At 72.1% G+C, this 51514-nt stretch carries 48 protein-coding genes; 22 read left to right on the top strand and 26 right to left on the bottom strand.

Annotation, left to right across the window (positions count from 1 at the left end):
• Positions 1–1307: sensor histidine kinase (locus tag ACWDX9_RS20720; RefSeq protein ID WP_449956226.1), on the bottom strand; the 1307-nt coding region annotated here is incomplete at its 3' end.
• Positions 1304–1987, bottom strand: a complete 684-nt coding sequence (locus ACWDX9_RS20715; RefSeq protein WP_313044633.1) for a response regulator transcription factor — start codon at positions 1985–1987, stop codon at positions 1304–1306. The genes ACWDX9_RS20715 and ACWDX9_RS20720, both read right to left, overlap by 4 nt.
• A 72-nt stretch (positions 1988–2059) precedes the next feature.
• Here ACWDX9_RS20715 and ACWDX9_RS20710 point away from each other — a divergent pair, with 72 nt between their 5' ends.
• The 3 genes from ACWDX9_RS20710 (at position 2060) to ACWDX9_RS20700 (ending at position 4315) form a co-directional block, all read left to right on the top strand.
• On the top strand, positions 2060–2914 hold the full coding sequence (locus ACWDX9_RS20710) for an arylamine N-acetyltransferase family protein (RefSeq protein WP_449956223.1): 855 nt from the start codon (positions 2060–2062) through the stop codon (positions 2912–2914).
• 27 nt (positions 2915–2941) lie between these two features.
• Positions 2942–4006 carry a protein kinase domain-containing protein gene (locus tag ACWDX9_RS20705; protein WP_449956220.1) on the top strand — a complete coding sequence of 355 codons (1065 nt, stop codon included), beginning with the start codon at positions 2942–2944 and terminating at the stop codon, positions 4004–4006.
• A gap of 114 nt (positions 4007–4120) precedes the next feature.
• The gene (locus tag ACWDX9_RS20700; RefSeq protein ID WP_449956217.1) at positions 4121–4315 is read left to right on the top strand and encodes a hypothetical protein; all 195 of its coding nucleotides are present in this window, start codon (positions 4121–4123) and stop codon (positions 4313–4315) included.
• A gap of 81 nt (positions 4316–4396) precedes the next feature.
• Here the strand turns inward: ACWDX9_RS20700 and ACWDX9_RS20695 are convergent, their stop codons facing one another.
• Both ACWDX9_RS20695 and ACWDX9_RS20690 read right to left on the bottom strand, forming a co-directional pair.
• The gene (locus ACWDX9_RS20695) at positions 4397–4714 is read right to left on the bottom strand and encodes a DUF3817 domain-containing protein (RefSeq protein ID WP_350728517.1); all 318 of its coding nucleotides are present in this window, start codon (positions 4712–4714) and stop codon (positions 4397–4399) included.
• Between the two features lie 2 nt (positions 4715–4716).
• Entirely contained in the window at positions 4717–5499 is a 783-nt protein-coding gene (locus ACWDX9_RS20690) for an SURF1 family protein (protein ID WP_449956215.1), read from the bottom strand.
• A gap of 105 nt (positions 5500–5604) precedes the next feature.
• Between ACWDX9_RS20690 and ACWDX9_RS20685 the strand changes: the two genes are divergently transcribed.
• Positions 5605–5778 carry a hypothetical protein gene (locus tag ACWDX9_RS20685; protein ID WP_449956212.1) on the top strand — a complete coding sequence of 58 codons (174 nt, stop codon included), beginning with the start codon at positions 5605–5607 and terminating at the stop codon, positions 5776–5778.
• A gap of 636 nt (positions 5779–6414) precedes the next feature.
• Complete coding sequence (locus ACWDX9_RS20680; RefSeq protein WP_449956210.1) at positions 6415–7863, top strand: flavin-containing monooxygenase; 1449 nt, start codon at positions 6415–6417, stop codon at positions 7861–7863.
• On the opposite strand, the gene ACWDX9_RS20675 is transcribed toward ACWDX9_RS20680, so the two are convergent.
• From ACWDX9_RS20675 to ACWDX9_RS20660, 4 genes are read right to left on the bottom strand one after another with little or no spacing between them, the layout of a single operon-like run.
• Positions 7857–8234 carry a VOC family protein gene (locus tag ACWDX9_RS20675; protein ID WP_449956207.1) on the bottom strand — a complete coding sequence of 126 codons (378 nt, stop codon included), beginning with the start codon at positions 8232–8234 and terminating at the stop codon, positions 7857–7859. The genes ACWDX9_RS20680 and ACWDX9_RS20675 overlap by 7 nt on opposite strands.
• The gene (locus ACWDX9_RS20670; RefSeq protein ID WP_449956205.1) at positions 8218–8982 is read right to left on the bottom strand and encodes a class I SAM-dependent methyltransferase; all 765 of its coding nucleotides are present in this window, start codon (positions 8980–8982) and stop codon (positions 8218–8220) included. Before ACWDX9_RS20670 ends, ACWDX9_RS20675 begins: the two co-directional genes overlap by 17 nt.
• A gap of 60 nt (positions 8983–9042) precedes the next feature.
• Complete coding sequence (locus tag ACWDX9_RS20665) at positions 9043–9501, bottom strand: Clp protease N-terminal domain-containing protein (RefSeq protein ID WP_449956202.1); 459 nt, start codon at positions 9499–9501, stop codon at positions 9043–9045.
• Positions 9502–9511: 10 nt separating this feature from the next.
• Positions 9512–9715: a helix-turn-helix domain-containing protein gene (locus ACWDX9_RS20660; protein ID WP_185071099.1), complete on the bottom strand. Its 204-nt coding sequence runs from the start codon at positions 9713–9715 to the stop codon at positions 9512–9514.
• 50 nt (positions 9716–9765) lie between these two features.
• Here ACWDX9_RS20660 and ACWDX9_RS20655 point away from each other — a divergent pair, with 50 nt between their 5' ends.
• Positions 9766–11202: an FAD-dependent oxidoreductase gene (locus ACWDX9_RS20655; RefSeq protein ID WP_449956199.1), complete on the top strand. Its 1437-nt coding sequence runs from the start codon at positions 9766–9768 to the stop codon at positions 11200–11202.
• Here ACWDX9_RS20655 and ACWDX9_RS20650 read toward each other — a convergent pair.
• Positions 11183–11830 (bottom strand): response regulator transcription factor, encoded by a 648-nt coding sequence (locus ACWDX9_RS20650; protein ID WP_364244097.1) that lies wholly within the window; start codon positions 11828–11830, stop codon positions 11183–11185. The genes ACWDX9_RS20655 and ACWDX9_RS20650 overlap by 20 nt on opposite strands.
• Positions 11827–12933, bottom strand: coding sequence for a sensor histidine kinase (locus ACWDX9_RS20645; protein WP_449956196.1), 1107 nt, complete (start codon positions 12931–12933; stop codon positions 11827–11829). The genes ACWDX9_RS20650 and ACWDX9_RS20645 overlap by 4 nt, the downstream gene beginning before the upstream one ends.
• A 95-nt stretch (positions 12934–13028) precedes the next feature.
• Here ACWDX9_RS20645 and ggt point away from each other — a divergent pair, with 95 nt between their 5' ends.
• Positions 13029–14750: a gamma-glutamyltransferase gene (gene ggt / locus ACWDX9_RS20640; protein ID WP_449956193.1), complete on the top strand. Its 1722-nt coding sequence runs from the start codon at positions 13029–13031 to the stop codon at positions 14748–14750.
• On the opposite strand, the gene ACWDX9_RS20635 is transcribed toward ggt, so the two are convergent.
• On the bottom strand, positions 14747–15577 hold the full coding sequence (locus tag ACWDX9_RS20635) for an NAD(P)H-binding protein (protein WP_449956190.1): 831 nt from the start codon (positions 15575–15577) through the stop codon (positions 14747–14749). The two genes, ggt and ACWDX9_RS20635, sit on opposite strands and share 4 nt — an antisense overlap.
• 86 nt (positions 15578–15663) lie before the next feature.
• Between ACWDX9_RS20635 and ACWDX9_RS20630 the strand changes: the two genes are divergently transcribed.
• The 5 genes from ACWDX9_RS20630 to ACWDX9_RS20610 all read left to right on the top strand — a co-directional run bounded on the left by ACWDX9_RS20630 (position 15664) and on the right by ACWDX9_RS20610 (position 19600).
• A complete protein-coding gene (locus ACWDX9_RS20630; RefSeq protein ID WP_449956187.1) occupies positions 15664–16632 on the top strand; it encodes an Lrp/AsnC family transcriptional regulator in 969 nt (322 codons plus the stop codon).
• Positions 16633–16727: 95 nt separating this feature from the next.
• Entirely contained in the window at positions 16728–16967 is a 240-nt protein-coding gene (locus ACWDX9_RS20625; protein ID WP_449956184.1) for an SHOCT domain-containing protein, read from the top strand.
• A gap of 91 nt (positions 16968–17058) precedes the next feature.
• Complete coding sequence (locus tag ACWDX9_RS20620; RefSeq protein ID WP_449893847.1) at positions 17059–17259, top strand: hypothetical protein; 201 nt, start codon at positions 17059–17061, stop codon at positions 17257–17259.
• Between the two features lie 41 nt (positions 17260–17300).
• Positions 17301–18158: an urease accessory protein UreH domain-containing protein gene (locus ACWDX9_RS20615; RefSeq protein WP_449956181.1), complete on the top strand. Its 858-nt coding sequence runs from the start codon at positions 17301–17303 to the stop codon at positions 18156–18158.
• Between the two features lie 56 nt (positions 18159–18214).
• A complete protein-coding gene (locus ACWDX9_RS20610) occupies positions 18215–19600 on the top strand; it encodes a tetratricopeptide repeat protein (RefSeq protein WP_449956178.1) in 1386 nt (461 codons plus the stop codon).
• Between the two features lie 25 nt (positions 19601–19625).
• On the opposite strand, the gene ald is transcribed toward ACWDX9_RS20610, so the two are convergent.
• The gene (gene ald / locus ACWDX9_RS20605) at positions 19626–20735 is read right to left on the bottom strand and encodes an alanine dehydrogenase (RefSeq protein ID WP_449956175.1); all 1110 of its coding nucleotides are present in this window, start codon (positions 20733–20735) and stop codon (positions 19626–19628) included.
• 64 nt (positions 20736–20799) lie between these two features.
• Positions 20800–22182, bottom strand: a complete 1383-nt coding sequence (locus ACWDX9_RS20600) for an aspartate aminotransferase family protein (protein ID WP_449956172.1) — start codon at positions 22180–22182, stop codon at positions 20800–20802.
• A 263-nt stretch (positions 22183–22445) separates the two neighbouring features.
• Here ACWDX9_RS20600 and ACWDX9_RS20595 point away from each other — a divergent pair, with 263 nt between their 5' ends.
• Positions 22446–23801 (top strand): M20/M25/M40 family metallo-hydrolase, encoded by a 1356-nt coding sequence (locus ACWDX9_RS20595; RefSeq protein WP_449956169.1) that lies wholly within the window; start codon positions 22446–22448, stop codon positions 23799–23801.
• Positions 23802–23861: 60 nt separating this feature from the next.
• Positions 23862–24518 carry a hypothetical protein gene (locus tag ACWDX9_RS20590; RefSeq protein ID WP_449956166.1) on the top strand — a complete coding sequence of 219 codons (657 nt, stop codon included), beginning with the start codon at positions 23862–23864 and terminating at the stop codon, positions 24516–24518.
• 60 nt (positions 24519–24578) lie between these two features.
• Here the strand turns inward: ACWDX9_RS20590 and ACWDX9_RS20585 are convergent, their stop codons facing one another.
• A complete protein-coding gene (locus ACWDX9_RS20585) occupies positions 24579–25118 on the bottom strand; it encodes a TetR/AcrR family transcriptional regulator (RefSeq protein WP_449956163.1) in 540 nt (179 codons plus the stop codon).
• Positions 25119–25205: 87 nt separating this feature from the next.
• Here ACWDX9_RS20585 and ACWDX9_RS20580 point away from each other — a divergent pair, with 87 nt between their 5' ends.
• Entirely contained in the window at positions 25206–25604 is a 399-nt protein-coding gene (locus ACWDX9_RS20580; protein WP_449956161.1) for an ester cyclase, read from the top strand.
• Here the strand turns inward: ACWDX9_RS20580 and ACWDX9_RS20575 are convergent.
• Both ACWDX9_RS20575 and ACWDX9_RS20570 read right to left on the bottom strand, forming a co-directional pair.
• The gene (locus ACWDX9_RS20575; RefSeq protein ID WP_449956158.1) at positions 25598–25840 is read right to left on the bottom strand and encodes a hypothetical protein; all 243 of its coding nucleotides are present in this window, start codon (positions 25838–25840) and stop codon (positions 25598–25600) included. The two genes, ACWDX9_RS20580 and ACWDX9_RS20575, sit on opposite strands and share 7 nt — an antisense overlap.
• Before the next feature lie 46 nt (positions 25841–25886).
• Positions 25887–26471 carry an ArsR/SmtB family transcription factor gene (locus ACWDX9_RS20570; RefSeq protein ID WP_449956155.1) on the bottom strand — a complete coding sequence of 195 codons (585 nt, stop codon included), beginning with the start codon at positions 26469–26471 and terminating at the stop codon, positions 25887–25889.
• Positions 26472–26540: 69 nt separating this feature from the next.
• Here ACWDX9_RS20570 and ACWDX9_RS20565 point away from each other — a divergent pair, with 69 nt between their 5' ends.
• On the top strand, positions 26541–27191 hold the full coding sequence (locus ACWDX9_RS20565) for an alpha/beta fold hydrolase (RefSeq protein ID WP_449956152.1): 651 nt from the start codon (positions 26541–26543) through the stop codon (positions 27189–27191).
• Here the strand turns inward: ACWDX9_RS20565 and ACWDX9_RS20560 are convergent.
• Positions 27170–27700, bottom strand: a complete 531-nt coding sequence (locus ACWDX9_RS20560) for a cysteine dioxygenase family protein (RefSeq protein WP_363962558.1) — start codon at positions 27698–27700, stop codon at positions 27170–27172. The two genes, ACWDX9_RS20565 and ACWDX9_RS20560, sit on opposite strands and share 22 nt — an antisense overlap.
• Positions 27701–27810: 110 nt before the next feature.
• Between ACWDX9_RS20560 and ACWDX9_RS20555 the strand changes: the two genes are divergently transcribed.
• From ACWDX9_RS20555 to ACWDX9_RS20545, 3 genes are all read left to right on the top strand, one after another.
• On the top strand, positions 27811–28689 hold the full coding sequence (locus ACWDX9_RS20555) for a LysR family transcriptional regulator (RefSeq protein ID WP_364244046.1): 879 nt from the start codon (positions 27811–27813) through the stop codon (positions 28687–28689).
• A gap of 4 nt (positions 28690–28693) precedes the next feature.
• Positions 28694–29320, top strand: coding sequence for a LysE family translocator (locus ACWDX9_RS20550; protein ID WP_449956147.1), 627 nt, complete (start codon positions 28694–28696; stop codon positions 29318–29320).
• 87 nt (positions 29321–29407) lie between these two features.
• Positions 29408–35473 (top strand): tetratricopeptide repeat protein, encoded by a 6066-nt coding sequence (locus ACWDX9_RS20545; RefSeq protein ID WP_449956145.1) that lies wholly within the window; start codon positions 29408–29410, stop codon positions 35471–35473.
• Here ACWDX9_RS20545 and ACWDX9_RS20540 read toward each other — a convergent pair.
• The 5 genes from ACWDX9_RS20540 to ACWDX9_RS20520 are packed head-to-tail and all read right to left on the bottom strand — an operon-like array spanning position 35470 to position 41673.
• Positions 35470–37056 carry an acyl-CoA synthetase gene (locus ACWDX9_RS20540; protein ID WP_449956142.1) on the bottom strand — a complete coding sequence of 529 codons (1587 nt, stop codon included), beginning with the start codon at positions 37054–37056 and terminating at the stop codon, positions 35470–35472. The two genes, ACWDX9_RS20545 and ACWDX9_RS20540, sit on opposite strands and share 4 nt — an antisense overlap.
• Positions 37056–38204, bottom strand: a complete 1149-nt coding sequence (locus ACWDX9_RS20535; RefSeq protein ID WP_357726686.1) for a thiolase domain-containing protein — start codon at positions 38202–38204, stop codon at positions 37056–37058. Before ACWDX9_RS20535 ends, ACWDX9_RS20540 begins: the two co-directional genes overlap by 1 nt.
• A 1-nt stretch (position 38205) precedes the next feature.
• Positions 38206–39225 (bottom strand): thiolase domain-containing protein, encoded by a 1020-nt coding sequence (locus ACWDX9_RS20530; RefSeq protein ID WP_449956141.1) that lies wholly within the window; start codon positions 39223–39225, stop codon positions 38206–38208.
• Positions 39222–40121 carry a Zn-ribbon domain-containing OB-fold protein gene (locus ACWDX9_RS20525; protein WP_449956138.1) on the bottom strand — a complete coding sequence of 300 codons (900 nt, stop codon included), beginning with the start codon at positions 40119–40121 and terminating at the stop codon, positions 39222–39224. The genes ACWDX9_RS20530 and ACWDX9_RS20525 overlap by 4 nt, the downstream gene beginning before the upstream one ends.
• A complete protein-coding gene (locus ACWDX9_RS20520; protein ID WP_449956135.1) occupies positions 40111–41673 on the bottom strand; it encodes an acyl-CoA synthetase in 1563 nt (520 codons plus the stop codon). The genes ACWDX9_RS20525 and ACWDX9_RS20520 overlap by 11 nt, the downstream gene beginning before the upstream one ends.
• 114 nt (positions 41674–41787) lie before the next feature.
• Here ACWDX9_RS20520 and ACWDX9_RS20515 point away from each other — a divergent pair, with 114 nt between their 5' ends.
• A complete protein-coding gene (locus ACWDX9_RS20515) occupies positions 41788–42597 on the top strand; it encodes a crotonase/enoyl-CoA hydratase family protein (protein ID WP_449956132.1) in 810 nt (269 codons plus the stop codon).
• Here the strand turns inward: ACWDX9_RS20515 and ACWDX9_RS20510 are convergent.
• The gene (locus ACWDX9_RS20510) at positions 42594–43700 is read right to left on the bottom strand and encodes an NAD(P)H-dependent flavin oxidoreductase (RefSeq protein ID WP_364244026.1); all 1107 of its coding nucleotides are present in this window, start codon (positions 43698–43700) and stop codon (positions 42594–42596) included. The genes ACWDX9_RS20515 and ACWDX9_RS20510 overlap by 4 nt on opposite strands.
• Before the next feature lie 124 nt (positions 43701–43824).
• Complete coding sequence (locus ACWDX9_RS20505; protein WP_449956129.1) at positions 43825–44766, bottom strand: DUF3068 domain-containing protein; 942 nt, start codon at positions 44764–44766, stop codon at positions 43825–43827.
• A gap of 302 nt (positions 44767–45068) precedes the next feature.
• Here ACWDX9_RS20505 and ACWDX9_RS20500 point away from each other — a divergent pair, with 302 nt between their 5' ends.
• Positions 45069–45788 carry a methyltransferase domain-containing protein gene (locus tag ACWDX9_RS20500; protein WP_449956126.1) on the top strand — a complete coding sequence of 240 codons (720 nt, stop codon included), beginning with the start codon at positions 45069–45071 and terminating at the stop codon, positions 45786–45788.
• Positions 45785–46954 (top strand): acyltransferase family protein, encoded by a 1170-nt coding sequence (locus ACWDX9_RS20495; RefSeq protein ID WP_449956123.1) that lies wholly within the window; start codon positions 45785–45787, stop codon positions 46952–46954. Before ACWDX9_RS20500 ends, ACWDX9_RS20495 begins: the two co-directional genes overlap by 4 nt.
• Here ACWDX9_RS20495 and ACWDX9_RS20490 read toward each other — a convergent pair.
• On the bottom strand, positions 46881–50936 hold the full coding sequence (locus ACWDX9_RS20490; RefSeq protein ID WP_449956121.1) for an alpha-(1->3)-arabinofuranosyltransferase domain-containing protein: 4056 nt from the start codon (positions 50934–50936) through the stop codon (positions 46881–46883). The two genes, ACWDX9_RS20495 and ACWDX9_RS20490, sit on opposite strands and share 74 nt — an antisense overlap.
• Positions 50933–51514 (bottom strand): glycosyltransferase family 4 protein (locus ACWDX9_RS20485; protein WP_449956119.1); only part of this gene is annotated, 582 nt, incomplete at its 5' end. The genes ACWDX9_RS20490 and ACWDX9_RS20485, both read right to left, overlap by 4 nt.

Raw genomic sequence — 51514 nt, 5'->3', positions numbered from 1 at the left:
GGCCCAGGCGCGACGACGGCGCCCGTCTCGCTCTCGGCGGCGGCGCGGCCGGGCGTACCGACCGTGGCCAGGGCTACGAGAGCCGCGACTCCGCCGGCGTCACGGGACCCTTCACCTGAAACCGCACCGCCCTCGACCACGTCGGCCGCCGGGCCCGCCACCTCGGCGCCGTCCCCGGCCGAGGCGGTGACCACCAGCTCTGCGGCGCGATCGGGGGTTTCGGGACCCACCGTCGTCGGGGCGGCGACGTCCAGAGCCTCCGGCAGTTGCTCGGCCCCCGTGCCCCGCTCACCGCCCTCCAGCGGCACATCCGCCATCGTCGTCCTCCCTGGTAAATCGACCACCATGCGGCATCCCGCACAGTCGTCGATGCGAATGGAGCCCCCGTGCAGCTCGACGATCTCCTTCACGATGGCCAGCCCCAGCCCGGCGCCCCCTGAGTCGGCCGCTCGCCCGGCGTCGAGCCGGGAGAAGCGCTCGAACACGCGCCCCCTGGCCGCGACCGGGATCCCCGGCCCCTGGTCGGCGACGGCCAGCAGCACCCCGATCCCCTTCGCCGCGACGGTCACGGTCACCACCCCGTCCGAGGGGCTGTGCCGTACCGCGTTGTCGAGGAGGTTCGCCAGGACCTGCGCGAGCAGGTCGGGGTCGGCGCGCACCACCAGGTCGGCGGGGACCGACGCCCGGATCGCGACGTCGTCGCGGGCCAGCGCCCCCTCGCGCACCGCCTGCTCGACCAGCGGCGCCAGTTCGATGGCCTCGGGCTCGATCAGGCGTGCGCCGGAGTCGAGCCGCGACAGGTCCAGGAGCTGGGCCACGAGGCGGCCGAGGCGTTCGGTCTGGGCGAGCGCGGTCCGCATGGTGACGGGGTCGGGGGCGGAGACGCCGTCCACGACGTTCTCCAGGACCGCGCGCAGGCCGGTGATGGGGGTGCGGAGCTCGTGGCTGACGTTCGCGATGAGCTCGCGCCGCTGCCGGTCCACCTCGCCGAGGTCGGCGGCCATCGCGTTGAACGCCCTGGCCAGCTCCCCGACCTCGTCGCGCGACGTGGCGGTCACGCGCAGCCCGTACAGGCCCTTGGCGATCGTCTGGGCGGCGCTGGCCATCTGGCGCAGCGGCTTGGTCATCCCCGTGGCCAGCAGCTGCACCATGATCAACGCCAGGACCACGGCGACCGCGATGCGTAACTCGCGGGACAGGCCCGAGTTGAGCCCGACCTCGTTCACCACGAACGCGGTCCCCACGGCCAGCACGATCACGATGCCGAGCTTGACCTTGATGCGGCCGAGGAAGTCGAGCGGCCTCATCGCCGCACCAGGGCGTAGCCGACGCCGTGCACCGTGCGCACCACGTCGGAGCCCAGCTTGCGGCGCAGCGCCCGGACGTGGCTGTCGACGGTCCTGGTCGCCGCCGCCTCCGAGAACCCCCACACGTCCGACAGCAGCCGGTCCCGCTCGAACACCTGCCCCGGGCGCTCCGCCAACCGGCGCAGCAGGTCGAACTCCGTCCTGGTGAGCTGCGCCTCCGCGCCCCCGACGAACACCCGGCGGGCCGCGGTGTCGATCTCGACCTCGCCGACCCTGATCACCGTGTCCTCGGCCGCGAGCTGGGCCGCCCGCTCGACCCTGCGCAGCAGCGCGTGGATCCTGGCCACGAGCTCGCGCATGCTGAACGGCTTGGCCAGGTAGTCGTCCGCCCCCACGCCGAGCCCGACCAGGACGTCGGTCTCCTCGCCGAGCGCGGTCAGCATGAGCACCGGCACCGGCCTGGCCGCCTGCATCCGGCGGCACACCTCCAACCCGTCGAGCCCCGGCAGCAGCCGGTCGAGGATCACCAGGTCCGGTTCCGCCTTGCCGTACTGGATCAGGGCATCCTGCCCGTCGCCGGCCACCCTGACGTCGAAGCCCTCGGCGGCCAGCCTGTTCCGTACGGCCAGCGCGATCGTCTGATCGTCCTCGACCACGAGGATGCGTCGCTGCTCTGCCACGTACGAAAGCCTAGAAGCGGCCTGTGCAGACGACACTCCTAAATTTGTGCACATACAGTGCAGACTTGGCTGGTGAACACTGCCGGATACCTCCGCCGCATCGGCCTGCCCAGCCTCCTCAACGCCCCCACCAGCGCCGAGAACCTGCGGGCGCTCCACGCCGCGCACCTCGAGAAGGTGCCGTACGAGGCGCTGGAGATCTGGCTCGATCGCCCCACCACCGTTGATCCCGTCGAGTCCGCCGAGCGCATCATCGGAGGGCGCGGCGGCTACTGCTACCACCTCAACGGCGCGTTCTCCGAGCTGATCAGGTCGCTGGGGTACGACGTCACCAGGCACGTCGGCGGGGTCCAGAACCGCGGCGACGAGCCCGGCATCACCGCCAACCACCTGGTGCTCACCGTGCGCGGCCTGCCGTCGCAGGACAATCCTGGCGGTGAGTGGCTGACCGACCTCGGGCTCGGGGACGGGTTCCACGAGCCGCTGCCGCTGGTCGAGGGCACGTACGAGCAGGGGCCGTTCACGTACGTCCTGCGCCCGTCGGAGGTCGCGCCGGGCGGCTGGCGGTTCGAGCACGATCCGAGCGGCTCGTTCGAGGGCATGGACTTCGGCCCGGCCCCGACGGACATGTCGGCGTTCGTCGATATGCACCGGCATTTGACGACGTCGCCGACGTCCGGGTTCGTGCGCATCGCGACCGTCCAGCGACGGGACGCGTACGGCGTGGACAGCCTGCGCGGGCTCCAGCTGAAGCGCATCGGCGGCCGGACGCTCTCGGTGACCTTGGACGACGCCCGCGACTACTACGCGGCGCTGGCGGACATCTTCCTGCTCCCGCTCACCGACGTGAGCGGCCCGGAGAAGGAGAAGCTCTGGCGCAGACTGTACGAGGCGCATGAGGCCTGGCTGGCCAGTGACGCGACGTGACAGCCTTGCGCTATCGTGCACCTCGACATGGGTGAGACCCGGAAGCTGGCCGGTCGCTACCGGCTGCTGAATCCCCTGGCCGCGGGCTCTGTCCGGCTGGCCTTCGACGAGTCGGAGCACCGTGATGTCACGGTCAGGGAGCTGCGGGTCCCGGCCGAGCTGCGCGACGCCGCCCTGGAGGAGGCCCGCCGGGCGTCCGGGCTCCGGCACGCCTCGATCGTGCGGGTGCTCGACGTGGTGATCGAGGACCAGACGCCGTGGCTGGTCATGGAGTTCGTGTCGGGGGCGTCGCTGGAGCAGACCGTACGCGCCCGCCGCCCGCTGCCGGTCGCGCAGGCGGCCAGGGTCGGCGTCTGCGTCCTGTCCGCCCTGACGACGGCGCACGAGGCCGGGATCGTGCACGGGCGTGTGGAGCCCGGCAACGTCCTGCTCACCCCGACGGGCCGGGCGGTGCTCACCGGCTTCGGCTTCCCCAGCCTCAGCATGCTGCCTTCCGCGGACCTGTGGGCTCTGGCCGCCACGCTGCACTTCGCGGTGGAGGGCCGCCCGCCGGGGCAGGTGCCCGCGGAGGGCGCGGACCCGCTCAGGACGCTGATCAGAGCCATGCTCCACCCGGCGGGGGCGCCTGCGACGGACGTGATCCGCGAGACCCTGGAGCTCCTGGCCGTGAGCCGCCCGCTGGACGTGATCATCGGGCTGTTCGGACCGCTGCCGATCCCCGTGGTGGCCGCGATGGGGCTCGCCCTGATCGAGCAGCTCCAGGCCGGGGAGGCGTTCCACGGCGGGATCCAGCCCGGCAACGTCCTCATCGACGACCGGGGCCGGGCCCATCTGACCCCGCTGCTGAGGTCGGGAACGCTCCCGGCCTACACGGCCCCGGAGGCCTCCGCCACCTTGGCCGCCGACATGTGGTCCCTGGGCGCCACGCTCTTCACCGCCGTCGAGGGCGTGCCGCCCTCGCCCGGCGCGCCGCTGACCCGAGCGGGGGCGCTGGCTCAGGTGTTGTTCCGTCTTTTGTCAGGTAATCCGTTGGAACGTCCCACTCCGGATGAGCTCCGCCGCGACCTCCGGTTGGTACGACACACCCGTTGAGATACATCGCGATTGGAACCAAGCGATGGGCTCACTCGTTGGACAGGCGACGCAGAATGTAGGAGAGGCGGGGCATGCGCTCCGTGTTCCGAAGCAGCTCGGAGGAAGTTGAGTATGTCGCCAATCCAGAAGTACGCCATTGGCGCAGGCGCCGCGGTTCTGCTCTCGCTGATCTTCTTCGGGACCGGATGGATCACCCTGCTGGTCATCCTCGGCGTGATCGCCGCTCCCGTGGTCGGTTACCTGATGCTCGACCCGTCGCAGCGCGAGCGGCTCAAGAGGGCCCGCAGGCGCGGCATCGGCCACTGAGCTCCGCGCGGCGGTGGCCGGGACACGGCCTCCGCCGCGGGCTCAGGCGTCCGTTGCGGGCTCAGGGCGTCCGCCGCGCGCTCAGGCCTCCGCCGTCGCCGCCGCCTGCTCCGTCTGCACGCGCTGGGTCACCCGGCGCTCGATGTAGAACGACAGGAACGGCACCGTGCCCCCGACCATGACGCCGAGCATGTACTGCCACGTCCAGCGCGCCTTCATGCCCAGGTTCATGACCGCGACCAGGTAGAGCATGTAGAGCCCGCCGTGGATGGGCGCGATGACCTTCGACAGCGTCGGGTCGCCGAAGCCGTAACGCACCACCATGGCCACGCAGAGCACGAGCAGCATGCAGCCGACCACGTACGCGAGCACCCGGAAGGGCTTCAGAGCCGATTCCACGATTAACCTTCCAGAGCCATCTCAGGGGACTTGGCACGGTCCCGATCGGTTCGTACGGCATCGCGTACGAAGTGGAACCACATGAATACGGCGAATCCTGCGAAGATCCACCAGTTGGCGGCATATGCCAGGTTACGCCAGGTCAGCGTGCCACCCACCACCGGCGGCTGGATCTCGACCTGCGCCAGCGAGCCGGACGGCGGCTGCGCCACGACGAAGCCGGCGCGTACCTGCTGGCCGCTCCACAGGTTGACCAGCTCACCCGTGGACACCGTCTGCACCTGGCCGGCGGGCAGACCCTCCGCGCGCCGCTGCACGCTGTCGGTGCCCTGCTGCGGCCGCAGCCGCCCGGCCACCGTGACCTTGCCCTGCGGCACCGCGGAGACCGCCGGGTCGTCCGCCTTGGCCGTCCAGCCCCGTACCACCGGCATCAGCGTGCCGTCGTCGAGCCGGAGCGGCGTGAGCACCCAGTAGCCGCGGTCGCGCGAGACGTTGCCGCCGGGGGCGTCGACGTCGGCCCGCCGGTCGGCGACCAGGAGCTGGCGGCCGGCCTCGTAGACCCCCTCCGCCGTGACCTTGCGGCCCACGAGCTCACCGTTCAGCTGCGGGCCCACCTGGGCGAGCGTACCGACCGCGACGGGCCCGGGATCGGTGGAGGCGTGCGGCTTTCCCGAATCCTGGAAAACGCCGAGCTGCCAGCGCCCGAGCAGGATGAACGCGACGAGGACCCCGATCGTGAGCAGGTGCAACCCCATGAGACGGGGGGAGAACAGGGTCCGCAGCATGCCTCAAAGCTATCCGCCGGGTGGGGTGGTCCCCTAATCAGCCCATGCCTACCGATACCAACAAACAGTGCAAACGACACAGGCGCTCACGCTAGGCTGCTGGCCATGTCTGACCAGCATATCGACCCTTCGGGCAGCACCCAGCAGTTCAAGGCTTTCGCGCAGCGCCGCGAGCAGGAAGCTGCCACCACCCCCAAGAAGTCCCCCGTCGTACCGATCATCGCGGTCGTCGTCGCGATCGTGATCATCGGTGTCGCCGCCTTCCTCCTGCTGAAGTAACCCCAGATCTGATCGAACCGCCGCGGGGGCCGTGGCGGTTTCTCGCCGTTCACGCAATCGTCCCTTCGGCCCGCCCAACGACGCGCGGGCCCTCGGCCACCCCGCCTCCCCTGCCGCCTCCTCTGCCGACGCCGCTCCGGCCCGCGAGGCGGACGCCTCCCAAGGACCTCAGCCGAGGCGCAGCACTCGACACGCAAGAGCCGCCACACCACGTGCATGCCCGCGCAGGAACGCGCACGGCCCCCGAACAAGCGAACGGCCGCTTGGGGGCGGCGAGGCCGGAGACTCCCTGGGGGCGGGATAGCGGCAAGGACCCAGAGCGGGCGCACGAGCAGTGAGGCAAGCGAGCGGAACCGAGCGGGCGCGCGGGGGCTGGGAGTGCGCGAGGGCCGGGGCAGGGCCGGGAGCGCGCTGCGGTGCGGGTCCATGGGGCCGGGGCCTCGGGCTGAGGTGCACGGACGGTGGCCGGGACGGGCGCACGGGGGGCACGCGAAGCCGGAGCGGACGCGCGAGTAGCGGGACGGCGCGGGTAGTGGGGTGAGGCGCGGAGGGTGTGAGGGGGGCGCTCTGGACCTCGGTGAGGTGGGGTCGTTAAATTGGATTTAGCGTCCAATAAGCGCCACCCCGGGAGGTCAGATGCCAGGGTTAGCGATCATCGGGTCCGGGTTCGCCGGGATCGGCATGGCCATCAAGCTCAAAGAGGCCGGGTACCACGACTTCGTCATCCTGGAGAAGGCCGCCGACCTGGGCGGCACCTGGCGGGACAACACCTACCCCGGCTGCGCGTGCGACGTTCCCTCGCACATGTATTCCTACTCGTACGAGCTGAACCCGGGCTGGTCCCGCATGTTCTCCCCGCAGGAGGAGATCTGGGACTACATGCGCTCGTGCGCCGACAAGTACGGCGTGACCTCGCACATCCGGTACGGCAAGCGCGTCGTCGCGCTCGAGTACGACGACGGCCGGCGCGGCTGGTCGGTCACCACGGACGACGGAGAGACGTTGCGGGTGAACGCCGTCGTGTCGGCCATCGGCGCCCTACATATACCGAAATTTCCCGAAATTTCGGGGCGCGAGTCCTTCACCGGCCCCGCCTTCCACTCCGCCGAATGGGACCACTCGATCGACCTGACCGGCAAGCGCGTGGCCGTCATCGGCACCGGCGCCTCCGCCATCCAGTTCGTCCCCCAGATCGCGCCCGCCGCGAGCCACCTGACCGTCTTCCAGCGCACTCCCCCATGGATCCACCCCAAGCCGGACTTCGCCATCACCCCCGCCACCAGCCGGATCCTCGGCCTGCCCGGCCTGGCCAGGACCATGCGCAACGCCATCTACTGGGCCCTGGAGACGCGGGCGCTCGGCTTCACCGTCGACCCGCGCCTGATGAAGGCCCACGAGAAGCTGGCCCTCAGGCATCTCGAAGCCCAGGTCCTCGACCCGGACCTGCGCCGCAGGCTCACCCCCGGCTACCTGATCGGCTGCAAGCGCATCCTCATCTCCAGCGACTACTATCCCGCCCTCACCAGGGACAACGTCGAGCTGGTGACCGACGGCATCACCGAGATCAGGCCGCGCTCGATCGTGGACTCCTCCGGCGCCGAGCACGAGGTCGACGCGATCGTCTACGGCACCGGCTTCAAGGTCGTGGACGCGCTGCAGGAGCAGCACATCGTCGGCAAGGGCGGCCGCAAGCTCCAGGACGCCTGGCAGGACGGCATCGAGACCTACTACGGCATCGCCACGTCCGGCTTCCCGAACCTGTTCTTCCTGCTCGGCCCCAACACGGGCCTCGGGCACAACTCGGTCGTGTTCATGATCGAGTCGCAGGTCCGCCACATCATCGACTGCCTGCGCCTGCTGTCGAGGACCCAGGCCAGGGCCGTGGACGTCAAGCCGGGCGCGCAGCGGGCGTTCGCCCGCCGCCTGCGCGAACGGCTCGACCCCCTCGTCTGGAACGCGGGCGGCTGCGACTCCTGGTATCTGGACGAGCACGGAGTGAACCGGACGATCTGGCCGGGTTTCACCTTCGAGTACTGGGCGCGCACGAGGAGGGTCAAGCCCAGCGCGTACGAGCTCATCTACTGAGGGAAGAGGCAGAACTCGTTGCCCTCGGGGTCGGCCAGCGTCACCCAGTCGTCGTACGTGGCCAGCAGCGTGGCGCCCAGACCGCGCAGCCGGTCGATCTCCGCGTCGAGGTCGTCGGCGCGCAGGTCGAGGTGGAGCCGGTTCTTGACGACCTTGCGCTCGGGCACGTGCTGGAACCACAGCCGCGGCGGCCCGCCCTCGACCAGCACCGTGGGGTCGTCCTCGGGGTCCTCGATGCCCTCGCCGCGCAGCCGCGCCAGCTGGGCCTCGTCGTACGGCGCCACGGCGTAACCATCGAGCGCCGCCGCCCAGAACCTGGCCAGCGACGCCGGGTGGCGGCAGTCGACCACCACGTCACGCAGCCGGGCCACCGGGCTTCCTCGCCTCGATGAGGAACCTGGAGGAATGCGCCACGAACGGACCCTCCGCCTCGATCCGGTCGTGCAGCTCGCGCAGCCGGTCCGCGTATCGCTCGACCGAGAAGCCCGGCACGATCCAGATCACCTTCCGCAGGAAGTAGATCACCGCCCCCACGTCGCAGAACTCCATGCGCAGCCGCTCGAACCGCAGGTCCACGACCTCGAGCCCGGCCGACCCGGCCGCCGCCCTGGCCCGGTCGGGGTCGCGGGAGGAGCCGTCGTGGGGGCCCATGAAATAGTGCGTCAGCTCCGCGACGCTCCACGGCCCGACCTGCTGCGAGAAGTAGGCGCCGCCGGGGCGCAGCACGCGGGCGATCTCCTCCCACCAGGTCTCCACCGGATGGCGGCTGGTGACCAGGTCGAAGACGCCGTCCCGGAACGGCAGGCGCGGATCATCGTCGTCGGCCACCACCCACGCCCCGCGCGGGCGCAGCCGCGAGGCGGCCAGCTTGAGGTTGGGCGGCCAGGACTCGGTGGCCACGGTCACCGCCGGCAGCTCGGGCACGCCGGCCAGGATCTCGCCCCCGCCGGTCTGGACGTCGAGCGCGGCCCCGGCCCCGGCCATCCGCTCGCCGAGCAGCCTGGCGTACCCCCAGGAGGGCCGCTCCTCGCTGGCCCGGCCGTCGAGCCAGGAGAAGTCCCAGCCGTCCACGGAGGCCGTGGCGGCCTCCTGGACGAGGTCGTCGTACGTACGGCTCATTCTTCGACCTTGTCAGCGGCCCCGCCGGACGTTCAACCAAATTTCGTCATTCGCTCCGCATCATGCGCAGCGGCCGCGTACCGCCGCTCGGTCGATGCCGAGGTGGTCGATCAGCCCCGCGACCGGGTCGGGCCGCCCCTGCGCCAGCAGGGCGATCACCAGTTGCCGCGGCGCCTCGGCCGACCTGGTCTTCATCGTCGTGGCCTTGATGGCCTGGTTGATGGTGGCGCGGGCGCTCGACGTGAGCGCGGTGCCGGGCACCTGCGGGTGCTTGCGCGGCGTCCGCGGCAGCAGGTCCCCGACCTCCAGGCCGAGCATGCGCAGCGCCGCCCGGTCGAGCTCGTCGAGCGCGGCCCGCGCGCCCGCCACGTCCACGCCGAGAGCGCGGGCGAGGTCCGCGTCGTGCAGGACGCCGAGCAGCAGGTGCTCGGTGCCCAGCCGCCGGTCGCCCCGCTGCCTGGCCTCGTCGAACGCGGCCTTGACGATCACGCCGAACCGGCTCTTCTCAAAGCCGAACATCGCGAACCCCTCACTTCCCGTATTTGGCGTGCACCGACTGCCGTGACATGCCGAGCGCGTCGCCGATCTGCTCCCAGGTCCAGCCCTGCTCCCTGGCCAGCGCCACCGACACCGCCTCGACCTGCTCGGCCAGCCGGTGCAGCGCGCCCACCGCCCGCAGGCCCAAGGCCGGGTCGTTCGACCTGATCCGTTCGGAGAGCTCTGTTACGTCCACCCTGTCAGGCTAGATTGACAGCCCTGGTTTGTCAATCTAGCCTGACAGCCATGGATGACGTGTTGATCGTGGGGGCGGGACCCGTGGGGCTCATGCTCGCGTGCGAGCTGGGCCTGGCGGGAGTCCGCCCGATCGTGCTGGACAAGAGGCCGGAGCCGAGCGAGCTGCCCAGGGCCAACGGCCTGGGCGGGCAGATCGTCGACCTGCTCGACCACCGCGGCCTGCTGGAGCGCTTCAGCGCGGGCAGCCCGTTCGCCGGACGGCCGCCGGGGTTCCCGTTCGGCTCGGTGCCGCTGCGCTTCGCGGGGGCGGCCGACCTGCCGTTACGGCTGCTGATGATCCAGCAGCCGCGGATGGAGCACCTGCTCGCCGAGCGCGCCAAGGAGCTCGGAGCCGAGATCAGGCGGGGCTGCGAGGTGCTCTCCCTGGCCCAGGACGAGGAGGGGGTGACGCTGGAGCTCGCGGACGGCACGCGGACGCGGGCCCGGTACGTGGTGGGCTGCGACGGCGGGCGCAGCAGCGTACGGCGGGAGGCCGGGATCGGCTTCCCCGGCACGACCGACGACGAGGTGCTGCGGCTCGGGCACTTCGCGACCGGCGCGGACACGGGCGTCTTCGAGGCACTGGAGACCGACGGCCTGGCGCCCGGCTGGAACCGCACCCCGAACGGCCGCCTGCTGCTCACCTCGCTCCAGCACGGCGTGCTGATCGCCGGCGTGCGCGAGAAGGGGGCTCCCGGCGACGGCCGGGTGACGCCGGAGGACTTCCGGGCGGCCGTACGCCGCGTGCTGGGCCGGGACCTGCCCTTGGGCGAGCCGATCTGGCTGTCCAGCACGGTGGCCCAGGCGCGGCTGGCCGAGCGGTACCGGGCGGGGCGGGTGTTCCTGGCCGGTGACGCCGCGCACCTGTTCCCCGCAGGTGGCTCGGCGCTCAACATCGGCATGACGGACGCGGCCAACCTCGGCTGGAAGCTGGCCGCCGCGCTCCGGGGGCGGGCCTCCGACGGGCTCCTGGACACGTACGAGTCCGAGCGGCGGCCGGTCGCCGAGCGCGCCCTCATGCAGACGCGGGCACAGGCGGTGCTCGACCGGCTGGAGGGGGAGGACGGCGCGGCGCTGCGGGAACTGCTCACCGAGGTGTTCGCCTTCGAGGAGCCGCTGCGGCACGTGGCCGGGCTGCTGCACGACTCCGGCGTCCGGTACGGCCCGGCGGCGCACCCACTGGTGGGCCGGTTCGTCCCGGATCTGGCGCTGTCCGGCGGGCGGCGGGTGGCCGAGCTCATGCGCGAGGGAAGGCCCGTGCTGCTCGACCTGGGCGGCGGCGCGACGCTCGACGACGACTGGATCGACGTCGTGAGGGCCCGCGCCGACGACCCGCCCGCCGACGCGCTGCTGATCCGCCCCGACGGCTACGTCGCCTGGGCGGGCACCGACGGGCTCGCGGAGGCGGCCCAGGAGTGGTTCGGGCTCACAGCCAGCCGGGCTTGACCAGGCCCGATTCGTAGGCGATCACCACGAGCTGGGCGCGGTCGCGGGCGTGCAGCTTCATCATGGTGCGGCTCACGTGCGTCTTGGCCGTCGCCGGTGACATGAACAGCTTGGCCGCGATCTCGTCGTTCGTCATGCCGGTCCCGACCAGGCCGAGCACCTCGCGTTCGCGCTCGGTGAGCTGGTCGAGGCCGTCGGCGGCGACCGGCTCCTTGGCCCGGGAGGCGTACTCGGCGATCAGCCGGCGCGTCACGCTCGGCGACAGCAGCGCCTCCCCCGCCGCCACCACCCGGACGGCCTGGATCAGCTCGGCCGGCTCGGTGTCCTTGACCAGGAAGCCGCTGGCCCCGCCGCGCAGCGCCTCGAAGACGTACTCGTCCAGCTCGAACGTCGTCAGGATGATGATGTGCGGCCCCTGCGGCATCTGCCGGGTGGCGGTCAGGCCGTCCATGCCGGGCATGCGGATGTCCATCAGCACCACGTCCGGCTGGTGCTCGCCCGCCAGCCGGACCGCCTCGGCGCCGTCGGAGGCCTCGGCCACCACGGTCATGTCCGGCTGGGCGTCGAGCAGCGCCTTGAAGCCCGCCCGGACCAGCGCCTGGTCGTCGGCCAGCAGCACCTTGATCATGAAGTCTCCTCGGGAAGTGGCAGCCGGGCCTCGACCTGGAACCCCGTGCCGGACGGCCCGGCGACCAGTGTGCCGCCCAGCGCGGAGGCCCGCTCGCGCATGCCGGGGATGCCGTTGCCGCTGCCCGCCTCGGACAGCACGGGGGCGGTCGTCGCGCCGGTGTCCGCGACGTGGATGGCCAGCTCCTGCTCGCCGTACTCCAGGCGCACGCTCACCGACGAGCCGGGCGCGTACCTGGCGGCGTTGGTCAGCGACTCCTGCACGATCCGGTACGCGGCCCGCTCCACCTGCGGCGGCAACGGCCGCGAGCCGACGCGTTTGAGCGTCACGTCCATGCCCGAGCGCTCGATCAGGTCGTCGAGGCGGTCGAGCCCGGCCGTGGGGGAACGGGGCGCCCCTTCGCGAAGAACGTTCAGGACCGAGCGCATCTCGCCCAGAACCTCCTTGGACGCCGTCTTGATGGTGGCCAGAGCGGTCTTGGCGTGGTCGGGGTTGTCGTCGATGAGGTGCAGCGCGGTGGACGCCTGCACGTGGATGAGCGAGATGTTGTGCGCGAGCACGTCGTGCAGCTCCTGCGCCATGGTCAGCCGCTCCTCGCTGGCCTGCCGCCTGGCCTCCTCCTCGGCGACGCGCTCACGCTCGGCCCGCCGCTCCCTGACGATCCTGACCAGCTCGGCCACGACCATGAGCAGCATGATGAACGTGAGGATCCACACGCTGTGGAAGAGGTCGCGGTTGCCGATCAGCCAGGCGTAGGTGAGGAACGACAGCACCGTCATCCCCGCCATGAACCAGGCCATCGCCCTCCTGCCCCGCGTGACCAGCAGGAACAGCAGCACCGCCGGGCTGATGAAGCTGGGGCCGTAGGCGTACCCGCCGGCCAGGTAGAGGTCGCACGCGCCGAGCGCGGCGGCGGTCGTGAGCAGCGGGAAACGGCGGTGCAGCAGGATCGCCAGCGGCCCGACCAGCAGCAGGCCGTACGCGTAAGGGTCGAGCGGCTCCCTTTCAAACCGCTGCCCCCAGGACGCCCCCTTGGCGATGACGAACTGGGCAGCCGCCACGATGAGGGCGAGATAAGGATCGAATCCGAACTTTCCTCGCACGACCCCTACGCTAGATCAGCGCTCTGACCTGCGCATCATCCCAGCGTGTGAGGGGGCCCTACCGCGACGGGCGTACGTGGGCCATCGTAAGGACCATGCGCCGAATGATCGTCCCCGCAGCAGCAGTCCTCCTCACGCTCGTGTCGGCCCCGCCCGCGCTGGCCGGACCACAGCAGAAGGTCCCGGTCGCGGAGGGGTACGGCGGCGCCGTCGCCACCGTCGACCTCGACGCCAGCAAGGCCGCCATCGCCGTGCTCAGGAGGGGAGGCAACGCCGTCGACGCCGCCGTCGCCGCGGGCGCGGTGCTGGGCGTCACGGAGCCGTACTCCGCGGGCCTGGCCGGCGGCGGCTTCATGGTGTACTACGACGCCAGGCAGCGCAAGGTCTTCACGATCGACGGCCGCGAGACCGCCCCGCAGGCCATGACCTCGACCACGTTAGAAGGCATCCCGTTCGAGGAGGGCGTCACCAGCGGCCTGTCGGCGGGCATTCCCGGCACGGTCGCGAACTGGGACCTGGCCCTCCGCAAGTTCGGCACGATCTCCCTCAAAGAGGCCCTCCAGCCCGCCATCGACGTGGCTTCCAAGGGCTTCGTCGTCGACCAGACCTTCTACCAGCAGACCGCCGACAACGCGGCCCGGTTCAAGGACATCACCTCCACGGCCAAGCTCTACCTCCCCAACGGCGCCCCGCCGCCCGTCGGCTCGGTGTTCAGGAACCCCGAACTGGCGGCCACGTACCGCGAGCTCGGCAAGCGCGGCCCCGGCTGGCTGTACGGCGGCCGGCTCGGCCAGGAGATCGTGGCCACCGTCAAGCAGCCGCCGGTCACCCCCGGCAGCACCCGCAACGTCCGGCCGGGCCTGATGGAGCTGTCCGACCTGCGGGCCTACCGCGCACTCCTGCGCGAGCCCACCAAGATCTCCTACAAGGGCAAGGACGTGTACGGCATGGCGCCCCCGTCCTCCGGCGGCTCGACGGTCGGCGAGGCGCTCAACATCCTTGAGGCTCTTCCGCAGGTCGGCCTGCACGAATACCTGGAGGCGTCGAGGCTGGCCTTCGCCGACCGCGGCAAGTACGTCGGCGACATTCCCGGCGTGCCGCTCAAGGAGCTGCTGTCCGACGGCTTCGCCAAGGAGCGGGCCTGCCTGATCGGCGACCGGGCGACGGCCCACCCGGCGGCCCCCGGCAGCCCGGACGGCTCGTACGAGCCCTGCGCCCAGCCCACCGGCACCGCCACCCCGATCGCGGACGAAGGCCCCGAGACCACCCATCTCGTCATCGCCGACCGCTGGGGCAACGTGATCGCCTACAACCTGACCATCGAGTCCACCGGCGGCAACGGCATCGTGGTGCCCGGACGCGGCGTGCTGCTCAACAACGAGCTGACCGACTTCACGTTCGGCCCGGCTCCCGGTGACCCGAACCTGCCCGGCCCCGGCAAGCGTCCCCGCTCGTCGATGTCGCCGACGCTGGTGTTCGAGCACGGCAGGCCGGTGCTGGCGGTCGGGTCGCCGGGCGGCTCGACCATCATCACGACCGTGCTGCAGATCCTGGTCAACCGGTACGAGTTCGGGATGAGCCTGCCGGACGCGCTCGCCGCGCCGCGCGCCACGCAGCGCAACACCGCGCAGACCCAGGCCGAGCAGGCGTTCCTGGACAAGTACCGGACCGAGCTGGAGGCCAAGGGGCACAGCTTCGCGCTCAACCCGGAGATCGGGGCGGCGACGGCGCTGGAGTTCGTCGGCCGGGGCCGGATCCAGGCCGTCGCCGAGCCCGTTCGCCGCGGCGGCGGCAGCGCGCTGGTGGTGGCTCCCTAGAAGTCGCCCACGTGGTCCTTCGCCCATTCGGCGAAGGACCGTGCGGGCCGGCCCGTCACCTCCTCGACCGTGTTCGTCAGGACAGGTGGCGGGCCGTCGAGCATCTGCGCGTAGCCGTCGAGCAGCGCGTCCACGAACGAGTCGGGGAAGGAGTCGTCGGCCAGCAGCCGCTGCCGCTCCCCCTCCCGGCTGAGCTCCTGCCAGCGCAGCGGGCGCCCGAGCGCGTCGCCGAGGATCCGCACCTGCTCGACCTGGGTCAGCGCCTGCGGCCCCGTCAGCGCGTAGCGGGCCCCGTCGTGGCCGTCCGTGGTCAGCGCCCGTACGGCCACGGCGGCGATGTCGCGCTCGTGCAGCATCGCCATCGACAGCGCGCCGAACGCGCCGCGCACCACGTCTCCGGAGCGGATCTGGTCGCGCCACCACAACGCGTTCGCGGCGAACGTGCTGGGCCAGAGCATGGTCCAGGCCAGGCCCGACTGCTCGACGCGCTGTTCGAGCTCGTTGTGCGAAAGGCCGACGGACGAGTCGGGCTGGTCGCGTACCGCGCCCGAGGAGAGCAGGACGGCGCGGCGGGCGTGCCGCCTGATCGCGCCGACCACGGCGGGGGCGAGGTCCGCGGTGTGGAAGGGCCAGATGAGGAAGACCGACTCGACGCCGTCCAGACACCGGTCGATGGTTTCGTGGTCGCCCTTGACCACCTCGACGGCCGCCGGCAGCGCCGCACAGGAGGGGTCACGGGTCATGGCGCGTACGGGGTGGCCCGCCTCGGCGAGCTGGTGGACGACCTGGCGGCCGACGTTTCCGGTGGCTCCTGTGACGAGAATCATGGGTCCAAGGTTGGCTCGCGGGCCGAAGCTACCTCAATTTTTCACGATATTTCGGTGGTTTTCCTCCAGGCGATTAGCCTGACCGGATGGAATCCGCCGAACTCGACGGCGTGGACCGCGGTCTGGTGCACGCGCTCCAGCTCGACGGCCGCGCCCCCTTCGCCAGGATCGCCGACGTGCTCGGCGTCTCCGAGCAGACCGTCGCCCGCCGCTACCGCAGGCTCACGGCGGCAGGCGTGATCAGGGTGGTGGGCGGCCTCGACGGCGTGCTCCTCGGCTACACGCCGTGGACCATCCGCGTACGCTGCACGCCCGACGCGGGCACCGCCATCGCCGAGGCCCTGGCCAGGAGGCCCGACACGCACTGGGTGCACCTGCTGTCCGGCGGCACCGAGATCTCGTGCTTCGCCCAGTCGCCCGACACGGTCCTGCTGGAGAAGCTGCCCCGGACCAGCCGCGTCCTGTCCATGACCGCGCATTCGCTCCTGCGCGGCTTCGCCCTGCCCGACGGCTGGCAGGGGCTGGCCTGGCTCACAGCGGAGCAGGCCGGCCGGCTGCGCCCCGGGCCGCGTACCGGATCGGACGGCATCGTCCTCCAGGAGGAGGACCACCGCCTCCTGGACGTGCTGGCCAGGGACGGCCGGGCCGGGTACACGGAGCTGGCCGGGGCCACGGGCTGGTCGGAGGCCACGGCCAAGCGCCGGCTGCGCCAGTTGCGCGAGTCCGGCGCGCTCACCATCCAGCTCGACTACTCCCCCAGGCTGCTCGGCTACCGCGCCGAGGCCCGGCTGTGGATGGCCGTGCGCCCCTCCGAGCTGCTCCACGTGGCCGGGACCCTCGCGGGCCACCCCGAGATCTCCTTCGCCAGCGTCACCACCGGCCCGACCAACCTCCTCGCCACCGCCATCTGCCGCGACAACGCCGACCTGTACCGCTACCTCACCGAACGGGTCAGCGCACTGGACGCCGTCCAGACGCTGGAGACCGCCCCCGTCCTCCGGACGGTCAAACGCACCGGCGCACTACCCCCACAGGCGTACGGGCGACCCGCGTGAACACTCCCCCGGGCTGACTCCGAACAGGGCCTGACGTGCGATTCGGCCCGCCCCTCCGACCGGCACGCTGAAAGGCATCACGTCAAGGAGGAGACATGCACAGCTTCTGGCCGATCATCCCGTTCTTCTGGGGCCTGTTCTGGGTCGCCGTCGTCGCGCTGGCCATCACGGCCCGGCACAAGGGCTGGTGGGGGCCGCGCCACGCGCACGTCGCGGCTGCCACGTCGCCCACCGCCGGGGCGGAGCGGATCCTCGCCGAGCGGTACGCCCGCGGCGAGATGGGCGAGGACGAGTACTTCGAGAAGGTGTCCGTTCTCAAGGGCTGGACATCCTAAACATCACTAAGGGTGCAATTACTGTCACTGGCCGCATTTATGGACCGGCGTTACGGTTCGTGTACCGGATACATAGAGAGCGGGGACAGGTATGCGATCCGTCGCCAAGTTCTGCGGCCAGTGCAGCTGCGGGTGCCCCGAGCTGTTCGTGGACGAAACGGCGCCCGTCGAGCGCCAGGTGGTCATCACCGACGACTTCGGGCAGCGCGTGGAGATGAGCCTCGACCAGTTCGGCTCGATCGTCGAGGCCGCCAAGAGCGGGTCTCTGGACAGTCTGGCGCTCGCCCGCTGAGCGCCGTCACCCTGCTGGCCGGTGGAGTCGCCGCCGGGCTGGTGGCGGGGACGGCCTCGTGCACCGCGGCGCAGGGCAGCCTGCTCATGGGCCTGGTCGATCACTGCCACGGGCGCGATCCCGCGCTGGTCGGCTGGTTCCTGGCGGGGCGGCTGGCCTCGTACACCACGGCCGGAGCGCTGCTCGGGCTGCTCGGCTCGGCCGTCAGCCTCCCGCCCGCGGCCCGCGCGGTGCTGCTCGTCGTGGCCGGGCTCACGGTGATCGTCTTCGCGGTCCGGCTGATGCGGCGCGGTCAGTGCGCGGCGAAGCCCGAGGCCGGCGTCCCCTCGCGCTACAAGGCGCCGCTGCTGGGCGCGGCCACCATCCTGGTGCCCTGCGGCGTGACCCTCGGCATGGAGATGATCGCGATCTCCAGCGGATCCCCGGTGGCGGGGGCGGCGGCCATGGCGGGGTTCGTGCTCGGCACCGCTCCGGCGTTCGCGCTGCTCGGGTACGTGCTGCGGCGCGTCTCCCGCACCCGGCTGGCCCGGCTCGCCGCGATCGTGGCCATCGCCGCCGGCCTCTGGACCGTCGGCGCCGGGCTCACCCTGGGCGGCTGGATCGGCGGCGCCCCGCCGGCCGCGTCCAGGCCCTTACCCGCCGCGCCGGGCCCCGGCGAGCAGATCGTGACGGTCTGGGCGACCCGCGAGGGCTACCGGCCGGCCGTCGTGGCGGCCCGCGCCGGAGCGCCGGTCGAGGTGGTGTTCAAGCTGGTCGACCGGGGGTGCACCGGCACGGTCACGATCGGCGGGCGCGACGTCGCGCTGCCGGCCACCGTACGCCTGCCGCCGCAGCCGAAGGGCGCGCTGCGGTACGTGTGCGGGATGGGCATGTACACGGGCTTCATCGACTTCTCGTGACGCCATGTCGGCGATTACCGTTCGTGATCACGCGATCACGTGCCACGCTGGTCGCCATGGCCTGGCAAGGAGAGGTCGCGGCGCCGTCCGTACCGGCGCCGCGCGTGGGAGACGAGCCCGAGTTGCTGGCCGCCGCGGGAGCCGGCGACGCGCAGGCCGCGCACCGGCTCGGCAAGCTCTATGCCCAGCACGGCGACCGCGCGGCCGCCAAGCACTGGTGGGAGCGGGCGGCCGAGGGCGGCAACCTGGACAGCGCGTACAACCTGGGCGTCTGGCACGAGATGCACGGCAGCCTGGTGGATGCCGTCAGCTGGTACGAGCTCGCGGCCGGCGCCGGTGACGCCGAGGCGGCGAGCAACCTGGCGACGCTCCTGCTGGAGCAGCGCGGAGACCCCGACAGGGCCCGGCGCTGGTACGAGGTCGCGGCCCACGGCGGCTCCAGCACCGCGGCCCGCAGGCTGGCGCTGATGTGCGAGGACGCGGGCGAGCTGGCGGCGGCCCGCGAGTGGCACCGCACGGCGGCCGCGGAAGGCGACATGGCCTCGGCGCACGACCTGGGCTTCCTGGCCTACGCGACCGGCGACGACGAGGAGACCGTGCGCTGGTGGGAGTACGCGGCCAGGGGCGGCCACCCGGACTCGGCGTACTGCATGGGCCTCTACCTGCACGCCAGCCGCGACCCCGAGGGCGCGGAGGCCTACTACCGGCTGGCCGTCAAGAGCGAGCACCCGGGCGCCGCCTCCCAGCTCGGCGAGATCGCGCTGTCCGTGGGCGACCTGCGGATCGCCCGCGCCTGGTTCGAGCAGGCCGCCGGCGCCGGGCGCGGCTACGACCAGCGGATGGCCGGGTTCGTCTGCGTCGAGCTGAGGGACTGCGCGGCGGCCAGCCACTGGTTCGGCCGGGCGGCGGCCGGCGGGGACGCCGAGGCGGCCTTCAACTACGGCCTGCTGCTGATCGCCGAGTTCGGCGACCTGGCGGGCGGGCAGCACTGGTTCCGGCAGGCGGCGCGGGCCGGGCACCGCGGGGCCGCCGTCGAGCTGGGCGGGCTGCTGTCGGTGGCCGGGGAGCTGGGCGAGGCCCAGGAATGGCTGTCCGATCCGCCGCCGCCCGCGTGGGGGCGGCACGCCGAGCCGGAGCTGGCCGCCAGGGCCGAGCTGGCCGCGGCGGCCACCGGCCGCAGGGGCGGCGCCGCGCTGGATGTGGGCGACCTGACCGAGGTGCTCGGCACGTGGGATCTGGTGACCCGGCCGCTGCACGACCACTCCGACGTGATCGGGTGGCTGGTGGGGCGCAGCGGGCTGCACCCGAGCGCGATCGAGCACCTGGCGTCGGTGCGCGGCACGCTGCTGCGTCCCGGGACCGCGCCGTGGCCGAGCTGCGGCGAGATCGAGTACGTGCTGGCCACGGCCCGCGACCTGCGCAAGCGCCTGGGCGTGCGGTGATCAGCGCACGCCCGGGCCCTCCTCGTCACACCAGTTCGGTCACCGGGGTGAACGGCAGGCCGAGCGCCTCGGCCACCGGCCCGTTGGTGAGCAGGCCATCGTGCGTGTTGAGCCCGCCCGCGAGGCCGGCGTCCGTCCTGAGCGCCTCGCGCCAGCCGAGGTCGGCCAGCTTGACCGCGTACGGGAGGGTCGCGTTCGTCAGGGCGTACGTGGAGGTGTTGGCCACGGAGCCCGGCATGTTGGCCACGCAGTAGAAGACCGACTCGTGCACCTTGTACGTCGGCTCGGCGTGCGTGGTCGGGCGCGAGTCCTCGAAGCAGCCGCCCTGGTCGATGGCGATGTCGACGAGCACGGAGCCCGGCTTCATACGCGAGACCAGGTCGTTGGAGACCAGCGTCGGGGCCTTGGCGCCGGGGATCAGCACCGCGCCGATGACCAGGTCGGCCTGCAGGACCTCCTGCTCGATCGCGTACGACGTCGAGACCAGCGTCTTGAGCCGGCCCTGGTAGATGGCGTCGATGAAGCGCAGGCGGTCGATGTTCGTGTCGAGCACGGTGACGTCGGCGCCCATGCCGACGGCGATCTGCGCGGCGTTGAGGCCGGAGACGCCGCCGCCGATCACGACCACCTTGGCCGGGGCCACACCCGGCACGCCGCCCGGCAGGACGCCGCGGCCGCCGTTGAAGCGCATCAGGTTGTAGGCGCCCACCTGCGGCGCGAGGCGGCCGGCGACCTCGGACATCGGGGCGAGCAGCGGCAACGTGTTGCCCACCTGGACGGTCTCGTACGCGATGCCGGTCGTCTTGGCCTTCAGCAGCGCGTCCGTGCAGGGACGCGAGGCGGCCAGGTGCAGGTACGTGAAGAGCACGAGCCCCTCACGCAGCCGGTGGTACTCCTCGGCGATGGGCTCCTTGACCTTGAGCACCATCTCCGCTTCGCCCCATACGGCGTCGGCACCGTCGAGGATCTTCGCCCCCGCCGAGAGATATTCCTCGTCCGGGATGTGCGAGCCCAGGCCCGCACCCCGCTGGACCAGGACGTCGTGGCCGTGGCGCACCAGCTCGTGAACTCCGGCGGGCGTGGCGGCGACGCGATATTCGTGGTTCTTGACCTCGGCAGGGACGCCGATCTTCATGGTTGATCCTTTCGCGAAACCGGCACGCCGTCGTACCGGACTGAGGGGTGGTTCTGTCGGGCCTCTACAGACGCGTCCACGCTTCGGTGAGCACGCCACGGAGTATCGACCCGATCTCGGCGAACTCCTCGGGCCCCGCGATCAGCGGGGGCGCCAGCTGGATGACAGGATCGCCGCGGTCGTCGGCGCGGCAGTAGAGGCCCGCGTCGAACAGCGCCTTGGACAGGAAGCCGCGCAGCAGCCGCTCCGACTCGTCGGCGGAGAACGTCTCCTTGGTGGCCTTGTCCTTGACCAGCTCGATGCCCCAGAAGTAGCCCGAGCCGCGCACGTCGCCGACGATCGGCAGGTCGCGCAGGCCGTCGAGGGTCTCCTTGAACAGCGGCTCGTTCCTGGTGACGTGGCCGAGCAGGTCCTCGCGCTCGAAGATGTCGAGGTTGGCCAGCGCGACGGCCGAGGAGACCGGGTGGCCGCCGAAGGTGTAGCCGTGGGCGAACATGGCGTCGCCGCCCTTGAACGGCTCGAACAGCCGCTCGTGCGCGATCATGGCGCCGATGGGCGAGTAGCCGCTGGTCATGCCCTTGGCACAGGTGATGATGTCCGGCACGTAGTCGAACTTCTGGCCGCCGAACATCGTGCCGAGCCGGCCGAAGGCGCAGATGACCTCGTCGGAGACGAGCAGCACGTCGTACTCGTCGCAGATCTCGCGCAGGCGCTGCCAGTAGCCGGGAGGGGGCGGGAAACAGCCGCCGGCGTTCTGGACGGGCTCGGCGAAGACGGCGGCGACGGTGTCGGGGCCCTCCATCTCGATGGCGCGGGCCACGCGCTCGGCCGCCCAGAAGCCGTACTCCTCGGGCGTCATGCCCTTGACGCCGGTGATCTCGTCGGCGCGGTAGTGGTTGGTGTTGGGGACCCGGACCGAGCCGGGCACCAGCGGCTCGAACATCTGCTTGAACGCGGGGATGCCGGTGATCGACAGCGCGCCCTGCGGGGTGCCGTGGTAGGCGATCTGGCGGCTGATGACCTTGTGCTTGAGCGGCTTGCCGATGAGCTTGTAGTACTGCTTGGCCAGCTTCCAGGCGGTCTCGACCGCCTCACCGCCGCCGGTGGTGAAGAACACGCGGTTGAGCTCGCCGGGCGTGTACGAGGCCAGCCGCTGGGCCAGCTCGGCGGCCTTCGGGTGGGCGTATGACCACAGCGGGAAGAACGCCAGCTCCTGAGCCTGCTTGGCGGCGGCCTCGGCCAGCTCCTGGCGTCCGTGGCCGACCTGGACCACGAAGAGCCCGGCCAGTCCGTCGAGGTAGCGCTTGCCGTGGATGTCGTAGACGTAGGACCCCTCACCGCGCACGATGGTCGGGATCTCGGACTGCTGATAGGCGCTGTGCCTGGTGAAGTGCAACCACAGGTTGTCCTGCGCGGCCTTCAGGACGTCGTTTTCCGGCTGCGTCATGGTTATCTTCCCTCGTGTCTCAACTCCCCACAGTCTGCATGCTCACCTGCGGATTTGCCAAGCGAATCGGTCGCAGCAATATGCAAGAAAATCGGTATCCGCAGATCGACTATGTAACGGCGACGAAATCCGCATGTAGATTGGCGCGCGGGTCACCAGCGCCGCTCTGGCGTTCTCGCACGTGGAACGTTGTGTGATCCAATGAGACCAACATGTTGAGACCAGCCAGAACCTTCTGATAACGACCCCCGGGGGACCTTTCCGTGACTCGTGAACAGATTGAGAGCGCCGTCGCCGCCGCGATGCCCCAGGCCGTCGAGGAGCTGAGGCGGCTGGCCGCCATACCCTCCGTGGCCTTCCCCGGGCATCCGGAGGAGCCGGTCTTCGCCGCCGCCGCGATGACGGAGGAGCTGCTGCGCTCCGTGGGCCTGCCGCGTGTCCAGCAGGTGCCGGTCGAGGGCAGCTTCCCGGCGGTCTTCGGCGAGGCCCCCGCGCCGCCCGGCGCGCCCACGGTCCTGCTGTACGCGCACTACGACGTGCAGCCCGCGGGCGACCCGGCCGCGTGGCGCACTCCGCCGTTCGAGCCGACCTTGATCGACGGCAAGCTGTACGGGCGGGGCTGCGCGGACGACAAGTCCGGCATCCTCTCCCACATCATTGCCCTGCGCGCCTTCCAGGGCCGCTTCCCCGTGGGCATCAAGGTCATCATCGAGGGCCAGGAGGAGTACGCGGGCGAGCGCCTCGAGGCGTTCGTCGAGCGCAACCCCGACCTGCTGCGGGCCGACGCCATCGTGGTGGCCGACACCGGCAACCCGCGGGTCGGCGACCCGGCGGTCACGACCTCGCTGCGCGGCATGGCGGCGTTCACCATCGAGGCGCGCACGCTGCGGGAGCCGGTGCACAGCGGCTCGTTCGGCGGCGCGGCCCCCGACGCGCTGGCCGCCCTCATGCGCATGCTGACCTCGCTGCACGACGACAACGGCGACATCCGCGTGCCCGGCCTGCCGCGCGGCACCTTCCTCGGGCAGGGGCCGTCGGAGGAGGAGTTCAGGAAGACGGCCGGCGTCGTCGACGGCGTCTCGCTGGTGGGCTCGGGCTCGCTGGCCGACCGGCTCTGGGCGTCGTACGCGATCACGGTGACGGGCCTGGACGTGCCGACGGTCTCGGGCGCGGTGAACGCGGTCCAGCCCGCCGCGCGGGCCCGCGTGACCGTCCGCGTCCCCCCGGCGGGCGACCCGAAGGCGACGGTGAACGCCGTGGTCGAGTTCCTGCGCAAGGTGGCGCCGTGGGGCGTCCAGGTGTCGTTCACGGACCTGACGGTGGGCTCGGGCTTCCAGGCGGACTCGGGCGGCAAGGCCCGCGCCGCCCTCAACCGCGCCATGGAGCGCGCCTTCGGCCGCCCGCCCAGGGACGTGGGCGCCGGAGGCTCGATCCCCCTGGTCAACACGCTCCTGAAGCAGTTCCCCGCGGCGGAGATCCTGCTGTTCGGGGCGGAGGACGAGGACGCGGCCATCCACGCGCCCAACGAGCGGGTGGACCTGGAGGAGCTACGGCGGGTGGCGACGACGGAGGCCCTGTTCCTCCACGAGCTCAGCCTCCCCACCGCGCTCGGGGTGTGACGACAGGTCGTGCGGGCTCGCCTCGGATGGGGAGCCCGCGCGACCCCTAAGATCCGTTCCATGCGTTCCGCGATCTTAGGCGGCCTCGCCGCCTCTTTCCTGCTGGCCGCCACGGCTCCCGCCGTGGCCGCCGCCCCCGCCAAGCCGCTGACCCCGGATCAGCTGAGCGAGGCCCTGATAACGCCCGCCGACCTGGGCGGGCAGTACACGGAGAACCCGAAGCACATCCGTGAGGCGCTGGACTCCGAGTCGGCGCACACGAAGAAGTGCCGGAGCGCCATCAAGGCGCTGAAGCCCATTCTCACGAGCAAGGCGGCCGCCTTCATCGACGAGGAGGGCAAGCCGTCCGGCGTCAAGCAGTTCCTGATCAGCGGGACTCCCGCGCGGCTGGCCCGCTGGGAGCCCGTGGCCAAGGTCATGGTCCGCGACTGCGCCGGGGTCAAGGCGAACTCCGACTCCTCCAAGGCCGGCATCACCAAGCTCTCCATCGGCAAGTTCGGCGCCTGGACCTACGGCATCAGGCACCGCAAGACGATCCCCGCCCTGAACTCCAAGCCGAGTTTCGCGGCGGACGTCGTGCTCATCGGGACCGGGAACAGCGTCATGCTGCTGGTGAGCGACGGCTTCTTCGGGACGTTCGATCCGGGCCTGAGCAAGCGGGCGGCGAAGGTGGCCATGCGGAAGCTGCAGGAAGCCCAGGCGACCGCCGCCGAGTAGAGAAGGACGGTTCCGGCGTGTCGGGGGCGCCGGGTCCAGCCGATCACCGTAGCCGGCCGATCAGCGTGACCAGTCGATCAGCGCCAGGAGGCGGTCGGACTGGGCGCGGTCCGCGGCGGTCAGGGCGATGCCTCTGACCAGGGTCAGCAGGTCGCGTACGTCGAGATCCGCCCGTACGGCGCCTGCCTGCTTGGCCGCGTCCAGCAGGCCCGAGGCCGTGGCGAGCATGGACGCGTGCCACTGCGCCACCAGCGCGGTGGCGCCGCTGTCGCCGGTGACCGCCAGGGCCAGGTCGCGCTTGGAGGCGATGTGGTCCATGAAGAGCCGCAGCCATTCGTGCAACGCCTGCGCCGGCGACCCGGCGGCCGACAGGGTCTGGCCGCGGGCGCACAGCTGGGCGACCTCGTCCGCGTAGACGGCGACCAGCAGATCCGTACGGGTGGGGAAATGTCGGTACATGGTGGCGTTGCCGACCCCGGCCCGGCGGGCCACGTCGTCGAGCGGCGCGTCGGTGCCGCGTTCGGCGAAGACCTGCGCGGCCGCGGCCAGCAGCCGGTCGTGGTTGCGCTGCGCATCCGCCCGGCGAGGACGCGATCCCATCCGTCTCCTTGCTAAGTGGGGAACTCCCCATCTAGTCTAGTCACGTCAGCTAAACGGGGAGTTCCCCACTTAACGCGGGAGGCAGGCATGGCAGCGACGGCCGGTGAAGTGCATCGGCGCATCGTCGAGCTCTACGGGGCCGGGCGGATCGACGAGGGGCTGGCGCTTGTCGACCCCGGCGTGATCGACCACCGAGGCGGCTCGGACGGCGACCATCATGGGCTGGCGGCGTGGAGGGAGAAGTGGGAGCGGGCCCTGTCCGGCGGGACGGGCTTTCATGACATGTCCGTCACAGTGGAGCAGAACATCTCCACCGACGACCTCTCGACCAACGTCTACCTCAGCCGCGGCACGCACACCGCCTCGGGGCGCCGCTACGAGGTGCGGGGAATGGACATGATCCGCGTCCGGGACGGCAGGATCGTCGAGCACTGGGCCATCAGGGACTCGGTGGCCATGGGCCACCAGCTCGGCCTGGATCAGTGATACCGGTGCACCAGCCGCAGGCCCGCCTCCACCAGCACCCACCCCAGGCGCACCTCCACGGCGCGGACCACCGAACCGCCCGGGCGGCGGCGCTCCACGCCGGGCCGCAGCTCACCCACCTGAGCTCGCCGCCACATGGCGGCCCGCAGTTCGCCCGCGCGGGCGTGCCGCCGCGCGTCGGCTCGCAGCTCACGGGCTCGCGCCCGCTCCACGAACAGATACAACTCCGGATACATCACACCCTCCTCAGTCAGGTCCGGCCTCAGTCAGGTCCGGCCTCAGTCAGGTCCGGAACGGGAAGCCGTACGTGTGCACGGCCACGTTCTCGCGACCCTCGACGTCGCCCGCCTCGCGAGCGACCTTCCCGCGCGCCCGCCACTTCCTGACGACCTCGTTGATCTCGTCGCCCAACCGCTGAAGCTCCTCTGCCGTCAGCGAGAGGACCTGCTCGGAGCTGAAGCCCGCGTTGCGCCAGTCGCCGGGCCAGGCATGCTGGGTGTCGAGGTAGCTCTCATACATCTCGTTACGCTGGCGGGCGTATATGCGTGTCACCGCGGAGTGGACGGCCGCGCTCTCGGGGGAGTCGCGAAAGTCCTCGTCCCTCGTGCTGATGCCGTCGTCCACCGGTCGCCACCAGCGCTCCCGCGCGTCGCCGCGGGCCTGCGCCTCCTCGATGAGGCCGTGCGTGGCCAGCTTGCGCAGGTGGTAGCTGACCAGCGAGACGGCCTCGTCGACCTGGTCGGCGAGCTGGGAGGCGGTCGCCGCGCCCGTCACCTTGAGCGCGCGGTAGAGCTTCATGCGCAGCGGATGCCCCAACGCCTTGAGCGTGTCGAGGTCCTTGATCCGACGATTCTCCTCGGTGGCCATGGAACCACCATAGAAGCGAAAGAAAATTTGCGCAAATAAATTTGCGCATCGAAGGGTAGGGTGAGGGGCATGGCGACGTTCGCACTGATCCACGGGGGCGGCGGGTCCGCGTGGGACTGGCATCTGCTGGAGCCCGAGCTGCGCGACCGCGGGCACGACGCTGTGGCGGTGAGCCTGCCGATCGAGGACGGGTCCGCCGGCCTGCTCGACTATGCCGACGCGGTGGTGGAGGCGGTCGAGGGCCGGCGCGACCTCGTCGTCGTGGCGCACTCGTGGGGCGGCTTCGTCGGGCCGCTCGTCTGCGCCCGCACGCCGGCCGACCTCCTGGTGCTGGTCACGGCCATGATCCCGGCCCCCGGTGAGCCGCCGTCCGACTGGTGGGGCAACACGGGGTTCGGCTCGAAGGACATGTCCGACCCGATCGGCCTGTTCCTGCACGACGTGCCCGGAGACGTGGCCGAGGAGCTGCTGACGAGGTCACGGGACCACGCAGACAAGGCCATGGGAGAGCCGTGGCCGCTCGACGCGTGGCCCGACGTGCCGACGAGATTCCTGCTGTGCCGGGACGACCGGTTCTTCACGCCCGATTTCATGCGCGGGGTCGTACGCGACCGGCTCGGCATCACGCCCGACGAGATCGACGGCAGCCACGCCCCCATGCTGGCCCGGCCGAAGGAGCTGGCCGACCGCCTGGAGGGCTATCTCACCGGCAGGTCGTAGACGCGGCGCACGCTGCTGCCGAGCCGGGCCACGTTCGCCCCGTACACGTGGATCGACAGCCCCACCTCGTCGCTGGTGTTGCGGACCTTGTGGATGTCGCCGGGCGGCGCGAACCCGCTCACCTCGCCGGGCCGGTTGTCGACCCGCCCGATCTCAACCAGATGATCGCCCATGTCGCGGTAGAGGGTCTCGTGCTCGATCCCGCTGACGATGCCGAACGCGCACCACGACACGTGGTCGTGGATCTGCGTCTCCTGGCCGGGACGCCACACGACGCTCACGATGGAGAAGTCCTCCTCGCAGTGGAGCGGGCGGGACACGTAACCGTCGGGCGAGCCCTCGCGTTCGCGCGGCGTGAGGATGTCGAGCCCGGGAAGCCGGCCGCGCAGCAGGTCCGCGACGGCGAACGCGGTCTCGGCCCGCCCGAGCCGCCGCGCCACGATCTCGGAGACCCCGGTCACGAGCGCGTCCAGGCCGGGCCGCGCGGCGGTGGTGGCGGCCATATTCATGGTGTCCCCCTAGGGAAAGCAGACAATCACCCTTCCCCTTCTACGGTGCTACACCTCAACCGATAGGTCCAACAGAAGTTATCTGGCCCATTCATAGATACGATCGATGAATGCTGGATGTCGTGCGCCTTCGCGTTCTCGTCGCGGTCGCCCGCAAGGGCTCGCTGACCGCCGCCGCCAAGGAGCTCCACTACTCGCAGCCCTCGGTCAGCCACCACCTGGCCCGGCTGGAGGCGGAGACCGGGGCCCGGCTCGTCCAGCGCGTCGGGCGCGGCGTCAGGCTCACGGAGGCGGGCCGGCTGCTCGCCGAGCGGGCCGCCGAGATCATCAGCCGTCTCGACGCCACCGCCGAGGAGCTCGCCGCGCACGTGGGGCTGCGCTCGGGACGCGTGCGGCTGGCCGCGTTCCCCTCGGCGCTGGGCACGTTCATCCCGAAGGCGGCGGGGCTGCTGTCGGCCGCCCATCCGGGGTTGCGCCTGCAGCTCACCGAGATCGAGCCGCCGGAGGCGCTCAGGCTGCTGCGGTCCGGGCGCGTGGACGTGGCCGTGATCTTCCGGTACGACGACACCGCGCCCGAGGACGACGACATCCGCATGATCCACCTCCTCGACGACCCCAGCTACCTGGTGGCCAGGGGTCCGGCGGGCGGGCTGGCCGACCACGCGGACTCGGCCTGGATCGCGGGATGCGACCGGTGCAGGAGCCATCTGCTGGACATCTGCGAGAAGGCGGGATTCACCCCGCAGATCTCGTTCACCAGCGACGACATCGTGGCCGTGCAGGCCCTGGTGGCGGCCGGGCTGGGCCTGACCATGCTGCCGGGGCTGGCGCTGCGGGCCCACCGCAACCCGGACGTGCAGGTGGCCGAGGTGCCCGGCTCGACCCGGCACGTGTACGCCGCCGTCTACGGCGAGCCGCCCCACCCACCGGCCACGGAGGCGCTGCTGGCGGCGCTGCGGGAAAGTCTTTTGACGCCGCCTCTACGATGATCCCATGCCGGAAATTTCGACTCTCGTGCTCTTCTGCGTGGCCACTCTCGGCCTGCTCGTGGTCCCCGGACCGGCGGTCCTCTACATCGTCACCCGGAGCGTCACCCAGGGCCGTGCCGCGGGCGTGATCTCGGTGCTCGGCGTGCACACGGGCTCGCTCGTCCACATCGCGGCGGCGGCGCTGGGCCTCAGCGCGCTGCTGGCGGCCTCGGCCACGGCGTTCACCATTGTGAAGTACGTGGGCGTGGCCTACCTGCTCTACCTCGGCGTACGCAAGCTGATGCAGCGCGAAGAGGGCGAGCAGGTGCTGGAGTTGCGCGTGCAGTCGAAGCGGCGACTGTTCTGGGAGGGCTTCGTGGTGAACGTCCTCAACCCCAAGACGGCCCTGTTCTTCCTGACGTTCCTGCCGCTGTTCACCCACCCGGACGTGGGGCCCGTCGGCCCGCAGATCCTGCTGTTCGGGGCGCTGTGGCTGGTGCTGGGGATGGCGTCCGACGGCGCGTACGCGATGCTCTCGTCGGCGCTGGCGGGCCGGCTGCGTGGGTCCGCCCGTGCGCGCCGCCGCCTGAACGTGGGCAGCGGGCTGGTCTACCTCGGGCTGGCGGCCTGGCTCACAACCGAGAAGGCCTGACAAGCCAGGAAATTTCTGGCTCATAGTGCGATAGTGAGATCAGATCAGGGGGACGGCACGTCGGGACGTAGCTAAGAGGCGGACCTCATGGACACGCCACCGCACCGCCTCGGGCTCGAACGGGTCGTCGAGGTCTACTCGGGTCACGACGACCTCGTCGGCGTGACCGGCTCCGGCTATGCGATCGGTGCCGATCTGGTGCTGACCTCGGGCCTGGTGGTGGCCCCCGGCCTGCCGTGCCAGGTACGCGCGGCCGATTCGGGCCACTGGGCCGAGGCCGAGCAGGTATGGCGCGGGCGGGCGGGCGCGGTGCTCCTGCGGGTCGCCGGGGCCCCCTGGGCCGGCGTCCCCGGCATCGAACACGTCCGCTGGGCCAGGGTGGCCGCCTTCTCCGGCGCGGCAACGGGCTTCAGGGTGCGCTGCGTGACCACAGGGTTCCCGTGGCTGGGGCGGCGGGCCGGGATCCGGGACGCGGAGACCGTGACGGGCCTGGTCGAAGCCCCCACCGGCGCGGTGTCGAAGGTCCTGGCGGTCAGCGTGCTGAGCCCAGAGCCCGAGTCACCGCCGGGCGCGCTCACGCGGGGCCTGCCGGGCGCCGTCCTGCTCGCCGAGCCGGCCGGGCAGATCATCGGCGTGGTCGCCGCCGGCCCGTCCGGGACCGCGCCGCACGAGCTGGACGCGGTGCCCGCGACCGCGCTGCTGGGCGACGAACGGTTCTGCGAGCTGGCGGGCGTGGCGCCCGGCCGGATGGAGACCGTGGCGGAGGACGACCCCTCGGTGATCCTCGCCGGCCTCCTGACCCCCGCCCGCGAGAGGCTGCCCCAGGACTGCTCGGACTGGACGCTGCTGATGGCGCGGCACGCGGTGGTGCCGTTCCTGGGGAGGGACGAGCAGCTGGCGGACCTGCGCGCGTGGGCCGCCGAACCGGCCGCCCTGTCGATCGCGGTGCTGACCGGCCGGAGCGGCACGGGCAAGACGAGGCTGGCGGGCGAGCTCTGCGCGGAACTGGCCGAGGCCGGGTGGGACACCGGATTCCTGCCGCTGGACTCCGCCGGCCACCCGCTGGCCGGCCGGGCCCTGGAGGCGTTACGCCCGACCCTGCTCGTGGTCGACCATCCTGACCCGTCCCCGCCCCTGGTGGGCGAGCTGGTACGGCGCCTGGCCAAGCACGGGCGCAACCCCCGCGTACGGCTCCTGCTGCTGGCCCGCGAGCTCGGCGAGGCGGACTGGTGGCGGCGGCTCGACACGGCGGCCGGCGGCTGGCTGAGACGGCTCACCTCCACGACGGTCCAGCTCAACGCCCACCCGCTCACCCTGGCGGAGCGCACGGACCACGCGCTCGCCGCCATGAAGGCCTTCGCCCCCAGCCGGGCCGCGCTGCCCGCCCCGCCGCGCCTCGACGACCCGGAGTACGGCCTCCCGCTCCACGTCCACCTGGCGGCCCTGCTCCGGCTGTGCGACGACGAGCGCCCCACACCCTCGAGCGACGGCGAACCGCCCGCGCACGCACGCGACCGCGACGCCGACCCGCGCACGCAGCCGATGCGGCCGCACGGGGGCGGCCTGCTCCACCGGTTCCTGGCGCGGGAGAGCGACCAGTGGGCGCGGGTGTGGCCCGCCGAGCACGAACGCGTGGACGACGTGACGGCACGCCAGGCCGCGGCGGTGCTCGCGCTCACCGCGCCGGCGCCTGCCGAGCTGCCGGGCCTGCTGACGGCCGTACCCGGACTGCGCGGCGGGACCGGGCTCCACGGGCACACCACGAACGCGGCCCGCTGGCTGGGCACCGTCTTCCCGAGCGGCGAGCTGGGCCCTGACCTCGTCGCCGAGGAGCTCCTGGCCGAGACGGAGGGCCTGGACGAGCTCGTGCTCGCCCTCCACGATCACGAGGGCCGCACGGTCCACCACCTCGTCCACCTGCTGCACGTCCTGCGCCTGTCCGCCGACCGGGCGCGGGTCGGGTCGGCGCTGCGCTCCCTGGTCGGGGCCAGGATCGGCGCGATGGCCACCGAGGCCGCCGCGAACCCCGCCACCCGGCTCGGGGACCTGCTCAACGCCGCCCTCACGCTGTTCCCCGCCGACCGGGAGCTCGCCGAGGCCGCGTCCGGCCTGCTGGAGAGCGGGCGGGGCGCGGCGCTGGGACTGCGGGCGTTGCACGTCACCCTCGGCGAGCTGGCCGTACGGCACCGCCGGGCGAGTGGCGAACGGATCGCGCAGGCCGCGGGGTTGTCCTGGCTGTCCGGGCGGCTGGTGGCCGTCGGGCGGGTCGGCGAGGCGGTCGTGGCGGCGGCGGAGGCCGTCGAGATCTACGCGGCCGCTCCCCCGTACGAGGCGGCGGCCGGGCGGGCGGAGGCGCTGTTCAGCCTGGGGGCGTGCCTGCTGCTGGCGGGCGAGGCCGGTTCTGCGCTCAAGCCCGCGCAGGAGGCGGCGGCCAGGTTCCGCATCCTGGCCGAGGAGGATCCTGGGTACGCGGCGGAGGCGGCGCGGGCGCACCACAATGTCGCGTGCGCGCTGCTGGAGCTCGGGCGGCTGGACGAGGCCGTGGCGGCCTTCGAGGCGGCGGGCGGCGACCCGGACGTCGCGGCCCACCTGGCGGCACTCGCCTCCGCACCCCCGCAGTCCGTCACCTCATGGCCAGGACCCGAGCCGACCACGCGGCCCCGGCCGACCTTCGCGCCGGAACCGGGGGCCGGGTTCCGGCCGGACGACACGCCGCCGATGAGGTTGCTCACCGCCCCGGCCCTCGCGCCACCTCCCGGAGCACTCCCCGTCCCGGGCGTGGCGTCGCCTCCGGGGACGGCGGTGCCGGTGCCGGGGCCGCTGGTGCCGTTCGAGGAGGCGGACGGCGGCGCGCTGCCCGAACTGGCCGCCTGCCTCGCCGTCGCCGCCACCGTGGCCGTCAAGGGCGTGGCCCCCACGAACGCGGACCTGGCCCACCGCCTCCACCTCCTGGCCGCCTGGCTCGAAGGGCAGGGCAGGCCGGCCGACGCGGTCGTCCCCGCCTCGGAGGCCGTCGTACGGCTGCGCGGCCTCGCCGCCCAGGAGCCCGGCCTGCGGTCCATGCTCGCCGACGCCGCCGGGCTGCTGGCCGGGCTCCATGCCCGGCTGGACGACCTGGACGCCGCCGTGCGGTCCGCCGCCGAAGCCGTGCGCAACCTGCGTGCCCTGGTCACCCTGGAGCCCGACGAGCACGGTCACACCCTGACCGGGCGGCTGCTGGAGCTGGGCGAGCTGCTGCTGGTCGACGACCGGCCCGAGGCGGCGCTGGGGCCGTTGCAGGAGGCCATGAGCGTGGCGGCCGACCGGCGCCCGGCCACGGAGGCGCGGGCCAGGCGGCTGCTCGGCCTGTGCCTGGACGAGCTCGGGCGGCCCGCCGACGGCCGGGCGCAGCTGGAGCTCGCCGCCGAGCTGTACGACAGGCTGAGCCCCGAGGACCTGACGGCCGAGAACGGCTCCCCCGCGCGGCACGCATCCGAGGCGCGAGTACGAGCCCGACGGCCGGAGCCGGCGGGCGGCCACATGGGTGGCCGGCCGTGGCAGCCGGAACCGGCCGCCGATCGCGTCGGTGGGCGGCCGTGGCTGCTGGAGCTGGTCACCTCGCGGCCGGAGGAGGCCGTGGTCGGCGCGGAGCGGCGGCTGGTGGAGTGCCGGCAGGCCGCCGAGGCGGGCGGCACGCCGGAGATCCACGCCTACATCTCCGCGCAGGCCGTGCTCGCCCGGGCCTGGACGGACGTGGGGCGGGCCGGGGACGGGCTCGTGCTCGCGACGCAGGCCGCCGAGCTGCTGAGCCGCCACCCCGTACCGGACGCGCCGCAGCGCGAGCCCGGCCCGGAGCGGCCGCACGCGATCGCCGTGGGAATGGTGGCGGCGGCGCTCGGGAGGGCGCTCGTGAGCCTGGGGCGGGCCGAGGAGGCCAGGCCGCACCTGCGCACCGCCGTCGAGTCCTACGAGCCGATGGCCGAGACGAGCGTCGTGTTCCGTACGGAGCTGGCCGAGCTGCTGATCCTGGAGACGGCCGCGCTCCCCCGGGCCGGCGCGGAGGCTGCCGCCGATCGGCTCGTCGAGCTGTACGACGGGCTCGTGTCGGAAGGGCTCGTGGCCGCCTCCGCCCTCGCCGGGGCGCTGTGCCTGCAGGGCGGCGCCCGCCTCGCCGGGCAGGACGTCGAAGGCGCGCTCCGGTCGGCCACCCGGGCCCTCGATGTCATGACGCCGGCGGACGACCGGGTGCTCACCGCCGCCTGCCTGGAGCTCGCCGGCCTGTGCCTGGCCGAGCTGCACGAGCCCGGCGCGGCCGGGCCGAAGCTGGCCGAGGGCGTCGAGCTGATGACCGACCCGCCGCCGGAGCTCGCCGGGGTGCACCTGCCGGCCCTCGCGCGGCTGGCCAGGATGCGGGTCGAGGAGGAAGGACCGGCCGCGGGCATCGTCCTCTACCGCCGGATGCTCGACACGCGGCCGCTTCCCGGGACGGAGGTGCTCGGAACGCTCATCGAGGAGGTCTCCGGCTATCCGGGCGACCCGTCCGAGCTGCTTGCGGCGCTCGCGTCCTTCACGGACGCGCTGGAGCGGGAGGTGCCGCTGAGCAGCGGTGACGGCGCCGAGATGCACGACCGGTACGGGCGCTGCCTGACGCAACTCGGCGCAGCCGCGAGGGAAGGCACAGCGCGGGAAGACACGGCGCAGGAAGGCACAGGGCAGGAGGGCGCGGCGGTGCTGTGCGCCGAGCTGGCCGTCCGGGTCTACCGAGGGCTGGCCGCCTTCTCCGGCGACCACCGCGGACGGCTCGGCCTGGCGCTGGCCGCGCTCGCCCGGCACGGCCAGGCCGAGCCCGCCGTCCTGGAGCAGGCCGTCCACCTCCTCGCCGGGCAGCCGGGCGACGTGCTGGCGGACGTCCTCAACCGCTACGCCGTCCTGCTGCTCGAACAGGGCCGTCCCGTGGAGGCGCTGGCACACTGCGAGCGGGCCGCCGACCTCTGCGACGAGCTCGACGACCCGGCCCTGGCCGCCGTCACGTACGCCCGGCTCGGCGCCGCCCTGGCCATGCTCGAACGCCCCCAGGCCGCCCTGGAGGCGATCACCTGGTCCCTTGCCGAGCTGGACCGGGCCGCGGAAGCCGGCCCGGAGCTGCGCCGCGTCCGCGCTCAGGCGATCCAGGTGCGCGGGCGGGCGCTGCGGGCCGCCGGCAGGGAGCAGGAGGCGCTGGCACACCTCATGGAGGCGTTGCGGCTCTACACGGACCTGTCCGAGCAGCGGGAGGCCGCCGAGACCGCCGCGGTGATCGCCGACGACCTGCTGGCCGCCGGGCGGCCGGAGGAGGCCGCCGAGTACGCCGGGATCGCCGCCGCCGGACAACCACCGGGCACGCTCAAGCACACCCTGGCCACCCAGCGGCTCGTCCGCTGCCACATGATGCGCGGCGAGCTCGCCGAGGCCAACGCGCTCGTCGAGGAGCTGATCCCGCGGGCCAGGCGGTCGCCGGACGATCTCACGTACCGGGCCGTCCTCGCCGACTCCCTGGCGCAGAGCTCCGAGCTGCTGCCCCTGCTCGGGCTGGACGAGGGGACCGAGGCCGAGACCAGGGCCCGGGAGGCCATCGGCATCTACGACGAGCTGCTGACCACCGGCGTGAACGCGCAGGCCCTGCACACCAGCCGGGCGGGCGCCTGCCTCACGCTGGCCTCCGCGCTCAGGATGCGGGCCCTGGCCGCCGAGGCGATCCAGCCGCTGCGGGAGGCGGTGGCGGCGCTGGAGCGGTTCGGCTCAGGAAGCACCGTGGAGCAGCGCTCCGGCCAGGGGAACCCGACGCAGCGCGAGCTGCTGTCCAGGGCGATGCTCATGCTGGGCGACGCGCTCATGGAGGCGGGCCGGGCGCTGGAGGCGGGGCTCGTCTTCCACCGCGCCACGCAGGTGACCCGGGACGAGCTGTCCAGGGCCGTGGCGCACGCCCGGCTCGGCCTGTGCCAGCAGGAGCTGGGCAGGGACGACGCCGCCGACGCCGCGCTGCGCGTCTCCGCGGGGCTGCTGCGGGACCTGACGGCCCACGACGGCGTCGCCGACCTGCTCCGCGACGTGCTGCGGGGCAGGCTGACTCTGCTGGAGAAGACGGGCAGGCGCAACGAGACGGCGGCGATCGAGGAGGAACTGCAGCGGCTCTAGGCGTCGTTGGCCTGGACCGTCTCGCGGGCCCACCGGTAGTCGGCCTTGCCCGCGGGCGAGCGCACCATCTCCTCCACGAACGCGTACGTACGAGGCACTTTGTACCCCGACAGCAGCGTCCTGCAGTGCGCGTCCAGCTCGTCGGCCGTGACCTCGACGCCCGGCCGCGGCTCCACCACGGCCGCGACCCTGTTCCCCCACCGCTCGTCCGGCACCCCGGTCACCACCGCGTCGAACACCGACGGATGCCCCTTGAGCACCGCCTCGACCTCCTCGGGGAAGACCTTCTCCCCGCCGGTGTTGATGCACTGCGAGCCGCGGCCGAACACGTTCACGGTCCCGTCGGTGTCGACGGTCGCCAGGTCGCCGGTCAGCAGCCAGCGGGTGCCGTCCGCGTCGGTGACGAACGTGCGGGCCGTCTTGTCGGGGTCGTTGTAGTAGCCGAACGCCACCCGCCCGGCCCTGGCGACGGTCCCGAGCTGCCCGGAGCCGGGCTCGACCGGCCGGTGCCGCTCGTCGAGGACGGCCAGCTTGACCACGGAGTTCGGCTGGTAGCGCAGGCCCTTCTCCGGCGAGGACCCGGCCACGCCGGACGCGGTGAAGCCGGACTCGGTGGAGCCGAAGTTGTCCAGGATCCCGATGTTCGGGAGTGCCTTCTGGAGCCGGTCGCGTACCGCGCCCGACAGGATCGCCCCGGTCGAGCTGACCACGAACAGCGACGAGACGTCGTAACCGCCCTTCTCCAGCGCCTCGGCCAGGGGCCTGGCCATGGCGTCGCCGGTGATGTTCATGGTGAACACGCGCTCGCGCTCGACCGCCCGCCACACGTCCTCGGCGTCGAACTTGCGCACGTACACCATGGTCGCGCCCATCCACCAGGCGATGAACGTGGCCATCTGCGCGGCCCCGTGCATCAGCGGCGGCGCGGCCATCATCACCATCGGGCCGGCCTTGACGGCCTCGTCGATCACCTCGCGCGGGGTGGCGCGCGGCTCGCCGTACGGGTTGCCGCCGCCGAAGGCCATGAACAGGTCCTCGACGCGCCACATCGCCCCCTTGGGCATACCCGTGGTGCCGCCGGTGTAGATGATGTAGACGTCGTTGCCCGAGCGCGGCGGGAAGCCGCGTTCCGGCCGGCCGCGCTCCAGAGCGGTCTCGTACGGCACCGCCGAGCCGATCGCCGACGGCCCGCCCACCGAGATCAGGTGCTCCAGCAGCGGCGCCCGGTCCGCCACGGCGGCCACCCGCGCGTCGAACTCCACGTCGTAGACCAGCGCCCGGATGTCGGCGTCGCGGTAGAGGTAGAGCAGCTCGGCCTCGACGTAACGGTAGTTGACGTTGATCGGCACGGCCCGGATCTTCAGCGCGGCCAGCAGGCCCGCCACGTACTCGATGCCGTTGTAGAGGTGGAGGCCGACGTGCTGGCCGGGCTGGACGCCCAGGTCCATGAGGTAGTGGGCGAGCCGGTTCGACTCGGCCTCCAGCTCGGCGTAGGTGCGCCGGTCCGGGCCGCAGACGACGGCGGTCCTGTCCCCGATCGCGTCCGCGAGCCCTTCGAACAGGTCAGCGTGGTTGAACTCCATCAGGGTCTCTCCCGTCCGACGATCCACATCGCGAAGAACTGGGCTCCCCCGCCATAGGCGTGGCCGAGCGCCGTGCGGGCGCCGTCCACCTGGTGCTCGCCCGCCATCCCGCGCACCTGCAGCGCGGCCTCGGCGAACCTGATCAGTCCCGACGCCCCGATCGGGTTGCTCGACAGCACCCCGCCCGAGGCGTTCCACGGGGTGTCACCGTCGAGCGCCGTCGCGCCCGACTCGGTGAGCTTCCATCCCTCCCCGTCCGCCGCGAACCCCAGGTTCTCCAGCCACATCGGCTCGTACCAGGAGAACGGCACGTACGTCTCGGCCACGTCGATCTGCCGCCGCGGGTCGGTGATGCCGGCCTGGCGGTAGACGTCGGCCGCGCAGTCCTTGCCCGCCTGCGGGCTGACCGTGTCGCGCCCGGCGCGGAAGATCGGCTCGGAGCGCATGGCGGTGCCGTGCACCCAGGCCGGGGTGCCGGTGACCTTCGACTCGGACGACAGCACCATCGCGCAGGCGCCGTCGCTGGACGGGCAGGTCTCCAGGTAGCGGATCGGCTCCCACAACATCGGCGTGGACTCGACCATCTTCTGGTCGATGCCGGGGATCTTGAGGTGCGCGTACGGGTTCTTGAGCGCGTTGAGCCGGTCCTTGACCGCCACCAGCGTCCCGATGTGATCGGGCGCGCCCGATCTGCGCATGTACTCGCGGATGTGCGGCGCGAAGTAGCCGCCCGCCCCCACGACCAGCGACGCGCTGAACGGCAGGTGGGTGGACAGCGCCCAGGTGGCGTTCGACTCCGACTGCTTCTCGAACGCCACCACCAGCACCCGGTCGTGCACGCCGCCCTGGATGAGGCTGGCGCCGACCAGCGCCGTGGAGCCGCCCACGCTGCCCGCCGTGTGCACCCGCATCATCGGCTTGCCCGCCGCGCCGAGGGCGTCCGCCAGGTACGACTCCGGCATCATCACGCCCTCGAACAGGTCCGGCGCCTTGCCGATGACCACGGCGTCGATGTCCTTGAACGACAGTCCGGCGTCCTCCAGCGCCCGCAGCGCCGCCTCGCGCACCAGCCCGGCGATCGACACGTCCCTGCGCTTGGTCGTGTAGTGCGTCTGCCCGACGCCGATGACCGCACAGCGGTTGCCCATGTCAGGCCTCCAATACGGTGACGAGGTTGTGCTGCAGGCAGGGCCCGCCCGCGGCGTGCCCGACGGTGCGGCTCGCGTCGCCGTCGAGGATGCGCCGCGCGGCCTCGCCGATGCGGATGAGGCCCGTGGCCATGACGGGATTGGCGGCCAGCGGGCCGCCGGACGGGTTGATCACCGTTTCGCCGGGCAACTCCAGCGCGCGGCGCAGGATGATCTCCTCGTGCGGGAACTGGGCGTGCAGCTCGGCCACCTCGACGGGCCCCTTGCCGACCCCGGCCGCCCGTGCGGCGTCGGCCGCGGAGGCCGACGCGGAGAGATCGCGCATCCCCAGGTAGTGGGGCTCGATGCGGTGGGCGATGCCCCTGATGTAGGCCGGGTTCGGGCACAGCTCTCCGGCCAGGTCACCGGCCGCGAGCACGATCGCCGCCGCGCCGTCCGTGGTGGGCGGCACGTCCGTCTTCTTGAGCGGCTGCACCGCGAAGTCCTCGCCGTCCGGATCGGGCAGGTCGAGCGCGTATGGGTTGGCCCGCCCGTCCGCCCGGCTTCTGCGGACGATCTCGTCGAGCTCCTTGCGGTCCGCACCGACCGCGCCGGCCTGGAGAGCGGCGTAGGAGAGCAGGTCGAGGCCGAGCGGCGCCAGGTAGTAGGGGTCGAGCTGGATCGTCATGATCGTGTTCAGGTCGCCGAGCGACGACTTGCCGAACCCGTAGACCAGGGCCGAGTCGATGTCGCCGTGCTGGAGCCGGACCCACGCCTCGTACAGGGCCCAGGCGCCGTCCATCTCCACGTGGCTCTCCGAGATGGGCGGCCAGGCGCCCAGCGCGTCGAGGGCCGACACGAACGAGAACGGGGCGCCCGCGAGGTAGTCGCAGCTGCCGGAGCAGGTGAAGCCGAACCTCTTGAGCCCGGTGCGCTCCTTGACCTCGTCGATCACGGGCAGGATCAGCTCGGGCTCGGTCTGCCCGGCGTCGTGGTCGGTATGCCGGGTCTGGGCGAACGCGACGATCGCGACATCTCTCATGACAGCTCCACGTCGGGCTCGCCGGTGGGGGCGAACCAGCGGATGTTCGACATTGACGCCGTACGCTCGCTCTCCGGCACCCAGACCGCCCTGACCCGCATGCCCTGGCGCACCTCGTGAGCGGGTACGTCCCCGATGAGCGCGATCATGGGGATATCGGCGTTGTCGAGCAGGATGTACGCCGACACGAACGGCACCTGCGGGGCCCGTGGATCGGGCAGGTTGTTGATGGCGAACGTGGTGATCGTGCCGGTGTCGGGCAGTTCGAGCGTCTCCGCGATGCCGCTTCCGCATTCGGGGCAGGACTGGCGGTAGGGCACGTACACCTTGTCGCAGGTCTCGCAGCGCCCGCCGAGGAAGACGCCGCGCCGGACGCCCTCCAGGAAGACGCGGAGCGCGCCGCCCGCCTGGAGGCGGTATTCGGCGCGCACGTTGGAGACGATCTTCGTGACCTCGGGGGCGAAATGGGAGATGTCGCGGATGTGGCCGGTGGGCCGGTCGCTCCAGACCGGCCAGACGCGCGCGCCCACGGCCAGCGCCTTGGCGTTGCCCGCGTCCACGGCGTGGAGCAGCGCGGTGTCGGCGCCGTCCAGCTTGATCAGGGCCCAGGCGAAGGGGCGGTCGAGCGGGTGGCCTTCGAGCGGCTCGTCCACCCATGCCCAGGTGGTGACCGTGCCGGCCGGGCCGACCTCGACGTACTCGGCGGTCACCGGCTCGCCGGTCGCGGGGTCGTACTCCAGGGGCGGCACGAGCACCTTGCCCTCGTTCGTCCGCACCCCGACGATGCGCCGGCCGCGCAACTCGCTCAGGAACCGGCCGATCACGGGGCCTGTGGTTCTCGTGTAGCCGCCCGGGAACTCCAGGACGTGCTGGGCGACCAGCGGATCAGATGGCACGGTCTCGTCCCTCCCAGTACGGGGCGCGGAGCTTGCGTTTAAGCAGCTTGCCGTTGGGCTCTCGGGGCATCTCGGCGATGAAGTCGACGCTCTTGGGCCACTTCATCCTGGACAGGCGGCCCTCCAGCGACGCGAGCAGCTCGCGGGCCAGCTCGGTGCCGGGTTCGACGCCCGGCGCGGGCTCGACCACGGCCTTGATCTGCTCGCCCCACTCCTCGTCCGGGATGCCGAACACGGCCACGTCCGCCACCTTCGGGTGGATCATGAGCTCGTTCTCGATCTCGGCCGGGTAGATGTTCGCCCCGCCGGAGATGATCATGTCGGCCTTGCGGTCGCAGAGGTAGAGGAAGCCGTCCTCGTCCAGGTATCCGATGTCCCCGACGGTGAAGTACTCCTTGAGCCGGTTCGCGGCGGTCTTGGCGGGGTCGCCCTTGTACTCGAACGGGACGCCCATCATCTTCATGTAGATCGTCCCGGCGGTGCCGGTCGGCACGGGCTCGCCCTGATCGTCGGCGATCAGCAGCTCGCTGATGGGCCAGGCGTTGCCGACCGTGCCCGGATGCGCCTTCCAGTCCTCGGGCGTGGCCAGGGTGCCGCCGCCCTCGGTGGCCGCGTAGTACTCGTACACGCAGTCGCCCCACCACTCGAGCATCGCCCACTTGACCGGGACCGGACAGGGGGCGGCGGCGTGGATCATCCACTTGAGCGAGGACAGGTCGTACCTGGTCCGGGTCTCCTCCGGCAGCGCGAGCAGCCGCTTGAAGTGGGTCGGGACGAGGTGGGAGTTCGTGACGCCGTGGCGCTCGCAGAGCCGGAGCAGCTCTTCGGCGTCCCACTTGTCCATGTAGACGAGCGTGTGGCCCATGTGCAGCGCGGTGCCGCCGAACTGGGTGACCGCGGTGTGGTAGTTCGGGGAGGTGACCAGGTGGGCGTTGGGGCGGCCCGGGGTGATGCCGAACAGTCCGAGCAGGAACGTCATGAGCTCAGCGGAGTCGTCCGGATCGAGGCCGTTCAGCCGACGCTTGACCCCTTTGGGCTTGCCGGTCGTGCCCGAGGTGTAGTGCATGGTGGCGCCCGCGGTGCGGTCCTCGGGCGCGGTATCCGGCTGACCGTCGGTCAGCTCGCTCACCTGGCGGAAGCCATCGGCCCCGCCTTCTATGGGGCCCTCCCCGACGAGGAAGCGGCGGTGCGGCTCGATGGCCTCGGCCGCCCTGGCGCCCTCCTCGAGGTAGCGGGGGTGCACGAAGAACGCCTTGGCCTCGCTGTCGGAGACGATGTACGCGATCTCGGGGCCGGTCAGATGCCAGTTGACCGGGGTGTAGTACCAGCCGGCCTGCATGGCGGCGAGATAGAGCACGAGCCCGTCAGCCCCGTTCGGCACCAGGCCGCAGATGCCGTCACCGGGCTGGAGCCCGAGCCCGCGTAAGCCGTGGACGAGGCGGTTGGCCCGGGCGAGCAGATCGCCCGCGCGATGCTCCGTGCCGTCGGGGTCCACGGCCGCGATCCACTCGGGATCCGCCTGCGCGAGCCTCCAGAAACCGAGCGTGCCCATCTGCACTCCCTCGTGGCGCGAGCAAAACAGGAACCTGTTCTCGTTTGCTGTTGGGAGCGTATCCTGGGGCCGAAGTTCGTAGCAAGCGCTTGATTAGACACTTCGGAGGCGTACGTGGAGCTCCTGCCGATCAGCACTCCCCACTGCCGGATCGAACGAGACGGCCATGTCCTGATCGTCACCATGAACCGGCCGGAGGCGCGCAACGCGCTCTCCTCGGACATGCTGATCGGCCTGGCCTCGGCATGGGCGTACGCGTCGGCCGAGGCCGGGATCAGGGTGGCGATCCTGACGGGCGCGGAGGGCACGTTCTGCGCGGGGGCCGACCTCAAGGCCATGGGGCAGCCGTCCACGGACCCGGAGGTCCAGGCCAGGGCCGCGCAGATCCCCAACTTCCACTGGAAGGGCCTGCTCAGGGAGGAGCTGCCCACCAAGCCGATCATCAGCGCGGTCGAGGGCTACGCGGTGGCGGGCGGCACGGAGCTGCTGGTGGGGACGGACCTGCGGGTGGTGGCGGAGTCGGCCACGCTGGGGCTGTTCGAGGCCAAGCGGGCGCTCTTCCCCATGGGCGGCAGCGCCGTACGCCTGCCCCGGCAGATCCCGTACTGCCACGCCATGGACCTCCTCCTGACCGGCCGCCCGATCACGGCGGCGGAGGCGCTGTCCATGGGGCTGGTCAACCGCGTGGTGCCCGACGGCCAGGCGCTGGCCTCGGCCCGGGAGCTGGCCGAGGACGTCGTCTCCTCGGGGCCGCTCTCCGTGCAGGCGATCCTGCGTACGTACCGGGACACCCTGGGCATGCCGGAGCCGGAGGCGCTGAAGGTGTCGGACGAGATCGGCTGGCCGGTGATCGGGTCGGAGGACGCCAAGGAAGGCACCCGGGCCTTCCGCGAGAAGCGCCCCCCGACCTACCACGCGCGCTAGTCGCCGGTGAGGCGCTCCAGGCGGTCGAGCGCCTCACCGTACTCCTCCACCAGGCCGAACATGACGTCCTTGGTCGAGCGGACCTGGTTGGTGATGCCGATGACCTGGCCGGCCGGGAAGGTGGCCAGGTCCGACACGTCGGAGCGGCCGATGCGCCGCAGGGCGTCCGACACCAGCATGAACTGCAGGGGCATCGGCAGCGTGCCGGGCGACTCCTCCGACTCCCACGCCTCCGTCCAGGCGTTCTTGAGCAGCCGCGCGGGCTTGCCGGTCCAGCTGCGCGAGCGGACCGTGTCGCGGGAGGTGGCCTCCAGGATGCGGCGCTTGGCCATCTCCGGGGTGTCGGCCTCCTCGACCGTGAGCCAGAGCGAGCCGGTCCAGACGCCCTCGGCGCCCAGCGCCATCCCCGCCGCCATCTGGCGGCCGTTGCCGATGCCGCCGGCGGCCAGGACGGGCACGTCCACCGCGTCCACCACCTGCGGGATCAGCACCATGGTGGAGATCTCGCCCGTGTGGCCGCCGGCCTCGGTGCCCTGGGCGACCACGACGTCCACGCCGACCTCCACCTGCTTGAGCGCGTGCCGGGGTGTGGAGGCCAGGGCGGCGACCTTGACCCCGTGCTCGTGGGCGAGGTCCACCACGTCGGCGGGGGGCGGGCCGAGCGCGTTGGCCAGCAGCGCGATGGGGTGCCGCAGGGCGACCTCGACCTGGGGGCGCGCGGTGGCGTCCGTCCAGCCGAGCAGCACCTTGCCGGGGTCGGCGTCCGACGACAGCGGCGGGACCCCGTGCTTGGCCAGGAGGTTCTCGACGAACCCCCGGTGGCCGTCGGGGATCATCGACTGCAGGCGGCCCACCAGCTCCTCGGGCGCGAAGTCGGCGCCCTCGTAGGAGGCGGGCATGACGACGTCCACGCCGTACGGCTTGCCGTCCACGTGGTCGTCGATCCACTTGAGCTCGGTCTCGAGCTCCTCGGGGGTGAAGTAGAGCGCACCGAGCACACCCATGCCGCCGGCGCGGCTCACGGCCGCGACCACGTCCCTGCAGTGGCTGAAGGCGAAGATCGGGAGCTCGATTCCGAACATGTCCGTGACACGTGTCCGCATGAGCCGACCATAAGCCGCGAAACCAGCGAACTGCAACGCGTTCTACTCTAGAACCTTTGCTCTAGTCACGAGTTCGGCCCGGCTGCTCGCGCAAGCCGGGCCGAACTGCAACCTGTTCCAGCCGTTACGCGTCGACCGGCTCCTTGACGACGGCGCGCGGCGTGCGGCGGCGGGCGACCACCAGCGCGGCGCCGAACGCGAGCAGGCCGGACGCCAGCAGCGCGATGGGGATCGTGGTCTTCACCAGGGTGATCTGGTTCTTGGCGTCCCTGGCCGTGGCCACCAGGTTGGAGATGGTCTTCGGAGTGAAGGAGGCGGTGGCGACCAGGGCCTTGGCCCGCTCGACCCCGTCCTGGCTCTTGAGCGTCTCGTTCCTGCTCACTTCCTGCTTGACCGGCGCGCCGCTGGTGGGCTCCACCCAGTACGTGTCCACGCCCTCGTACCAGCGGTCGACCTGGACGTCACCGGTCCCCGTCATCCCCATCATCGAGGCGGGGGCGCTCAGCGTCGCGATCTTGGTCGGCGGCACCTTCAGCTGGAACTTGTAGACGGGCAGCCCGTCCACGGTGTCCTCACCGACGAACGTCGCGTCGAAGGCGTGCTTGGCCGTCTGGTTGAAGTACTTGTACGTCTTCTTCTCCACGCCGAAGGGGAACAGGTAGATCTGCCCCTCCAGGGTCACCGGCTCCTTGTTGACGCTCACCCCGCAGCAGTTGACGCCCACGCCGGTGTGCCGGTCGAAGGCGCTGCGCCGCTCGGAGATGTTGATCTGCGGCTTGTTGTTGGTGACGTCGTCCACCACGGTGAACTCGTCCCAGACGACGCGCGAGTCGGTGGCCTGCGAGACGTCGCCGCGGGTGGTGACCAGCATCTTGAGGTTCGCGGTCAGCACCTTGCCGTCGGCGACGGAGAAGTACTGGGACGACGGGGCCTCGAGTTCGACGGTGTTGTACTGGCCCGCCGGCGCGGAGATGATCCGGTCCGCCGCCCAGAACTTCACCATTCCTGCGAGGACCACCAGAAACGCACCAACGGCGACGAGAACGAGTACAGGTGTGCGCTGCATTCAAGATCCTCCTGGCGTCGAAGGTGCGAGAACCGGTTACATACTCAGCGCCCCGCCCCCCGGACTTCAAGTCGCGCGTGTGATGTACGTAACATGATCGTTACTGGAAAGTAGCATCCGGCGAGACGTCTTCACAGCCACATCCGAGTAACAAATCGGAACAGGTTCTACGAAGGACCGTCGGCGCACCGACCATACCCTGTCCGACGACCGCTCTCTTGACGCCCCCGGCGATTGCCTGTACCCAGGCATCGGAACGCGTTCTATTCTGGGTGTCTTCTCGACGGGACGGAGTCGTGGGCATGCGTGCCGATCTGGCCAGGTCCATCCGGCTGTTCCGCGCGTTCAGGACAGAGCAGGCCAAGCCGGACGCGTACTACACCACCCTCGCCACCGACACCGCCGCCCAGCTCGCGGACCGCGTGTCCCTGGCCGGCGCCACCGTGCTCGACGTGGGCGGCGGCCCCGGTTACTTCGCCGACGCCTTCAGGCGGGCCGGCGCCCGGTGCGTGTGCGTGGACGTCGACGCGGGAGAGCTGACCGGCCAGGGCGCACCGGGCTCCGGCGTGCTGGGCAGCGCCCTGGAGCTGCCGCTCGCCGACGGGTCGGTCGACGTGTGCTTCTCGTCCAACGTGCTGGAGCACGTTCCGGACCCGTGGCGGATGGCGGCCGAGATGGCCCGGGTCACCCGCGAGGGCGGGGTGATCTTCCTCGCGTACACGAACTGGCTCTCCCCGTGGGGCGGGCACGAGACCTCGCCCTGGCACTATCTGGGCGGCGAGCACGCCGCCCGCCGGTACGCGCGGGTGCACGGCAGGCAGCCCAAGAACCGCTACGGGCGCTCGCTCTTCCCCGTCTCCGTCGCGCACGGCCTGCGCTGGGCGCGGTCCGCGCGGGACGTCGAGCTGGTCGCCGCCTTCCCGCGCTACCTGCCGTGGTGGTGCGGTCCGCTGGTCAAGGTCCCCGTCGTCCGGGAGTTCGTCACGTGGAACCTCGTCCTGGTGCTCAGGAAACTCGGGTGACGGCCGCCGTAGAAGGCCCCGGCACCCAGCGGGACGCCGCGCTCGACGGCATCCGGGCCCTGGCCGCGCTCGGCGTCTGGGTCCTGCACGTGGGCGGCAACACCGGGATGATCTACCAGGAGGGCATGTTCGCCTGGATGACGTCCCGGCTCGGCATCGCCGTGCCGATCTTCTTCCTGCTGTCCGGGCTGCTGCTCTACCGGCCGTGGGCCCGCGCGGTGCTGGAGGACGCGCCGTCGCCGCGGGTGGGCCGCTACCTGTGGCGGCGGGCGATGCGCGTGCTGCCCGCCTACTGGCTGGTCACGGCGGTGGCGCTCTGGGCCTGGGGTCAGCTCGACTGGACGGGCTGGCTCAAGTGGCTGTTCCTGCTGCAGAACTACTTCGAGCAGGGGCGGGCGCCCGACGGGCTCTACCAGATGTGGACGATGCCCATCGAGATGGCCTTCTACCTGGTCCTGCCGGTGCTCGCCTGGCTCCTGCACCGGTGGGCGCGCGGCGGCAACCGGCCTCTCCGGCTGCTCGGCGGCATCGCGGTGCTCCCGGTGATCTCGCTGGCCGGCGTGGTCGTCTCGCACGTGCTCGACCAGCCGGAGCTGGCGCTGTGGCTGCCGAACCACCTGATCTTCTTCGCCGCCGGCATGGCGATGGCCGTGCTGTCGGTGTGGATCAAGCGGCGCGAGGCGGTGGACGCGCTGGCGCCGCAGCTCCTGGTGCTGGCGCTGCTGGCGTTCGCGGTGCTGAGCACGGACCTGGCCGGGCCGCGCACCCTCACGCTGCCCAGCCTGTCGCAGTCGCTGTGGCGGATGGTCCTGGAGACGGCGGTGGCGGTGCTGCTGGTGGCCCCGTTCGCGCTGGCCTCCCGGCGCGACACGCTGCCGCACCGGGTGCTGGGCAACCCGGTGACCGCCTATCTGGGGCGCATCTCGTACAGCTTCTTCCTGTGGCACGCGCCGGTGATCACGCTCTTCTACAAGCTCACCGGCCGCCCGGTGTTCAGCGGCGACTTCGTGGGCGTGGCGGTGCCCACGCTCGTCGGCTCGCTGCTGGTGAGCGCCGTGAGCTACCACCTCGTCGAGGAGAACGCGCTGCGGCTCAGCCGCCGGTGGCGGTCAGCACCTCCTGCTCGGCCGGAACCTCAGGCTCCGGTGTCGGCTCCGGCGCCGTGACGAGCTGGCCGAACAGCGACCCCATCGCCGCGCACGACAGGAGCTGCGGCACCTGGTCGAGCAGCGGATCGACGTCGACGCCCCGGTTGCGCAGGAACACCCCGGTGGCCAGCGCCAGCGTCGCCGCGCCGAACAGGCCCGCCGTCGCCCAGTGCGTGTGCGGCCGGCGTACCCGCAGCCAGAGGGTGGCCACGACGGCGGCGAGCGCCACGAGCATGCCGGGCCAGTTCGCCACCCAGCCGCCGAACGCCAGGCCCAGCACCACGACGTAGGGCACCCGCCAGCGCGACAGCCGCGACTCCGCCGCGGCGGCGGTCTCCTTGACGTGCTCGGGGCGGGGTCCGTGCATCACCAGGGAGAGGAGCGCGAGCAGCGCGATGCCGGCCAGGCCCAGCCCGAGCGCGAGCCGGTAGGGCTGGTCGGGCTCGTACGTCAGCCGCACCGTCCCCGCGGTGCCCGCGGGCAGCTGCCAGCCCTGCTTCCACCCGTCGATCCGGATCGGGCGCAGTTGCCGGCCGTCCAGCTCGGCCCGCCAGCCGGCGTTGAAGTTCTCGTTGACCACGAGGAAGGAGTCCTCCGGCGCGCTCACCCGTACCTCGCGCTCGACGGAGGACCAGGCGCCGCGGGCGGCGGAGCTCTCCACGGCCTCGCGCCGGGGCGGGAACGCGCCGATCGCGAGGTTCTCCACCGCGAACGGCTCCCAGCCGGCCGCCCGCACCCGGTTGTCCCCCGCCCGCAGCGTGACCCGGTCGCACGCGGTGATCTGCACGGGCCGCCCCTCCAGCAGGTCGGCATAGACGCCGGTGACCTTGGTCTTCACGGCCGCGCCGTTCACCTGGAGGGTCGGGCCCAGCCCGCAGGCCAGCCGGAACTGCGGCCCGGCCGGCCGGCTCGCCGGGCTGACGCCGGGGATCACCAGCTCGGTGACCTGGAGCCGGCGCGAGGCCGGGTAGAAGCGCAGCTTCAGCCTCGTCGTGGTGAGCGGCTTGAACCGCAGCGTCCCGCCGGCGTCCACCCGGCCGCCGCGGACCTCGCCCTTGGCGCCGGTCACGACCACGTCGAGGGCCTGCCGGTCGCCGCCGGGGCGGGCGACCTGGATCTGCGAGACGGTCCGCCGGCCCTTCCAGCCCAGCGTGAGCGTCGGCTCGGCGTCCTCCGGCGCGGGCACCCACGTGGTGGCGGAGTCGGCGTCGAACGCCGACCTCGGCGCGATCACCGCGTCCTTGCTCATCGCCGACGAACCGGTCACCGTGGTCAGGTCGCCGCTCAGCCGGGTGAACCGGTCGACGAGCGCGGCGTCCCGCAGCACCGCCGAGCCCCGCAGGGTGGTCTTCCGGCCGGAGTCGGAGGTGAACGTCCGGTCGAACCCGGCGCCCTCCTCCCCCGACCTGACCAGCAGCGGGTTGCACACCCAGCGGGCCCAGTTGCGCATGCAGCGCGGCCGCTCGTCCAGCCCGCGGTCCATGACGAAGACGTCCCCGTCCCGGCCCGGCATCCGGATGGTGCGGCCGGGCAGGACCCCGGGGATGGCGACCTCGGTGATGCCGACCCGCTGCACGAAGCTCCACTCCGCGTTGTACGTGCCCAGCACCCTGATCCGCACCCAGCTCGTCGGCCCGGCGGGGACGCGGAGCGTTTGAGCGTCGTTGGTCCTGGCCACGTCCTGCACCAGCCGGCCGCTCTCGGTCTCCACGGCCACCTTCCTGACCGACTGGCTGATCAGCAGGTTGTTGGTGAAGGTCACCCGCAGCCGGGGGATCTCCCGGGGCTGGCGGAGGTCGATCCGGAGCCATTCGTTCTCCGGCCGCCTCCAGCCGCCGCTCTCCCAGCCGGTGTCCAGGTCGCCGTCCAGCGCGGCCCAGGGGCCGCGGCCGGGGGTGCTGAGGCCGGGCACGGCGTCCGCGTCGGCGACCGAGGAGGAGGCCGTGACGTCGGCGATGCCGTCGTACTCGGCGGTGGCCGTCTCCTCCAGCCAGCCGTCCTCCAGCAGGTCGAGCTCCTTGACGCCGGTGAAGTCGTCGCGCCGGTCCGCGGTCAGGGTGGGTGACCAGTTGGACCTGATCTCGCCGAACTGCCGCTCGCGCAGCCGCAGGCCGTCGCTGACCACGGTGGGCAGGCCGGAGTCGGCCCCGTCGCCGTTCACGAGCGCCGGCCCCTCGCCGAGCAGGCCGAGGTCGCCCATCGTCAGCAGCGAGTCCGGGCCGCCGCGCACCTCCAGCGCGTCCGCGGCGGGCTCCACGCTGACCATGTCGGTGCTCTCCGACACCTTGTACAGCTCCAGCGCAGGGAAGGGCCAGTCCACCGACTCGATGGCGTCGTCGGTGCCGGTGTCGCCCACCTCGCCGCCGAACGAGGTGACCTTGGTGATGCCGGGCGACTCGCGCAGCGCCTCGTAGACGCGTGACGGCCAGGCTCCCTGCAGGTTGGCCCGCATCAGGTCGTTCCTGACGAGCAGGTAGTGCACGCCCATCCTGCGCAGCACCTCGGTCAGCCCCACCGAGCCGTGGCCCGCGGTGAGCCGCTGGTCGATGACGTCGAGCAGCCTGGTCATGCCCACGGAACCGGCCGCCGTGACCTGCCGGGCGGTCCAGCGGACGGCGGACAGCGGCTGCAGGGGATCGTCCATGGGCCGGCCCCACAGGTACTCGCCGAACTTGGAGCCGGGCACGACGAGCACCCCGTCGTCGCCGGCGTTCTGGTTGAGCCACGTCGCGGCCTGCCGCCAGTAGAGCGGCACCTCCTTGAACTCGCCGGGCGGGGCCAGGCCCTGGTTGAAGACCGGCAGCACCAGCGCGGCGAGCGTCGCCACGGCCACCGACCGGATCGGCAGCCGCGCCCGGGCCGTCACGTGGGCCAGCAGGTGGGCCAGGCCGAGCGCCAGCGGCAGCCGGACGAGGGGGTCGAACTTGCGCAGGTTGCGCAGCGGCGCGAGCGGCCCGTCGAGCAGCCAGCGCACGGGCTCGGCGACGACCGGCTCCAGCGCGCTCATATGCCCGGCGACCAGCGCCGCCGTGCCGATCAGGAACAGGGTGACGACGAACCCCTTGGCGGGCAGGTCGCGCCGGGCCAGCCCGGCCAGGCCGAGCGCGGCGAGCAGGCCCGTGACCAGGACCATGACGGCCGCGGTGGCGATCTCGTACCCGGGCGGCTGCGTGGCGACGCCGTTGATGGTCAGGTAGCGCACCCAGTCGGAGGCGCCGCGCAGCACGTTCGTCAGCGAGGTGACCTGCGTGGTGGTGGAGGCGGTCTCGGTGTACGGCAGGAAGGAGAACGCGTAGCGACCCACCAGCAGTAGCGGCAGCCACCAGAACAGCGTGGCCACCGACACGGTGCCGGTCCACCAGGCGAGCAGCCGCCAGCGGGGCACCGGGCGCGGCCGGGTGAGGATGTAGACGACGGGGGCGACCAGCACGGCCAGCACCGCCACCGCGTTCACGCCGCCGCACAGCGCCACGGCCAGCCCGGACCTGATCGCGCCGCGGGCGCGCTGGCCCGTCTCCGCGGCGGTGAGCAGCGGGATCAGGATCCACGGCAGCATCGCCGCGGGCAGCCACTCGATCGAGATCTCGCCGAGGATCGACAGCGTGCGCGGCGCCAGCGCGTACGCCAGCGCGGCGGCGATCGCGGTGCCGGGCCCGCCGACGCCGAGCTGCCTGGCCAGCCGCTCCACGCCCAGGAAGGCCAGGCAGAGCAGCGCCGTCAGCCAGAGCCGCTGGGTCACCCAGGCGTCCAGCCCGGCCAGCTCGCCGAGCGCGAAGAACGGCCCCATCGGGAACACGTAGCCGGCGGCCTGGTTCTGGAGCTGCCCGAAGTGCTGGAGGTCCCACAGGTGGGCGACCCGCTCCAGCCAGCCGATCGGGTTGAGCGCGAGGTCGAGCTTGGTGTCGGAGATGATGCTGCCGGGCTTGGTGGTGAACGACAGCACGGCGAAGCCGAGGCAGCAGATCGCCAGCCAGAGCCGGTGCCTGGCCCGCTCGGTCACCGTTCCTCCCACTCAAGGACGACAGGGGTGGCGGGAGCGCCGGGGGGACGGCGGACGAGGGCGGAGAGCCGCTCGGCGCTGCCGTCCCAGGAGAACTGAGCCGCCCATTCCCGACATTTCGCGCTATAGGTGTCGGAGGCCACCGTGAGCTCGTCGAGGGCCGCGGTGATGCCCTTGGCCAGGTCCGCGCCCTCGGGCAGCAGCCAGCCGGTCTCGCCGGGCCGCACCGCGTCCCGCAGCCCGTCCACGTCGTACGCCACCGTCGGCACCCCCAACGCGGCCGCCTCCAGCACGCACAGCCCCCACCCTTCGCCTTGAGAGGTGTTGACCTGCAGCCAGGCTGCGGACACCAGCCGCTCCTTCTCCTCCTCGGTCAGGTAGCCGTGCAGGACGACGCCCTCGGGCGCCGCGGCGCGCAGCCGCGCCTCCTCCGGCCCCCTGCCGACGACGTCCACGACCAGGTCCGGCCAGCGCTTCCTGAGCTCGGGCACGGCCTCCAGCAGCAGCTCCACCCGCTTGTGCGCGACGAGCCTGCCGACGCACACGAGCCGCGGCCGCCGGCTCCGCCCGGCCCTCGC

This window comes from Nonomuraea sp. NPDC003201 (assembly GCF_053590415.1).
Note: the sequence above shows the minus strand (reverse complement) of the source record. Positions and strands in the feature narration are given on the sequence as shown.

Bases quoted from the DNA above. Each gene is read 5' to 3' on its own strand.
- ACWDX9_RS20505 (WP_449956129.1), bottom strand. From the start codon at position 44,766: ATGCAGCGCACACCTGTACTCGTTCTCGTCGCCGTTGGTGCGTTTCTG.
- ACWDX9_RS20630 (WP_449956187.1), top strand. From the start codon at position 15,664: ATGGAATCCGCCGAACTCGACGGCGTGGACCGCGGTCTGGTGCACGCG.
- ACWDX9_RS20620 (WP_449893847.1), top strand. From the start codon at position 17,059: ATGCGATCCGTCGCCAAGTTCTGCGGCCAGTGCAGCTGCGGGTGCCCC.
- ACWDX9_RS20670 (WP_449956205.1), bottom strand. From the start codon at position 8,982: ATGAGCCGTACGTACGACGACCTCGTCCAGGAGGCCGCCACGGCCTCC.
- ACWDX9_RS20575 (WP_449956158.1), bottom strand. From the start codon at position 25,840: ATGTATCCGGAGTTGTATCTGTTCGTGGAGCGGGCGCGAGCCCGTGAG.
- ACWDX9_RS20685 (WP_449956212.1), top strand. From the start codon at position 5,605: ATGTCTGACCAGCATATCGACCCTTCGGGCAGCACCCAGCAGTTCAAG.
- ACWDX9_RS20700 (WP_449956217.1), top strand. From the start codon at position 4,121: ATGTCGCCAATCCAGAAGTACGCCATTGGCGCAGGCGCCGCGGTTCTG.
- ACWDX9_RS20545 (WP_449956145.1), top strand. From the start codon at position 29,408: ATGGACACGCCACCGCACCGCCTCGGGCTCGAACGGGTCGTCGAGGTC.
- ACWDX9_RS20510 (WP_364244026.1), bottom strand. From the start codon at position 43,700: ATGCGGACACGTGTCACGGACATGTTCGGAATCGAGCTCCCGATCTTC.
- ACWDX9_RS20625 (WP_449956184.1), top strand. From the start codon at position 16,728: ATGCACAGCTTCTGGCCGATCATCCCGTTCTTCTGGGGCCTGTTCTGG.
- ACWDX9_RS20610 (WP_449956178.1), top strand. From the start codon at position 18,215: ATGGCCTGGCAAGGAGAGGTCGCGGCGCCGTCCGTACCGGCGCCGCGC.
- ACWDX9_RS20585 (WP_449956163.1), bottom strand. From the start codon at position 25,118: ATGGGATCGCGTCCTCGCCGGGCGGATGCGCAGCGCAACCACGACCGG.
- ACWDX9_RS20650 (WP_364244097.1), bottom strand. From the start codon at position 11,830: ATGATCAAGGTGCTGCTGGCCGACGACCAGGCGCTGGTCCGGGCGGGC.
- ACWDX9_RS20565 (WP_449956152.1), top strand. From the start codon at position 26,541: ATGGCGACGTTCGCACTGATCCACGGGGGCGGCGGGTCCGCGTGGGAC.
- ACWDX9_RS20520 (WP_449956135.1), bottom strand. From the start codon at position 41,673: ATGGGCACGCTCGGTTTCTGGAGGCTCGCGCAGGCGGATCCCGAGTGG.
- ACWDX9_RS20590 (WP_449956166.1), top strand. From the start codon at position 23,862: ATGCGTTCCGCGATCTTAGGCGGCCTCGCCGCCTCTTTCCTGCTGGCC.
- ACWDX9_RS20530 (WP_449956141.1), bottom strand. From the start codon at position 39,225: ATGAGAGATGTCGCGATCGTCGCGTTCGCCCAGACCCGGCATACCGAC.
- ACWDX9_RS20680 (WP_449956210.1), top strand. From the start codon at position 6,415: ATGCCAGGGTTAGCGATCATCGGGTCCGGGTTCGCCGGGATCGGCATG.
- ACWDX9_RS20705 (WP_449956220.1), top strand. From the start codon at position 2,942: ATGGGTGAGACCCGGAAGCTGGCCGGTCGCTACCGGCTGCTGAATCCC.
- ggt (WP_449956193.1), top strand. From the start codon at position 13,029: ATGCGCCGAATGATCGTCCCCGCAGCAGCAGTCCTCCTCACGCTCGTG.
- ACWDX9_RS20655 (WP_449956199.1), top strand. From the start codon at position 9,766: ATGGATGACGTGTTGATCGTGGGGGCGGGACCCGTGGGGCTCATGCTC.
- ACWDX9_RS20540 (WP_449956142.1), bottom strand. From the start codon at position 37,056: ATGGAGTTCAACCACGCTGACCTGTTCGAAGGGCTCGCGGACGCGATC.
- ACWDX9_RS20665 (WP_449956202.1), bottom strand. From the start codon at position 9,501: ATGTTCGGCTTTGAGAAGAGCCGGTTCGGCGTGATCGTCAAGGCCGCG.
- ACWDX9_RS20600 (WP_449956172.1), bottom strand. From the start codon at position 22,182: ATGACGCAGCCGGAAAACGACGTCCTGAAGGCCGCGCAGGACAACCTG.
- ACWDX9_RS20635 (WP_449956190.1), bottom strand. From the start codon at position 15,577: ATGATTCTCGTCACAGGAGCCACCGGAAACGTCGGCCGCCAGGTCGTC.
- ACWDX9_RS20580 (WP_449956161.1), top strand. From the start codon at position 25,206: ATGGCAGCGACGGCCGGTGAAGTGCATCGGCGCATCGTCGAGCTCTAC.
- ACWDX9_RS20535 (WP_357726686.1), bottom strand. From the start codon at position 38,204: ATGGGCAACCGCTGTGCGGTCATCGGCGTCGGGCAGACGCACTACACG.
- ACWDX9_RS20500 (WP_449956126.1), top strand. From the start codon at position 45,069: ATGCGTGCCGATCTGGCCAGGTCCATCCGGCTGTTCCGCGCGTTCAGG.
- ACWDX9_RS20690 (WP_449956215.1), bottom strand. From the start codon at position 5,499: ATGCTGCGGACCCTGTTCTCCCCCCGTCTCATGGGGTTGCACCTGCTC.
- ACWDX9_RS20555 (WP_364244046.1), top strand. From the start codon at position 27,811: ATGCTGGATGTCGTGCGCCTTCGCGTTCTCGTCGCGGTCGCCCGCAAG.
- ACWDX9_RS20570 (WP_449956155.1), bottom strand. From the start codon at position 26,471: ATGGCCACCGAGGAGAATCGTCGGATCAAGGACCTCGACACGCTCAAG.
- ACWDX9_RS20550 (WP_449956147.1), top strand. From the start codon at position 28,694: ATGCCGGAAATTTCGACTCTCGTGCTCTTCTGCGTGGCCACTCTCGGC.
- ACWDX9_RS20560 (WP_363962558.1), bottom strand. From the start codon at position 27,700: ATGAATATGGCCGCCACCACCGCCGCGCGGCCCGGCCTGGACGCGCTC.
- ald (WP_449956175.1), bottom strand. From the start codon at position 20,735: ATGAAGATCGGCGTCCCTGCCGAGGTCAAGAACCACGAATATCGCGTC.